Below are 57,671 nucleotides of genomic sequence, written 5' to 3' on the forward strand. Positions count from 1 at the left end.
GATGGCCATGACGACGCCGATGGGGCCGTATTTCTGTTCGTTGGCGACGATCGCCGCGGAGAAGTAGTAGGCGGAGAACACCCCGAGCCCCGTCCAGCACACGCTGGTGACCAGAGCGGGAAGGAAAAGGGCGCGCCACGGCACCGCTCTGGCGAGCAGTACGTACATGCTTCCCCACCAGAAGAGGACCGCCCAGAGGAAGCCGACCAGACTGAGCAGGAACCACGAGTCGAACGCCCTGCCGAACTCACTCTGCGTGATGGCGTAGGCGAACAGCCAGGCGAGCCAGGCGAACTGGGCCGCTGTGTTCCGCCACCCGCCTGCCGTGACGTCGAACAGCATCCGGTACCAGCTCTGGAGCGTGCCGGCCACGGCCATGGCTCCGAACAGGAGGAGCGCGGCGCTCGTCACGGTCAAGGTGTACGAACTCGTGGTGGGGGTGAACAGGGAGGCCACGGCCTGTGCGGCCTGCTGGTTCAGCCCCAGCCAGCCGACGACGACCGCGGCCGCATGACGGCCCGCTGCCGCCGTGATGATGATCAGGAAAGGAAAGAAGCACAAGAAGGCGAGCGCGGCCAGCTGGAAGGAGTGTCCGAAGAAGTCGACCGAGGAGAGTCGGTCCCATAGCCGGCCCGCTCCACTCGCCTCGAAACGGCGGACCGTGCTCCGCCACCGCTGGTCCGCGTGCCGCAGGACCGTCTGCCGCCGCTGATCAGGTGCTTTCCCGCCGCTCATGCAATGAGGTGAGTTCTGGTCCGCCGGTCGTGTCGTCGGCGGGAACGGTGTGAACGGAGGGGAGTGGCCGCGCCCGGGGCACCGGCGCCCCGCAGCGGTCCGATCGCGGGTTCCCCCACGGTCGCCGCTCGCAGAGCACTGCCCGTGCGCATCGTGCGCATGTCTCAGGACGGGCCGCGCCTCTGGGCTTCGGCTCGGGCTATGGTCTCGGCTTCGCCTTCGGCCAGCGCGATCGCAACGCCGAACGCCTGCGCGATATGGCCTGCGGCCGACATGACGCGTGCCGTCCCCACCACGGGGGCGATCGCGACGAGAAGGTCCTGCAACTGCTCGACCGTGAAGTCCGCCTTGATCGCAGGGTTGACGTGGGCCAGGTAGGAGATCGCCGGTGCGTCCATGGCGACGAGGGCGGCAATGCGCGTGAGGATGACCGAGCGGTCGTCCATGTGGCAGCGCTCGATGGAGTCGATGGTCATGGCCGCGAGCGTGTCCAGCACGGGAGCGTCAGAAGCAGTAGCCATGGTCGATCACCCTTCGGTGCAGTAGGGGGCCGGGCCGTCGCCCGCTGAGCCCGTGCGCCCGACGATCTGCCTCAAGCGTAGGTAGCCTCGGCGGGCGGCGCGCGTCGAGCCGGTCGGCCTGAACCGTTCTCGGCACTCACCGATCAGCACCCCCCTGCTTCGACCGGGGCTGGGCCGTCGGGATCCGGCGGGTGAAGAACAGCGCGAGGACAGCGCTGAGCGCAAGGGCGACGAGTGCGGCTCGCAGGCCGACGAGCCTGGCTTCGGCATTCGCGTCGAGCGTCGCCTGAATCCTTTCCGTGCTTGTGCCGGCCTCTTGGAGAGCGGCCCGGAGCTGAGCGTCGGACAGGAATGCCGCTCCGCTTTGGAGTTCGACGGTCGCCATGGCCTTGACGTCGGCCGGGACCGCCGGATCCAGCTCGACGCTGGTCAGGAACGAAGACGTGAGCGCGGCGATCATCATCGATCCGGCAAGCGCGGTTCCGATGGAGGCGCCGAGATTCGTGACGGCGTTCTGGAGGCCACCGACTTCTGCGCTCATCTCCTCCGGCACCGCGGACACGGTGACCGACCCGAGCTGGGACGCCAGTGATCCCATGCCGAGCCCGATCAACAGGAGTGGAATGGTGACGATCTCTGCACCGGCCCCTGCATCGAGCGCGGCCATCAGGACGACCGCGCCGGCGAGCAGGGCGACGACCCCGAGCCGCACCACGCGCCGGGGCGAGACATCGGGCAGGAGGCGGGGAATCAGCACCGCGGCAGCCAGCAGCGAAATGGAGAGCGGCAGGAGGCGGGCGCCGGTCGCGAGCGCGAACAAGCCCAGGGCGACCGACAGATACAGCGGTACGACGAAGAACACGCCCATCTGCACGAGGTATTGGAAGAAGAACATCGTCAGCCCACCCGTGAGCTGTCTGTTCTCCCACATGGCCGGGGCGATGAGCGGGTCCCTGCGCCTCTCCACGAGTCGGTTCTCCCAGATGAGGAAGAGCCAGACCAGGAGCAGTCCGGCCAGCATCAACCAGACGACCAGGGACACCCCGAGCCACGAAGGCGCGTCGGGCTTCGGATTGAACCAGCCCCATTCGTCGGAGCGGAGCACGCCATAGACGAAGGTCCCGATCCCGAGCGCGGAGAACACGGCACCGGCGAGATCGATACGCGGACGTTCACCGCTCGCGGCGTCGGCGATGCGGCGGGCGAGCACCAGGATGGCGAGGACCACCAAGACCTCCCCGGCGAATACCCACCGCCAGGAGAAGTAGGTCGTTGCGACACCGCCGATGAGCGGCCCGAGCGCGATCGCCACAGCCCCTGCCGCCGCGACGAGTCCGTAGGCCGCGGCGCGCTGTTCCGTGCCGAAATTGCCGGCAACGAGCGCCACGATGGCAGGGAGGATGAGCGCCGCGCCGGCCCCTTCGAGGAACGACCAGCCAAGCAGCAGCACGGGGAGATTGGGTGCGAGTGCCGTGGTGAGGGAGCCACAGCCGTAGATGCCGCAACCGATCATGAATGCGCGCTTGCGGCCGATCAGGGCCCCGACCTTGCCTCCGGGAATCATGAGCATCGCCATGACAAGGGTGTACGCCGTGATGGCCCCTTGGATGCCCGTCACCGTCGAGCCCACGTCATCGGCCACCGTGGCGATGGATACGTTCATGACAGAGCTGTCGAGCGCCATCAGGAACTGTCCGGCGGCGAGCGCCAGCAGGACAAGTCGCGCCGTTGTCGAACTCGGAGCACCGCCAGCCCTGGGAGCCATGAGCGAAATCGTCCCAGGCGCCCCGGAAGGTGGATCCGCGACCCGCCAGGAAGATCGGCCGCTTGGTGGGACCGGGCCGGTGAAGTGGCGGCGCGGATGACGCAACGCTGGAACCGCCCCAGCCGTATTGACGTGCAGGTACGGGGGAGTGCCTGGGATGCCGTGCCGGATCGGGACATGACGGCACAGGTCGACGGATGGATGCGAGTACGGACCACATGGATGCGATCCACGATGACGTAGCGGAGTTCGCGTCACTGCTGACGCGTATGAAGGGGCGCACAGACCGCAGTTATGCGGCGCTGGCCCGCCGTCTGGACATGAATGCCTCCACCCTGCACCGCTACTGCGCCGGAGACGCGGTCCCCCTGGACTTCAACGGGATCGAGCGGTTCGCCGCACTCTGCGGAGCCTCCGCCGAGGAACGCGTGGAGTTGCACCGCCGGTGGATCCTGGCCGTCGCGGCACGCCAACGACCACGCAGATCCGCTGCTCGACGGGCACCGGCGCCCCGCGCCACCACGAACACCGCGGCATCGGCCACCTCCGCGAGCCACAACAGCCCAGCGGACGAGGCCCCCGAGCCGGTCTCGCCGGCCGACCGGCGCCCGGGGCCGATCTTGTCGGCCGACGTGCGCCCCGAGCCGGTCTCGCCGGCCGACCGGTGGCCCCACGCCGGGCGCCGGCCCCACGCCGGGCGCCCCCGACGACGGCCCGTGCGATCGATAGCACTGGCGGCCTCGCTCGCCGTCGCGCTCGCCGGCCTCGCCACATCCGCTTCCGGACCCTCCTCCGGTGGCGGTGAGTCGTCGGCCTCCGCCCGCACCACACCGCAACCCCCGACGCCGGCCACACACAGCGGCAGCCCGCAATCCGCTTCCGGGCCCTCCTCCGGTGGCGGTGACTCGTCGGCCTCCGCCCGCACCTCACCAGAACCCTCAGCGCCGGCCACGCACAGCGGCAGCCCGCAGGAGAACCGGGCGAGCGCCGGCAAGGTCCCACCGCCGGCCCCGCTCACCTGGACGGCCAACTCCCACCTCTGGCGCCCCGAATGCGATCACGACTACGTCATCGCCAAGCCACCGCAGCAGGTCCCGCCGCCGCCGGCCCCGCAGGACGCCGCTGCGTGGGCCGGGTCCCTGGGAGCGGTGCACGGGCGCACCACCCATCTGCGGATCACGGTGCAGGGACGCGGCTCCGCCGCCGTCATCCTGGAAGCGCTGCACGTGCGCGTGGTCAACCGCACCACCCCCGCCGCCCGCCGAGGCATCGCCTACTCCATGTACGAAGGCTGCGGCGCCATCCTCATCCCCCGCCACTTCTCCGTGAACCTCGACGCACACCGGCCCTTGGCCCGCTCGGTCCCCGGCAACGACCCGGACAGAGCGGACCCCGCGGTCGACTTCCCCTACCAGGTGTCCCTGCGGGAGCCGGAGGTCCTGCTGCTCTCCGCGCGCACCGACTCCTGCACCTGCGACTGGTACGTCGACCTCGACTGGTCCTCACAGGGCCGGACCGGCACGGTGCGCATCGACGACCACGGCCGCCCGTTCCGCACCACCACCATCGAGGGGCTACCGCACTACTGGTACCGCAACCCCTCCGGCTGGATCCCCATGACCACCTCCGACGGCGAGACAGAGACCGGCGACTGACGAGGCAACAGGCCGCACCGCCCGTCCGACAGCAGGACCGGGGACGGCGGGGCCCCGCCGTCCCCGCCGCCGGCGGGATCCGGACCGGGAAGGGGCTTTTCCCCGCACGATCCGCAGCCCTGGCCGTCACCCGGCGGGCGCGATCACGCGCGCCCGCCGGCCGTTCCGGCGGATTCAGCACGTGGAGCTGCTGGAAATCCTTATTCCGTTGACCCTGTAAGCGTTGGCGAACACGGTTTGGGTGTTCGGCTCGAGACAGATCGAGCCCCCGCTCTGGAGCCGCAGGTACACCACGTCGTCGTTCCGGGTGTTCAGGACCCCGTAGTGCGGCCGGGGGGTGACCGCCTGATAGCCACTGGTGACGTCCTTGTACTTCGAGATAGGCCTGCCTGCGAGCAAGGCGTCGTTGTCCACGTAGAAGCAGACGTAGGGGTAGGGGCAGCCCTGGGTGGGGGGCTCCGCGTGGGCCGCGGATGCGCTGGTCATGGCCATGGTTACGACGGCCGCGCTCACCCCCGCGAAGCTTGCGACCTTCCGGATGACGGACTTCATCGGATCTCCAAGAGTGCTGTGAATTGTTCGATTCGCTCTGCGAGCGGTGATGGACGGGGCGAGGCAGGAGCATGGCCGGGGCGAGCGAACACGTGCCGCCGCCGCGAACTCCCCACGTCCCAGGCGAATCGGGGTTCGCCCGGATCCCGGCCGACGCCAGCCGGCCACGGCGGCGGGCGTGCAGACCGACCAGGTACGCATGTGCCTCGCCGCACCCCCACCGGCCTCACCCCGCGACCTGGGGCGCCCGAAAGGACATGGGCGCCCCAGGGGCGGGTGCATGGCGGGTGGAGGTGTCATGGTGCTGCCCGGCCATCGGCCCGTTTCAGCCGTTGTTCAGCCGGTGTTCAGCAGGCCGTGCGTGCGTTCCGGCCGGCCGCCGGGAAGCGGTCCCGACCGAGGTCCGTCACTTCGACATGATGAAGTCCAGGGCGAAGCCGGGAGCAGTCGTCCAGTAGGTGACCCGCTGGAAGTCATTGGCGTACAACGTCTCGACGGGCATGGGGACATCGATCGGCTTGCCCGCGCTGCTGCCGGGCTTGCGCCCCTGGAGGCTGAGGGTGATGCTCTTCGCCTCGTACTCGTCCATGGGGCCGTTGACGAGCAGACCCGCATACGCCTCCTCACCCGGAGCGAGGGTGACGGGGACCCCCGGGTTCGGGTCGCTCTCCTCGATCACGCGGGCCGTGTTCTTACCGGCACCGAGCCGCACGAGGGGGTAGCGGTAGAGGTTGCACTTCTTGTCGCCGGCGTTCTGGACGGTGAGGAGGAGGTGCCTGGCGTCCTCGCTGTCCGCGGGCTCCTTCGTGGCGGAGACCCCGAGGACCTCCTGGGAGCAGGGGGCGACGGTGCCCTTGGCGCCACTGCCGCCCGAGCGGTGCGTCACCGCGTCCACGGCCTTCCCGCCGATCGTCAACGGCCCGGTGGCGGAGGCCTGCGCCGACAGACCACCCCCGAGCGCCAGGACGAGACCCGCGGCCACGGCCACACGACGGCCCGTAAGGGACTTCATGTTCATGCGCATGTTCCTTTCCTGATCGGTATGAGGTCGCACGGGCCCGCGGCCTGGCACTGCGGATCAAGCCGCTTGCCGGGCTGCCGCGGCCACACACCCCCCGTCCCTCCGCCCCCACGGACCGGGTTGCTCGGACGGAGACGGTCGGACACACCCGTGAGTGCCCACGCCGCCCCGCATCCCGGGCGCCCAAAGAGCGGGTTGTCCCAGGGGCGGGTGCACGGGGAGTGGGGTGTCGTGGGGCTGCCGGGCGGTCGGCCGCTTCAGCCGGTGCGACATCCGTAGCATCGGATGCCTCGTGGGCCGGGGACAACGGCTGTCGCCCAACCTGCAACAGTGGAACGATCCCACCCCGCCCACCTGCGAAAACAGGGAAACCTGGGATGCCTGTCTGGGATGGGGGCGTGCGAAGGCCGGCCTGAAACCCGAGTGGCCGCCGCGGGAGCTCCGGCAACGCATGCCGGAGCGCGCCCGTCAGGATCACGGTCGGCGCCCGCCCCCGACGCAGCCGGACACGACTGGCTCGTTGCCACCGGCCCGGAGGTTAGGTGGCGATGTCGGCCTGCCCGGCGGGACAGGGCAATGGATCTGGAACGACATCGGCGAAACGAGGCGTGCCCTCGAAACACCCGACGACACCGCGCAACGTGAAACAGAGGCCCTCGCAGCAGCGCTGTGCTCTCTCCAGGCCCTTGTCGACGGTCTGACCGACCGGCCCATAAAAGGCGGACACCCTATACCGCAAGGAGGCCGAGCGAAGGACCTGATCCACTTCGCTCGGCCCCCTGATTGGCCCTCCGAGCACGCCAAAGGGCCAACCGCGATCAAGCGATTGGCCCTTTGACCTGTGTCGGGGTGGCGGGATTTTGAACCCACGACCTCTTCGTGCCGAATAAGGTTCGGTTGGTGAGCCTGCCAGCTTCGATGGCGTTTCGGCAGGTCGGAACGGTGGCATCGGTTGGTGCCGTGTGGCTTAGAGGGGACTCGGGGAGCGGGTCGGCTCCCAGATGGCTCCCAGGGCACCGCGGCCGACGGGCTCTGCATGCGTACGCGCCACCCGTTCGACCCGAGTTCTGGCAGAGGCGCAGGACCGCATCACCGCGGACCCTCTGGTCATTTTCCACGGCCCAACCGGGGGATCACCCGCCCGAAGCCCCTGACATGACACTCCCTTTACCCGCCTGCCCTATGGTCGGAAGCCACGATTGCGAACGGGGGTTCATCGATGGGTGGCGGCAAGGTCCCCGGCAAGGTGCTGGACATCAAGACCGCCGACATCAAGGCGGCGGCTCCGGCCTTCCACCAGGGAGCCATCGATCTGAGCAAGGCGTTGACCACGCTGATCCAGACCCTGGACGGCCTGGGGGAACCCTGGGGCCACGACGAGCAGGGCGACAAGTTCGGCGGTGCCTACAAGCCGCAGCAGAAGAAGATCGAAAGCGCGGCGGGCATCCTTGTGCTCGGCCTGACGAGCATTCACGAGGCCATGGCGGACCTCTCCGACGGGCACGTGGACAACGACCAGCTCATCGCCGGGATGTTCACGCAAGTGAAGACCGACAAGCAGAGCGACGGTGCCGGTGAGCGTTGAGGACAAGGCCCGCCACATCCTGCTGAAGCTTGGCCTGTGGTGGCCGGAGGCGGATTCCGGCAAGCTGCGGGACGCGGCGAAGGCCTGGCGTGCCTTCGCCGACTCGGTGGACGACGTCCGCGCTCCCGTGCACCGCAGCGCATCCTCGATCATCCACAACAACACCGGTGAGTCGATCGAGGCGTTCGAGAAGTTCTGGAGCCGCTACGCCAAGGACCAGGACGGCGGCTGGCTGAGCGACCTCGCGAAGTCCGCGCGGGGCATGGCCAAGGCGCTGGAGAAGTTCGCCGACGCCATCGACGACGCGATCAACAAGCTCTGGACGCAGATCGGCATCGACGCCGCCGTGATCGCTGGCGGAGTGACGCTTGCCTTCTTCACCGCGGGCCTCGCCTCCGGGGCCGCCGTCGCGGCGGCGGACGCGGTCATCGAGTTCGGCGCCACGATGGGCATCGCGGTCACCACGACGGTGGCCGAGATCGCCGCGGGCACCCTCGTCGCTGCCGCGTTCGGCGGGGTCGAGTCGGTCGCGGTCGACCTCGCGGTGGCCCAGCCGCTGAAGATGGCGACCGGGCTGCAGCACGGCTTCAGCCTGGACGAGGTCAACCAGGCCGCCAAGGACGGCATGATCTTCGGCGGCGCGCTGGGTGCGGGCGGCGGCCTGCTCAAGGCGAGCATGGAAGGCGGGCTCGCCGACACGACCCCGCTGCTGTTGCGCCCGCCCTCGCTCCGCCCCGACCTGGTCGAGCTGGGCCCGGCAGCCCGCAACGCCGAGCGCACCCCGTGCGTGGGCGAGCCGATCGACGTGGCGACCGGCGCCATGCTGATGACGCAGACGGACCTGACCCTGCCGGGCAGCCTGCCCCTGGAATTCACGCGTACCCACCTCTCCTCCTACCGGGGAGGCGTCTGCTTCGGCCCGACCTGGATATCCACACTCGACGAGTGCCTCCAGATCGACGGCGAGGGCGTCGTCTTCGCCGCGGCGGACGGCATGCGCCTGGTCTACCCGGTCCCGCAGCCCGGCGTCCCCACGATGCCGGCGAAGGGCCCCCGCTGGCCGTTGGAGTGGGACGGCAAGCCGGACGGCGCAATGACGGTCACCGACCCCACCACGGGCGTGACCCGCACCTTCGCCGCCCCCGTTCCCTCACCCTCCTTCGGCGTCTTCCACCTGGCGCTGGACTCCTGGACCGACCGCAACGGCAACCGCGTCGACGTCGAACGCGACGACGACGGCATCCCCTTCGGCATCCGCCACTCCGGCGGCTATTACGTCGCCGTCGACACCCAGGGCCCGCGCATCACGGCCCTGCGCCTGCTGGACGAGCCGCCATCGCGTTACCGCCCGGGCACCACGCCCGACGAGGGCACGGTCGTGATGCGCTACGGCTACGACACCGCCGGCAACCTGACCGAGGTCATAAACTCCAGCGGTGAGCCTCTCCGCTTCACCTACGACACCGAGGGGCGGGTCACCCGCTGGACCGACCGGAACGGAACCTGGTTCGGTTACCTCTACGACGAGCGCGGCCGAGTCGTCCGCACCGAGGGCGTCGACGGCATCCTCTCCGGCACCCTGACCTACGACGACACCGCCCGCACGACCACGTACACGGACTCGCAGGGTCATGTCTCGGTCCACCGGTACAACGCCGAGGGCCAGGTCGAGGAGGAGACGGATCCGCTGGGGCACGTCACCCGCACCCGCTGGGACGAGTACGGTGCCCGGCCTGTCGCCGTCACCGACTCCCTGGGACGCACGACCCGGTACGCCTACGATGCCTCAGGCAACCTGACGGAACTCACCCTGCCGGATGGATCGGTCGCGCGGGCCGCGTGCAACGCGTTCGGGCAGCCCACCGAGGCCGTCGAGCCAGGCGGGGCAGTCTGGCGACACGCCTATGACGGGCGGGGCAACCTCCTCACCACCGTCGACCCCACGGGGGCCGAGACCCGGTACACGCACGACGAGGCGGGCCGCCCGATCACGATCACCGACGCCCTCGGCCACACCCGCACCATCGCGTACGACGCGGCTGGCCTGCCCGTCGCGACGACCGACGAACTGGGCCACACCACTACGATCCGCCGGGACCCCTTCGGCCGGATCGTCGAGGTGACCGACCCACTGGGCCACACCACCCGCCTGGGCTGGACCATCGAGGGCAAACAGGCGTGGCGCCAACATCCGGACGGCACGCGCGAGTCATGGGCCTGGGATGCGGAGGGCAATCTCCTCAGCCACACCGACGCCGCGGGTAACACGACCCACCACACCCCGGGCCCCTTCGATGTCCCCACCACGCGGACGGACCCGGATGGCGCCCGTTACGAGTTTGCCTACGACACCGAACTCCGCCTGACAGGTGTCACCAACCCACAGGGGCGCACCTGGTCGTACACCTACGACGAGGCGGGCCGACTGACCGCGGAGATGGACTTCAACGGCCGCACGCTGACATACATCCATGACGCTGCAGGACAGCTGGCCTCCCGGACCAATGGCGCCGGGGAGACCCTGCACTTCACGCGGGACGCGGTGGGGCGGGTGGTTGAGCAGCGGTCCGAGTCGGGCGCCGTCACGACATTCGCATATGGTCCCGACGGTGGTCTCGCGCACGCGGCCAATGCCGACGCCGAGGTCGTATTGGAACGGGACAGCCTGGGCCGCGTGCTGTCGGAGACGGTGAACGGCCGCCGGACCACCCATGCCTACGACGCTCTCGGCCGCCGTGTACGCCGGGTGACGCCGTCCGGACTGGTCTCGGAATGGACATACGACCCGGCGGGCCGCCCGCTCACTCTGCGCTCGCCTGTGGGTGAACTGCGCTTCGCTCACGATCCCGCAGGCCGAGAGACCCAGCGCCGCCTCGGTACGGAGGTAAGGCTGACCCAGGTCTGGAGCCCGCGGAACCTCCTGACCGGACAGAGCCTGACCATCGGCCCGGCGGCGGACGGCGTGGACTCACTCCTCCAGCACCGCACCTACACACACCGCGCCGACGGCTACCTCACCGAGATCCGCGAGCTGACCTCGGGTACTCGCCGCTTCGATCTCGACGGCATGGGGCGCGTCACCGGTGTGCGTGCTCATGGCTGGACCGAGACCTACGCTTACGACACTGCGGGCAACATGGTGGACGCCAGTGCGCCCGCTCATGACGCGCCCGGCGAGCGCGAGTTCGACGGCACCCTCGTTCGCTCGGCGAGCGGAACCGTGTACGAGCACGACGCGCAGGGTCGCCTGGTCCGCAGAACCCGCAGGCTGCTGAATGGCCAGGGCCGTACGTGGACCTACGTCTGGAACGCCGAGGACCGTCTGACGGAGGTGGTCACACCGGACGGCGACCGGTGGTGCTACGCCTACGACCCGCTGGGCCGGCGCATCTCCAAGCACCGGGTGACCGAGGATGGCTCGGAGCACGACCGCACGGAGTTCGGCTGGGACGACACCCTTCTGGCCGAGCAGACCGCAGCGGATGGCCGAGTGCTGACCTGGGACTACAAGCCGGGCACCCCTCGCCTGGTGGCCCAGACCGACCACGAGCCGTCGGCCACGCGGTCGAACGTGTCGTTCCTGGCGCGGCTGGCCGAGGAGACGAACCTCGAGCGCACCGCTCGCTTCCACGCCGTGGTCACAGACCCCGTGGGTACCCCCATGGAACTGGTGTCCGGGTCCGGAGACTTGCTCTGGCAGCGTCGCACCACACTGTGGGGCACGTGCTTCCCTGTACCGGACGACGCCGTGCCCGTCGACTGTCCGTTGCGCTTCCCGGGGCAGTACGCCGACGGCGAGACTGGGTTGCACTACAACCTGCACCGATACTACGACCCCGGGACAGCTCGCTACATCAGCGCGGACCCGTTGGGGCTGGTGCCGGCGGACAATCACCACGGCTATGTGCGCACTCCGCTCACCTGGATCGACCCCCTCGGCCTCTCCCCCTGCAACTACGGCCTCGACGACTTGTCCCAGGCGGCCACCACCATCAAGAAGGGCCAGCTGTCGCCAGCTGGCAGGGCACTGCAGAAACACGGTGATCCGAGCCCGGGAAATCTGGCCAAACGCGGGCAAGCGCATGTCGATATGTACAATTTCGGCAAGCTCACTAACAGTGAGCGGACCGAGATCGCCAATGAGATGATCCAGGACATACTCACCGACCCGAACGTGGTCGAGAAGGTCAACACATCGGCGTCGGCTCAATACGGCGGCATCACCCGGGACTTCAGGGTTCCTGGTGGTTGGGGCGCCCGATGGAGTTGGCGTGGGGGCCAGCTCACTTTCGAAGGATTCCTGTGATGGCGAGGCAGTACGAGACCGAACCGGTGTACCGGGAAGAGGACTTCGTCGCAGACGGAGCGCTGCGGGATGTCTGCGTCCTGGACGCCACGATCGATGACTGGCGGCGCATGTTCGAAGGACTGTCCGCAGTCCCGGGGCGCCATGTTCTTACCTGGACGCTCTCCGGTACGACGGAGAGCGGCGCCTTGGACGCCTCTGCCGTATGGTCCCGGCTCGAGAAGGATCCGGAGGAATCGGCGAGCCTGGCCATCGACGTTGATGGTGTTTGGTTCACCTGCTACTTCTTCGACCTCGACGAGATCGGGTTCACATTCGATCCTTCCGACGTGGTCGACGAGGCGACCTTCGCACCCGTTCGCGCCTTCGTGACCTGGCTGGGGGCGGCGACGGGCCGGGAAGTCATCGTGACAATGGAAGGCACAGACCACGCTGCCATGCCTGCCCTGATCCGGTGGCGGCCATGAAGGCTAACTGGGCCCCGGGCTGCATCTGCGGTCCCATCCGGCTAGCCGAATCCAACCTTGAAAGAGCTTGGCCGCGAACCGGTAGGAAAGAGCTACCAGCTGTGGGCACTGTTCAGTTCACCGTACCGTACTGCCTGGCCGGGGCGAGCCCAGCGGATTCAATCTGGGCGACATGCCGTCACCGGGGACTGCGGCGCAGTCGACTCGGTCGGCCAAGTCCCCGACCAAGGGATGACGATCTACCCTTCCGTCATTCAGCTGCTGGACAGTCTGCGTGGCTCACTGCTGCGTGACACCCTTGTGCTCAGCTTCATTGTCCTCGCTCAGTCCGTCCCCTCGTGTCAGACGGAAAGGATTAAGGGCCGCAAGCCGGGAGGGCGAGCCGCAGTGCCAGCCGCGGGGCCCGAGCCCACGCCCGGACAGGTGGCAGACCGGGAGAGGAGAGGCGCACGCAGCCGCCGTCCCAGCCAGCAGCCACCTGAGCCGTGGTGCACCTCACTGGGTGCAAGGCGGCTTCCAGCATGATGTGTCAGGCGCCGCCTCCGCCGAAGAGGCATGGGAGCCGTTTTGGGAGCCGGACTCCGAAGTCGGCTCCCAAACGGCTCCCAAAATGAACCCCCAAACCACTCAGGGGCCTGATCCACTCGATGGATCAGGCCCCTGACCTGGTACTTCACTGTCGGGGTGGCGGGATTTGAACCCACGACCTCTTCGTCCCGAACGAAGCGCGCTGCCAAGCTGCGCTACACCCCGATGTCGCTGCTTCTCGCGGCGACGACGTTTACTTTAGCCCACCGCTGGCTGTAGACGAAATCCGGTTTAGACGCGGTGCCGGATCGGGGTCGGGCGGGCATGGTCCAGGGCCACCAGGAGGACGGCCAGGGCGTACATCGCCAGGCCCAGGAGGAGCGCGTTCGCCAGGGTGCTGCGGTAGCCGTGGACCGTCACATCCAGGAAGGGATAGAGGTAGCGGGACGGGTCCGAGGGGGGCAGGAAGGCGGCCCGGATGAGGGTGAAGGCCAGGTAGGCCAGGGGGTAGAGGAGCCAGGCCGCGGTCTGGCGGAGGTGCAGGCGGCCCGCTGGGGTGAGCAGGAGCCAGTCCAGCACCGCCGCCGTCGGGACGAGCACGTGCAGGACCTGGAGGGCCGTCCACTGGGCGTGCCAGCGCTCCGGGACCGCCGCCGCGCCGGTCATGGAGAACGGGGGCGTCGTGTGGGCCAGGAGCAGGTGGTAGACCAGCGCCCCGACCACGGAGTAGAGAAGTGCGGCGCCTGTCAGGGCGGACGGGAGCGGGCGGCGGGCGCGCCAGGCCCGCGCCGCCGAGAGCAGCATGACCAGGGTCAGCAGGATGTTGGCCTGGACGCTGAAGTAGCTCAGGATGCGGAGCGGCGGGCCCAGCAGGAGTTCCAGCGCGACGCCGCCGGCCGCCGCCACGGCGGTCAGCAGGCGGAACACCGCGATCGCGGGGCGGCGGACCGGGGCCACCACCGCCGAGGCCGGGACCGGCGCGGGCAGCAGTATGGGCGGGCCCGGGACCGCGGGCAGGTCCGGGATGTCCCGGGGTATCGGGGCGGTCATGCCCCTCACGCTAGGAGCGGGGGGAGGGCGGGGCCATGTGGGTTGGGCCGGGTGGGTGAGAGGGGGGAGGGGAAGGCCGTACCCTCCGGTGTCGGCCCGCCCCTCGCGTTGCCTTTCCCCCTGCCGCCCTGTCCCTCGCGTTGCCTTTCCCCGTCTGCCGCCCTGTCCTGCCTGCTCCTGGGGCTGCTCCCGTGCCCGGCGCGCCGTTGCTGTCCCTGTGGCGCTGCCGGCGCCCGGCGCCGCCCCGCCCCTCGGGTCCTACTCCCTGCCCACCAGCGTCAGCAGTGTCGCCTCCGGAGGGCAGGCGAAGCGGACGGGGGTGTAGCGGTTGGTGCCGCAGCCCGCCGAGACGTGCAGGTAGGACGTACGGCCCTCCGCCGTGTGCGTGGACAGACCCTTCACGCGGTCCGTGTCCAGGTCGCAGTTGGTGACCAGGGCGCCGTAGAAGGGGATGCACAGCTGGCCGCCGTGGGTGTGGCCGGCCAGGATCAGCGGGTAGTCGTCCGCGGTGAAAGAGTCGAGGACCCGCAGGTAGGGCGCGTGGACCACGCCCATGGAGAAGTCGTACGTCCCCGACGGCCCCCCGGCCACGTGGGCGTAGCGGTCCCGCTTGATGTGCGGGTCGTCCAGACCGGTCAGCTCGATGGAGACGCCCTCGATCTTGAGGACTCCGCGTGTGTTGGTCAGGTTCAGCCAGCCCGCCGCGTCGAAGCCGTCCCGGAGGTCCTCCCACGGGTTGTGGATCACTCCGACCGCCGGGGCGTTGCCGTTCAGGCCGTGGCGTCCGCTCACCTTCTCCAGCAGGTAGCGGGCGGGGTTGCGCGGCTTGGGGCCGTAGTAGTCGTTGGAGCCGAAGACGTACGCGCCAGGGAACTCCATCAGCGGACCCAGGGCGTCCAGGACCTCGGGGATGCCCTCGGTGTCCGACAGGTTGTCCCCGGTGTTGATCACGAAGTCGGGGCGCAGCCCGGCCAGCGACTGAAGCCAGCGCTGCTTCTTGCGCTGGCCGCTCACCATGTGGATGTCGGAGACCTGCAGCACACGCAGCGGGCGCATGCCCGGGGGCAGGACGGGGACGGTGACCCGTCGGAGGCGGAAGGATCTGGCCTCGATTCCCGCCGAGTACACCAGGCCGGCGGCGCCGGCCGCCACGATCCCCAGGGGAATTCCGTATCGCGCGCGCATGTGCCCATCGTGTCAGACCGGTTGACCAGGGCGGGAAACGGCCGCCGGTTAAATCGGCGGGCGTGGCAGGCCTCGCACCTGCGACAATCGGGGCCATGACCACCACGCTCAAGTCGAAGCTGCAGGACGACCTCAACGCCGCGATCAAGGAGCGCGACGAGCTCCGCTCCTCGACGCTCCGGCTGACGCTCACCGCGATCACCAAGGAGGAGGTCGCGGGCAAGGAGAAGCGGCAGCTGTCCGACGACGAGGTCCTCAAGGTGATCACCCGCGAGGCGAAGAAGCGCCGTGAGGCGGCCGACGCGTTCGCGCAGGGCGGCCGTGCCGAGCAGGCCGAGCGGGAGAAGGCGGAGGGCGAGGTGCTCGCCGAGTACCTGCCCAAGCAGCTGTCCGACGAGGAGCTGAACGCGATCGTCACCCAGGCCGTTCAGGAGGCGAAGGCGGCCGGCGCCGAGGGGCCGCGGGCCATGGGTGCCGTCATGAAGATCGTGAACCCGAAGGTGGCGGGCCAGGCCGAGGGCGGCCGCGTCGCCGCCGTGGTGAAGAAGCTGCTCCAGGGCTGAAAACCAAGCCTTGGAACGGCGGAAACGGCTGCTCAGGACTGAGGCGGCGGAAACGGCTGCTCCCTCAGGACCGAGACGGCGGAAACGGCTGCTCCCTCAGGGCTGAAACACCGGAAGCGGCCGCTCCAGGGCTGAAAGGGCGGAAGCCGCGGCCGCGGGGTTGCACCCGCAGTCGCTCCACCGCCGCGAGGCCGCACCGCGCCGCCCCGCCACCGCGGGGCCGCACCCGCAGCTTCTCCGCGCCCGCGAGGCCGCGCCGCCCCGCGACCGCCAGTCTGCCCCCGCGCCGCTCCGCGACCCCCAGTCCGCACCCGCGCCAGTCCGCACCCGCGCCGCCCCGCCACCCCGGGGCCGCACCCGCAGCCTCTACTCGACCGCGAGGCCGCACCCCCAGCCGTTCCACCACAACGGGGCCGCACCCCCTTTCGAGGGTGCGGCCCCGTTGTCGTACCGCGAGGGCGTCAGTGCCGGCGGCCGCCGGTGCCGTTGTTCCCGCCGTTGCCCTGGCCCTGGATGAAGTTCTCGGGGATGGAGAACGTCGGCGTCGGGAACGTCCCGCCGATGCCGCCGCCGGTCGCGTCACCGTTGGCCCCGCCGTTGCCGGTTCCCCCGTCCGTCGGACCGCCGATCAGTCCCCCGATCACCTGTCCCGTCGTGTCCCCGTTGTTCCCGTTGTGCCCGTGGTGATCGCCCCGGTCGTCCCTTCCCCGGTCGTCCTCGTCGTCGGTGTCGTCGGGGATGTCGATCAGGTGGAAGTCCGGAGCGGGCTTGCCCTCCAGCGCACCGCTCATCATGTCGCGCCAGATCGGGCCCGGGACCTTGCCGCCGTAGACCTTGTCGTACGGGACACCCCCGATGGTGATGCCGGTCATCTTCCGCTTGTGCTGCGGGTCGCCGACCCAGACCGCACCCGCCATGTTCGGGGTGTAGCCGACGAACCAGGCCGCGTAGCGCTCGTCCGTCGTACCCGTCTTGCCCGCGCTCGCGCGGCTGTCGAGACCGGCCTCCTGGCCCGTGCCGTCCTCGACCACGCCCTTGAGGAGCGTGCTGACCGTGTCCGCGGTGTTCTCCGACATCGCCCGCGAGCAGGTCGACTTCGGCACCTCCAGGGACTTCTGCTCGCTGCCGACCTTCTTGGTGACCGACTCGATGGCGACCGGCGTGCAGTACATGCCGCGCGAGGCGAAGGCGGCGTACGCGCTCGCCATCGTCAGCGGGGACATCTCCTGCGTGCCGAGCGCGATGGAGGGGGCCTGCCGCATCTGGCGGCCGTCCGCGCGCTGCACGCCCATCTTCTTGGCCATGTCGACGACCGGGCAGATGCCGATGTCGCTGATCAGCTGCACGTAGTAGGTGTTGACCGACTTGGCGGTCGCCTCCTTCATGCCGTACGGGCCGCGCTCCTCCTCGTTCTCGTTGGTGAGCTTGGTGGGCTTGCGCGGGTCGTCGCGCCACACCTTGCCGTCGCACGCGGAGACCGGGCTCGGGTACGTCATCTCGTACGGCGACGAGTACTCCTGCGTGGGCTGCTTACCGCCCTCGATGGCCGCCGCGGCGACGATGGGCTTGAACGTGGAACCGGGCTGGTACCCGACGCCGCCGCCCATGTCGTGGTTGACGGACAGGTTGATCGTCGTCTCGTCGTTGCGGATGTTGACGCCGTACGGGCGGGACTGGCCCATGGCGAGGATCTTGCCGGTGCCGGGCTCGACGATGGTCGCGGCGGTCGCCACGGCATCGCTCTTGTAGACGTGGTCCTTGATGGACTCCTGCGCGGACTCCTGCGCCTGCGGGTCGAGCGTCGTGCGGATCGTCAGGCCGCCCTGGTTCCAGAGCTTGGCCCGCTTCTCCTTGGTCTTGCCGAAGGCCGGGTCGGTCAGGAGGATCTGGCGGACGTAGTCGCAGAAGAAGCCGGCGCCCTTCACCGCGGTGATACAGCCGTTCTTGGGGCGGCTGGTGTGGAGGCCGAGCGGCTTCTCCTTGGCCTGGTCGGCCTCCTGCTGGGAGATGTCGCCCAGCTCCGCCATGCGCTGGAGGACGATGTTGCGCCGCTTGGTGGCCTCCGCCTCGTCGTTGACCGGGTCGTAGCGGCTCGGGGACTGCACGATGCCGGCCAGCAGCGCCGATTCCTGGAGGTTCAGGTCCTTGGCGTGCTTGGAGAAGTAGCGCTGGGAGGCGGCCTCGACGCCGTAGGCCTGCTCGCCGAAGAAGGTGATGTTCAGGTAGTTCTCGAGGATCTTCTTCTTGCCGAGCTTGTCCTCGATCTGGATCGCGTACTTCAGCTCGCGGATCTTGCGGCCCAGGGTCTGCTGGGTGGCCTCGGCGACCTTGGTCGGGTCGTCGCCGGCCTCCTCGATGAAGTAGTTCTTCACCAGCTGCTGGGTGAGCGTGGAGGCACCCTGCGCGACCCCGCCCTCCTGCGCGTTCTTGTTCAGGGCGCGCAGCACGCCCTTGAGGTCGACCGCGCCGTGCTTGTAGAAGCGCGAGTCCTCGATCGCGACGATCGCCTTCTGCACGTACGGCGAGATGTCCTTGAGTTCGACCACCGTACGGTCGCGGGAGTAGACGGTCGCGATCTGGTTGCCCTTGTCGTCCAGGATCGTGGTGCGCTGACTCAGCTGGGGACTCTTCAGGTTGGCCGGGATCTCGTCGAAGCCCTTGACCGAGCCCTTGGCCGCGAGGCCCAGCGCGCCGGCCGCGGGCAGCGCGATGCCCGCCATCACTGCTCCGGCGAGCACACTGACACCGAGGAACTTGGCGGCCTGCTGCATGGGCGACAGACCACCGCCCGAGCGCTTCTTTGGCATGGGGGCAGCCTAATCCGTACTGTTGAGCGTTCCTAAGGAGCGACTGCCTCTCGGGATGTTCCGAGTACCGGATCGTGACGTACCGCCCGGGGTCGCCGGGGCGCGCCGCCGTGCGTCACGGCACGGCAAAGCAGAACGCCTACGTGTCCATTCGCCGGACACGCGCGCAGGCATTGGCCTAAGCTGCTCTCAACTGTCACAGCAGTGCGGTCATGTATCCATACGTCCGGCGACCCCGAATCGTTCCGGAGGTAGACCGGAATTTCCCCGGGAGCGAGGCCGCTTCCCTTGGGGGGCCAGCCCGAATCCGCCGCGTGTGTCACTTGGCGCCCGGTGTGACGTACCACGAGTGTCCCGGTTTGCCGGGAATATCACTCATGTCGCCAGCTCACTCCCGCGGGTGATCTGCCGCTTACCCATAGTCCGTTCGGGCCATTCAAGATTGGGCCCGAAGGGGGTGTTGCGCTGTCCCCACCTTCCGTAACGTCCTCAACTGGCGGCGGTGAATATGCCGCTGCCGCCGTGGGGGAGCCTCGATTCGGGAGAGGACGGCGCCGGTATGGGCTGGGTAACCGACTGGAGTGCGCAGGCTGCCTGCCGCACTACCGATCCGGATGAACTGTTCGTTCAGGGAGCAGCGCAGAACAGGGCCAAGGCGGTGTGCACCGGATGCCCGGTACGCACCGAATGCCTGGCGGACGCGCTGGACAACCGCGTCGAGTTCGGCGTGTGGGGAGGCATGACGGAGCGGGAGCGCCGCGCACTGCTGCGTCGGCGGCCCACCGTGACCTCCTGGCGCAGACTGCTGGAAACCGCCCGCTCGGAGTACGAGCGGGGCACCGGGATCGTGCCCCTCGACAACGACGAGGTGTACGAGAACTACGCGGCCGTGAGCTGAGGGCATCCCCTCCGGCCGCATCCATGGGCCGACGGCCGCCCGGACACGACGGCAGTAGGTGTGCCGACGTGAGCCGCGCGGAGGCCCGGCAGGGTACGGCCTGTATCGCGGCGGTACGGCCTGTGTCGCCGGGATGCGACCACCGTGTCGCGCCTGAGGATGTCGTGCCTGCGGGTGCCGTGCAGGTGACCGCCCGCGCCGTATGAGGGCCGAGAGGCGCCGCGCGCCCGGGTGGGCCGTGTGAGCGCAGAGCTGTCCGTGCTGTGTGCCTGCCTATATGTGCTCCGGGTGTTCTGGGTGCTCCGGCCGTTCGGCCGCCAGCCGGTCCCCGATGTCCCGCAGGCCCACGAGGTCGTGGACATCGCCGGGCAGCGCGGGTACTTCGACCACCGCCACCTCGGGGTGGCGGGCGGTGAAGCGGTCGCGCGTGCGCTGCTCGCGCGAGAGCAGCTGCATGCGGTCGGCGTGCAGCCGCAGCAGGCCCGCGGTGAGCCGGTCGACGGAGTGCTCCGTGTCGGCGGGGGAGCCTTCCTCGGGAGCATTGGCGGGGGCATCGGCTGCGGTCTCGGTTGCGGAAGATTGTGAACTGCCGTACGTGTCGGGAGAGTTACGAAGACTTGCTTTCCCGTCCGCCTGATCCACAATGCGGCGGTCCTCAAGATTTTCCGCGGCGGCGAGCGCCCGCTCGGCGGACAGCCGGCCGGCACCGCTGCCGTGGACCCGGTTGAGCACCAGACCCACCAGCGGCATGTCCTCCGCGGCCAGCCGCTCCACGAAGTAGGCGGCCTCGCGCAGCGCGTCCCGCTCCGGAGCCGCCACCACCAGGAAGGCCGTGCCGGGCGCCTGGAGCAGCTTGTAGGTGGCGTCCGCGCGCGTGCGGAAACCGCCGAAGGTGGTGTCCATCGCGGCCACGAACGTCTGCACGTCCTTCAGCAGCTGACCGCCCAGCAGCTTGCCGAGCGTGCCGGTCATCATCGACATGCCGACGTTGAGGAACGCCATCCCCGCGCGTCCGCCGAGCTTCGCCGGTGCGGTCAGCAGGCGGATGAGCCGGCCGTCCAGGAAGGAGCCGAGCCTTTTGGGCGCGTCGAGGAAGTCCAGCGCCGAGCGGGACGGCGGGGTGTCGACCACGATCAGGTCCCACTCGTCCTTCGCCCGCAGCTGGCCCAGCTTCTCCATCGCCATGTACTCCTGCGTGCCCGCGAAGCCCGCCGAGAGCGACTGGTAGAAGGGGTTCGCCAGGATCGCGGCGGCGCGCTCGGGGTCCGCGTGCGCCTCCACGACCTCGTCGAAGGTGCGCTTCATGTCGAGCATCATGGCGTGCAGCTCGCCGTCGCCGTCGGTGCCCTTCACCTTGCGCGGCACGTTGTCCAGGGAGTCGATGCCCATCGACTGGGCCAGCCGCCTGGCCGGGTCGATGGTCAGGACGACCACCTTGCGGCCCCGCTCGGCCGCCCGGAGCCCGAGCGCCGCCGCGGTCGTCGTCTTGCCGACCCCGCCCGAGCCGCAGCACACCACGATCCGCGTCTTCGGGTCGTCCAGCAGCGGATCGATGTCGAGCACGCGCGCGGGGGCCAGCCGCCGTGCCGCCTCCTGCGGCTCGGCCGTCCCGCGCCCCTCGCGGGCCTTCCGTGCCTCCGCCCGGTCAGGACTCATGACAACCCCTGCTTCCGCAGCTCGGTGGCGAGTTCGTACAGGCCCGCGAGGTCCATGCCCTCGGCGAGCAGCGGCAGTTCGTGCAGCGGCAGGCCCAGCTCGCCGAGGACCGCGCGCTGCTCCTGCTCCAGCGCGTACCGCTCGGCGTACTCCGCGGCCTGCTCCAGCAGCGGGTCCACCAGCTTCTCGGCGTTCCCGCCCCGCCGGGCCCCGCCCAGTCCGGCCGTGGAGAGCGCCTGTGCCACCGAGGAACGCTCCACGGTCCGTACGAGTTCCAGGTCGGCCGCGTCCAACACCTCGGGCCGGACCATGTTCACGATGACGCGGCCCACCGGGAGGCGTGCCGCGCGGAGTTCGGCGATGCCGTCGGCGGTCTCCTGGACCGGCATCTCCTCCAGCAGCGTCACCAGGTGCACCGCCGTCTCCGGCGACTTCAGCACTCGCATGACGGCCTGCGCCTGATTGTGTATCGGGCCGATCTTCGCGAGGCCCGCCACCTCGTCGTTGACGTTCAGGAAGCGGGTGATGCGGCCGGTCGGCGGGGCGTCCATGACGACGTAGTCGTAGACGAACCGCCCGGACCGGTCCTTGCGGCGCACCGCCTCGCACGCCTTGCCGGTCAGCAGGACGTCCCTGAGGCCGGGCGCGACGGTGGTGGCGAAGTCGATCGCGCCGAGCTTCTTCAGCGCCCGGCCCGCGCCACCGAGTTTGTAGAACATCTGGAGATAGTCCAGAAGGGCCAGTTCGGGATCGATGGCGAGGGCGTACACCTCGCCGCCTCCCGGAGCGACCGCGATCTTCCGTTCCTCGTACGGAAGCGCTTCCGTCTCGAAGAGTTGTGCGATGCCCTGCCGGCCCTCGACCTCTACGAGAAGCGTCCGCTTCCCCTCGGTCGCGAGGGCCAGCGCGAGTGCGGCGGCGACCGTCGTCTTTCCGGTCCCGCCCTTGCCGCTGACGACCTGGAGCCTGCTCACATCTTCGAGACTAACCAGTCCGGCCGACGGTCACGCGGGAGGCTGTGGATAACGGGGGCGTGGTGGGCCGCCTGACCCTCCCGTCACAGCGGCTACAGTCGGCCCATGACCAAGTGGGAATACGCAACCGTGCCGCTGCTCGTCCATGCCACGAAGCAGATTCTGGACACCTGGGGCGAGGACGGCTGGGAGCTCGTCCAGGTCGTGCCCGGGCCGAACAACCCCGAGCAGCTCGTGGCCTACCTGAAGCGGGAGAAGCAGGCGTGAGCGCGGTCGAGGAGAAGCTGGCGCAACTGGGCCTGACCCTGCCGGAGGTCGTGCCGCCGCTGGCCGCGTACCAGCCGGCCGTGCAGTCCGGGGTGTACGTCTACACCGCCGGCCAGCTGCCGATGGTGGAGGGCAAGCTGCCGGTCACCGGGAAGGTGGGCGCCGAGGTCACGCCGGAGGAGGCCAAGGACCTGGCCCGCACCTGCGCGCTGAACGCGCTCGCCGCCGTGAAGTCCGTCGCCGGTGACCTGGACCGCATCGCGCGCGTGGTGAAGGTCGTCGGCTTCGTCGCCTCGGCGTCCGACTTCACCGGTCAGCCCGGCGTCGTCAACGGCGCCAGCGAACTGCTCGGCGAGGTCCTCGGCGACAAGGGCGTGCACGCCCGCAGCGCGGTCGGCGTCGCGGTGCTGCCGCTGGACGCGCCGGTCGAGGTCGAGATCCAGGTGGAACTCGCCCAGTAGGCCACCGCGACCCCGGGCGCCCCTCGAACATTCGCCCTATACGGGATAGCCTCCGGCCATGGCGAACGGTCAGTGGTATCCCCCGGAGTGGCCGGACCGCATCCGCGCGCTCGCGGACGGCACGCTCACCCCGGTGACCCCCCGGCGCGCGGCCACGGTGCTGCTCCTGAAGGACACCCCGGGCGGCCCGGTCGTCCACATGCTGCGCAGACGCGCCTCCATGGCCTTCGCCGGAGGCGCGTACGCATATCCCGGGGGCGGTGTCGACCCGCGTGACGACGACCGTCAGATCCGCTGGGCGGGCCCCACGCGCGCGTGGTGGGCCGAGCGGCTCGGTGTCGACGCGGCGGGCGCCCAGGCGATCGTCTGCGCGGCCGTGCGGGAGACCTACGAGGAGGCCGGCGTGCTGCTCGCCGGGCCCGGCCCGGACACGGTCGTCGGCGACACCACCGGGGACGACTGGGAGGCCGACCGCGCCGCCCTGGTCGCGCGCGAGCTGTCCTTCGCCGAGTTCCTGGACCGGCGCGGCCTGGTACTGCGCTCGGACCTGCTGGGCGCCTGGACTCGGTGGATCACCCCCGAGTTCGAGGCCCGCCGCTACGACACGTGGTTCTTCGTGGCCGCCCTGCCCGAGGGACAGCGCACCCGGAACGCCTCCACGGAGGCCGACCGCACCGTGTGGATCCGCCCCGCGGAGGCCGCCGCCGGGTACGACAAGGGCGAACTGCTGATGATGCCGCCCACCATCGCCACCCTGCGCCAGCTGCTCCCGTACGGCACCGCCGCCGAGACGCTGGCCGCCGCGCCCGCGCGCGACCTGACACCGGTACTGGCGCGCGCCCGCCTCCAGGACGGCGAGATCGTCCTGTCCTGGCCCGGGCACGACGAATTCACCAAGCATGTCCCGACGACCGGGACGGCCGCGACGGCGGCGGTGACGACCGCCGAGGCGGGTACGCGGACGAAGAGCCCGGCGCACCCCCAGACAACCACCCCGTCGACCACCGGTGGAGGCCCCGTATGACCGACGCAAGCGTCCTGCCGGGCCAGCCACGGGGCTCAGTCCTCTCGGGTCCGGCCACCGAACGCGCGGTCAACGTCCTCGCGCCCAACGCCTCCGCGATGACCCTGGACGGCACCAACACCTGGATCGTGGCCGAGCCGGACTCCGACCTGGCCGTGGTCATCGACCCGGGCCCGCTGGACGACGACCACCTGCGCAACGTCGTGGACACGGCCGAGAAGGCCGGCAAGCGCGTAGCCCTTACCCTGCTGACCCACGGTCACCCCGACCACGCGGAAGGCGCCGGCCGCTTCGCCGAACTGACCGCCACGCGTGTGCGTGCCCTCGATCCGGCCCTGCGGCTCGGCGACGAGGGTCTGGCCGCGGGCGACGTGATCGCCCTCGGCGGCCTGGAGCTGAGGGTCGTACCGACCCCCGGGCACACCGCGGACTCGCTGTCCTTCCATCTCCCGGCCGACCGCGCCGTACTGACCGGCGACACCGTCCTCGGGCGCGGTACGACGGTCGTGGCCCACCCCGACGGCCGGCTCGGGGATTACCTGGACTCCCTGCGACGGCTGAGGTCCCTGACGGTGGACGACGGCGTGCACACCGTCCTGCCGGGCCACGGGCCGGTCCTGGAGGACGCCCAGGGCGCCGTCGAGTACTACCTCGCCCACCGCGCCCACCGGCTCGCCCAGGTGGAGACCGCGGTCGAGGACGGCCACCGCTCCCCGGCCGAGGTCGTCGCCCACGTCTACGCCGACGTGGACCGCTCGCTGTGGCCGGCGGCGGAACTCTCGGTCCGCGCCCAGCTGGACTACCTCAGCGAGCACGGGCTGATCTAGGGCCCGTCCGGATCACGCCGGGCTCGCCGGAGGGGGGCCCTGGTCCGGGCGGGGCGCCTTGGTGCCGTGCACGCGCGCGTACTCCTCGGCGAGCCAGGGCCCGAGGTCGTCCACGTAGGACCGCAGGACGTCCGGGTCGCCGACGGGTTCGTAGCCGCGGTGCGCCGCCGTACGCAGCTGTGCGGCCCGCTCGGGGTAGTACACGGCGAACGCCTCGGCCATCTCCCGCAGATCGCTGGTCCAGCCCTGCCAGCGCGGCATGACCAGGGTGAAGCCGGTGCGGACGAGGTGCCGGGACATGAAGCGCACGAGCGGCCGGCGGGCCTCCTCGGTGTCCGGGGCGCCCTCGATCCGCTCCCGCCAGCGCGGCAGCCACCGGGCGAGGTCGCCGTTGGTCTCGCGGGCGAGCAGGGAGCCGGGGCGGTAGCGCGGCAGGCGCCCGGCGAGGTCCTCACCGAGCAGCGGGGTGCACAGGCAGGCGACGAACCAGCCCAGGTCGTACCGCTCCGCTTCGCTCAGCAGCCGCTCCCGGCCGTAGAGCAGCGTGCCGACGCCGTCGATCTGGGTGAACTCCTCGTCGACCGCCTCGCCGAGGGCCCGTACGGCGTCCCGGTCGCCCTCGGCCGGCTCCTCGCGCAGGGCGATCAGGAGGTCCAGGTCGCTGCGCCCAACGCGCGCGGTGCCGCGCGGAATCGACCCGTAGAGGTACGCGCTGTGCAGCCGTTCCCCGAAGGCGTCCAGGATCCGGTCGCGGGCGGCGGCCACGACTGGGCGGAAGACGTCGGGAACGCGCGCGAGGGAGCCTTCGCGCGCGATGAAGCCCTGGGCGTCGAGTCCGGGACGGTGAGCGGTGTCGGCCATGCGCTCACTGTGTCGCGTACGCCTCGCCGGGGCAGCTGATTTTCGGGCGCGGGGCAGGCCACTGTCCGCCCGACGCCTGCGGGCCTGGCCGTTGGCGGCGGCAGGTGGGGGGCCGGGGGCCGGAGCCCCCGGGGACGGTCAGCGTGACCTCTTGGCCAGCCTTTCGACGTCGAGCAGGATCACGGCGCGTGCCTCGAGACGCAGCCAGCCGCGCTGGGCGAAGTCCGCGAGGGCCTTGTTCACGGTCTCGCGGGAGGCGCCGACCAGCTGGGCCAGCTCCTCCTGGGTGAGGTCGTGGACGACGTGGATGCCCTCCTCGGACTGCACGCCGAAGCGGCGCGAGAGGTCCAGCAGGGCGCGGGCCACGCGGCCGGGGACGTCGGAGAAGACCAGGTCGGACATGGCGTCGTTGGTCTTGCGCAGACGGCGGGCGACGGCCCGCAGCAGGGCGCCGGCCACCTCCGGGCGGACGTTCAGCCAGGGCTGGAGGTCACCGTGGCCGAGACCGAGCAGCTTGACCTCGGTCAGCGCGGTCGCGGTGGCCGTGCGGGGGCCCGGGTCGAACAGCGACAGTTCGCCGATCAGTTCGCCGGGGCCGACGACGGCGAGCATGTTCTCCCGGCCGTCGGGGGAGGTGCGGTGCAGCTTGACCTTGCCCTCGGTGACGACGTACAGCCGGTCCCCGGGGTCGCCCTCGTGGAAGAGGGAGTCGCCGCGTGCGAGGGTCACCTCACTCATGGAGGCGCGAAGCTCCGCGGCCTGCTCGTCGTCGAGAGCCGCGAAGAGCGGGTTGCGCCGCAGAACGTCGTCCACGAGTTCTCTCCTTGTCGACCTGCTCAGGGGATCTTGCTCCCCCTGTGTATCAGGGGACCGTGTTCCCCATTTTGCCGGACGGTCCAAACAGTGTGATCTGTCACAAGGATGCCGCACAGGTGTCCCGGGGTAAGCGTCAGGGGTCCAATCGGGGGCCGGTCTGCCGGGTCCGGGGCGGATGGCGGTGCCGGGCTTTAGGCTGGCCGGGTGTCCAAATCGCCGGTGAGAGCACAGGCCAAGGGGGCTGGGCGGGTGGTTGTACGTCGGGATTCCGCTGTGGGCGAACACGCTTCCGGAGGAAGTAGTAAAAGGGGCAAATCGGCTAAAAAGACTGCCTCTGCTCCGGAGAAGACCTCGCAGCGGGCCGCGCCGGTGAAGAAGGCCGCCGAGGAGGCTGCGCCCGCGGGGAAGGCCGCCGGGGAGGCCGCGGTGGTGAAGAAGGCCGTGCCGGCCAGGAGCGTCGGGAAGAAGGCGGCGCCGGCGAAGAGGGCGGCCGCCGCCAAGGGGGCCGCGAAGAAGGCCGCGGTGGTGAAGAAGGCCGCGCCTGTGAAGAAGGCCGCGTCCGTCAAGAAGATCGCTGTCAGGCCGCCGGCCGGCGAGTCCCCCACCGCCCTGGTCCGCCGGGCCCGCCGCATCAACCGCGAACTGGCCGAGGTGTACCCGTACGCCCACCCGGAGCTGGACTTCGAGAACCCCTTCCAGCTGCTCGTCGCCACGGTGCTGTCGGCCCAGACCACCGACCTGCGGGTCAACCAGACCACCCCGGCGCTCTTCGCCAGGTACCCCACCCCGGAGGACCTCGCCGCCGCCAACCCGGAGGAGGTCGAGGAGATCCTGCGCCCCTGCGGTTTCTTCCGCGCCAAGACCAAGTCGGTCATAGGGCTCTCCAGGGCCCTCACCGAGGACTTCGGCGGCGAGGTGCCCGGCAAACTGGAGGATCTGGTCAAGCTGCCCGGCGTGGGCCGCAAGACGGCCTTCGTCGTCCTCGGCAACGCCTTCGGGCGGCCCGGGATCACCGTGGACACCCACTTCCAGCGGCTGGTCAGGCGCTGGCAGTGGACCGAGGAGACCGACCCGGACAAGATCGAGGCCGCCGTCGGCGCGCTCTTCCCGAAGAGCGACTGGACCGACCTGTCCCACCACGTGATCTGGCACGGCCGCCGGATCTGCCATGCCCGCAAGCCCGCCTGCGGCGCCTGCCCCATCGCCCCGCTCTGCCCGGCCTACGGCGAGGGCGAGACCGACCCGGAGAAGGCGCAGAAACTCCTGAAGTACGAGAAGGGCGGCTTCCCGGGGCAGCGGCTGAAGCCCCCTCAGGCCTATCTCGACGCGGGCGGCAAACCGGCGCCGCCGCTGGGGGCCGCGTGACGGAACGATCTCGGGGCCCTCGGGCGTTGGAGAGGGCAGAGCGACGGGGGTGGCGATGACGAGGGCAAGCGACACACAAGGCGGTCCGGTGACGCTCAGCAAGGAAGGGCTGCCGGACTGGCTGGATCCCGTCGTGCGCGCCGCCGAGACGGTCCAGCCGCTCCAGCTGAGCCGCTTCCTGCCGCCGGAGAACGGCTCGGGGCGGCAGTCGGCCGTGCTGATCCTCTTCGGCGAGGGACGGCACGGCCCCGAGCTGCTGCTCATGGAGCGGGCGGGCTCACTGCGCTCGCACCCCGGACAGCCGTCCTTCCCGGGCGGCGCGCTGGATCCGGAGGACGGCGACCCGCAGGGCGAGGGCCCGCTGCGGGCCGCGCTGCGCGAGGCCGAGGAGGAGACCGGGCTGGACCCGGCCGGCGTGCAGCTCTTCGGCGTCCTGCCCCGGCTGTACATCCCGGTCAGCGGCTTCGTCGTCACCTCCGTGCTGGGCTGGTGGCGCGAGCCCAGCCCGGTCGGCGTCGTCGACCCGAAGGAGACCGCCCGGGTCTTCACCGTCCCCGTGTCGGATCTCACGGATCCCGCCAACCGCGCCACCGCCGTCCACCCCAGAGGCCACAGTGGTCCGGCATTCCTGGTCGAATCGGCCCTGGTCTGGGGTTTTACGGCGGGAGTGATCGACCGTCTGCTGCACTACGCGGGCTGGGAGCGCCCGTGGGACCGGGGGAAGCAGGTCCCGCTCGACTGGCACGCATGACAGGGTGATCCCCGTGCTGTATCCCCCGGGGCGACCCCCGGGCCCCGGCCGAGCTGCTGGGAGCGGAGTGAGTAGGCGAGGCCTGAAGCAGTGAACGTGCTGGACATCCTGTTGCTCGTCGCGGCCGTGTGGTTCGCGGTGGTGGGCTACCGCCAGGGCTTCGTCGTCGGCATCCTGTCGGTGATCGGGTTTCTGGGCGGCGGCCTCGTCGCCGTGTACGCGCTGCCCGTCATCTGGGACGCCGTGACCGAGAAGGCGGAGGTCGGCACCACCGCCGCCGTCGTCGCCGTGGTCGTCGTCATCGTCTGCGCCTCCGTGGGCCAGGCCCTGACCACCCATCTCGGCAACAAGCTGCGCCGGTACATCACCTGGTCCCCGGCCCGCGCCCTGGACGCCACCGGCGGCGCGCTGGTCAACGTCGTCGCGATGCTCCTGGTGGCCTGGCTGATCGGCTCCGCGCTGGCCGGCACGACCCTGCCCACGCTCGGCAAGGAGGTCCGCGGCTCCAAGGTGCTCCTCGGCGTCTCCCGGGCGCTGCCCGACCAGGCCGACACCTGGTTCGCGGACTTCTCCTCCGTGCTCGCGCAGAACGGCTTCCCGCAGGTCTTCAGCCCGTTCTCCGACGAGCCGATCAAGGACGTGCGGCCGCCCGACCCGGCCCTCGCGAACAGCCCGGTCGCCCTGCACGCCCAGCGCTCGATCGTCAAGGTCACCGGCACCGCCCAGAGCTGTGGCAAGGTCCTGGAGGGCACCGGCTTCGTCTTCGCCGACCGCCGCGTGATGACCAACGCGCACGTGGTCGGCGGGGTCGACGCGCCGCGGGTGCAGATAGGCGGCGAGGGCCGCAAGTACGACGCCAAGGTCGTGCTGTACGACTGGAAGCGCGACATCGCCGTACTCGACGTGCCGGACCTGCGGTCGGCCGCGCTGCGGTTCACCGACCAGGACGCGACCGGTGGCGACGGCGCGATCGTCGCGGGCTTCCCGGAGAACGGCTCGTACGACGTGCGCGCCGCGCGGGTCCGCGGGCGCATCACGGCCAACGGCCCGGACATCTACCACCGCGGCACGGTCCGCCGCGACGTCTACTCCCTGTACACCACGGTCCGGCAGGGCAACTCCGGCGGCCCGCTGCTCACCCCGGACGGCAAGGTGTACGGAGTGGTGTTCGCCAAGTCCCTCGACGACGCCGACACGGGCTACGCCCTGACGGCGGACGAGATCCGGGCCGACATCGACCGGGGCCGTACGGCGAACGAGCAGGTGGATACCGACAGCTGCGCCCTGTAGGCGTGGTGGCGGTCAGCCCCGCGGGTGACGCAGGCGTACCGAGACCCAGCGGGCCCGGCGGCGAAGGATGCGCGGAATCCCCACCCGGAGGTCGCCTTCCGCGAGTTGCGGGGTGCCTCGCTGAGGCGTGCTCAGGCCCGTGGCCGAGCGGCGATTGCGGGGTGCGTCACTGTAGTCGTGCGTCCAGCCCATACCCCGACGTGTGCCCCCGCCCGAAGGTCGATAACCGCCTCCGCGCCGCCCAATTGGCCTATGCGGCAGGCATGTGGCCGTTCGAGGGACATCTGTTCACGATACGGATACTCATCGCATCCGATCGCTCACAGAACGGTCACCGGTCGGGTTCGGGGTCCTTGAGCCAGTTGACCAGTTCGGTGGAGAACGCCGCCGGGTCCTCCTCGTGCGGGAAGTGGCCGAGGCCGTCGAACAGCCGCCAGCGGTACGGGGCTTCGACGTACTCGCCCGAGCCGGCCGCGCTGCGCGTGCGGGTCACCGGATCCAGCGAACCGTGCAGATGCAGCGTGGGCACCCGCACCGGCCGCTTCATCCGGCGGTAGAACTGCACGCCGTCCGGGCGGGCCAGCGAGCGCACCAGCCAGCGGTACGGCTCGACCGAGCAATGCGCCGTGGAGGGGATGCACATGGCCCGCTGGTACGTCTCCACGGCCGCGTCCTCCGGCAGCCGCGGCCCGGACCAGTCCCGGATCAGCCGGCCCACCAGCGCACCGCCGTCGGCGGTGAGTTGACGCTCCGGGATCCACGGCCGCTGGAACCCCCAGATGTAGGAGCTGGCGGCCGTCTGGCGGGCGTCCCGCAGCATCGCCGCGCGCCAGCGCCGCGGGTGCGGCATGGACACCACGGCGAGGCGCCGCACGAGCTTGGGCCGCATGGCCGCCGCCGTCCACGCCAGATAGCCGCCGAGGTCGTGGCCGACCAGCGCGGCGTCCGGCTCGCCGAGCGAGCGGATCACCCCGGTGACGTCCAGCGCCAGGTTGGCGGGGTCGTACCCGCGGGGCGTGCGGTCGCTGCCGCCGACGCCCCGCAGGTCCATCGCCACCGCCCGGTAGCCCGCGTCCGCGAGCGCGGCCAGCTGGTGCCGCCACGTCCACCAGAACTGCGGGAAGCCGTGCAGAAGCAGCACCAGCGGGCCGTCGCCCAGCTCGGCGATGTGGAAGCGGGCGCCGTTGGCGGCGACATCGCGGTGGGTGACCTGTCTCCCGTCCGGGAGGTCGATCCGCACGGGCGAGAGGGCGGCTGGGTCCGTCATGACGACGAGCGTGCCACAGCCTCGATGGCCGCGGGAGCCCGATCCTCGGGCAGCTCCGGGCGCGGGTGCGGCTTGGCGTTCTGCAGGACGCCCGCCGTCTCCTTCATCGAGGCGGCCACCTTCTGCGGGCCCTGGCCCTTCTTGGCCTTCTTCGCGAACACCACGCCGATGAGCGCGAGGAGGCCGGCGACGAGCACGTTGGCCGCGAAGGACAGCAGGAAGCAGACGGCCAGGTTCCAGCCGCTCCAGGTCCTGATGCCGTAGGCCAGGGCGAAGTTGAGCATCGGCAGGGAGAACACCAGCACCGCGCCGGCGATCGAGAAGGCGCCGCCGCTCGCCGCGCCCTTCTTCACGTCCCGCTTCAGCTGGGCTTTGGCCAGGGCGATCTCGTCGTGCACCAGCGCCGACAATTCGGTCGTCGCCGAGGCGAACAGCTGGCCGATGCTGCGTTCGGCGCCGACCGGGCTGCCGTCGGGTGCGCTCATCGCGTTCTCCCTCAGAGGTCTCTTGTGCCGCACTGCGCTGGGTGGAACGGCCGTCATGTCGGTACGGCCATCCGGGTAGCCGTCGTGCGCGTGCGGCCGTCTTGTTTTGTACCGTCTCGTCAGATCATGCCGGACGGTCGCTCTCCTCGCCTGCCCCGCCCGCCACTTCGGCAAGCCCGTGGCGTGCCCCGGCCGCCCGCTCGGCGGCCAGACGCCGGTGTTCGGCGGCCTTGCGCTCGTGGATCGCGGCCATACGGAGGTGGTACGCCGGGTCGTCCTGCTCGTAGACGTCCGGGATGCCGTCCAGGTCCTCGTCGCGCTCCTCGTCCTCGCACAGCCTGCGGTAGCGGGCGTTGCGCAGCTTCAGCAGCAGCGTCGCGCACACCGCCGCGATCAGCGATCCGGTGAGGACGGCCGCCTTCACCTCGTCCGTGAGCACGGCGTCGCCCTCGAAGGCCAGCTCACCGATGAGCAGCGAGACCGTGAAGCCGATCCCGGCGAGCGAGGCCACGGCGAAGACGTCGGCCCAGGCCAGCTCCGCGCTGAGCTGCGCGCGGGTGAAGCGTGCGGTCAGCCAGGCGCCGCCGAAGATCCCGGCCGTCTTGCCCACCACCAGGCCGAGCACGACGCCGAGCGTCTCGGGCCTGGCGAACACGTCCCCGAGCGCCCGGCCGGATATCGGCACACCGGCGCTGAACAGCGCGAACAGGGGTACGGCGAGCCCGGCCGACAGCGGCCGCACCAGATGCTCGATGTGCTCGGCCGGCGAGTGCTCCTCACCTTCCCGGGGGGTGCAGGGCAGCATCAGGCCCATCGCCACGCCGGCGATGGTGGCGTGCACGCCGCTGTTGTACATCAGTGCCCAGACGACGACGCCGAGCGGCACGTACACGTACCAGCCGCGTACGCCCTTGCGCAGCAGCAGCCAGAAGACGGCGAGGCCGGCGGCCGCCCCGCCGAGTGCGGCCAAGTTCAGCCGGTCGGTGAAGAAGACCGCGATGATCAGGATCGCGAAGAGGTCGTCGACGACCGCGAGCGTGAGCAGGAAGGCGCGCAGGGCGCTGGGCAGTGAGGTGCCGATGACCGCGAGGACGGCGAGGGCGAAGGCGATGTCGGTGGCGGTGGGGACCGCCCAGCCCTGTGTGGAGCCGTGTCCGGCGAGACTGGTGAGCGTGTAGACGAGCGCGGGTACGGCCATCCCGCACAGCGCCGCCACGACGGGCAGCACGGCCGCCCTGGGATCGCGCAGATCCCCTGCGACCAGCTCGCGCTTGAGTTCGATACCGGCGACGAAGAAGAACACGGCGAGCAGTCCGTCGGCGGCCCAGTGGGCGACGGAGAGGTGCAGGCCGAGGGCGGCGGGGCCGAGGTGGAAATCGCCGACGCTCGCGTAGCTGTGGCGCAGGGCGGGGATGTTCGCCCATGCCAGTGCCGCCACCGCGGCCAGGAGCAGCAGGACGCCGCCCACGGTCTCGGTGCGCAGCGCGTTCGCGACAAAGGTCCGCTCGGGCAGGGACAGCCGGTCGAGGACCTTGCGGGGGGTGGTGCGGGGCGCGGTCACGGGAGACCTCCGGGGGCAGGCGGGACTCACATGCCGACCAGACTTCCCGGCGCACCTGGCGTGCCGCTCCCTGCGGCACTTTGCTTAGTTTACCTAACGTGGCGCGTTCCGGGTCCGGCGATCTTCACGTTAGTCACCTCGGGGGCGCCCGGCACGTTCGCCGGCCGGGTGCCCCCCGGTGTGCCGTTCACGCGTTCCCGTGTGCTCAGTCCTCGCTCGATGTCGCGGGCATTTTGTTCTGGATCAGTGACATGACTGTGCTGTCGGTCAGGGTCGTCACATCGCCCAGCTCACGGTTCTCGGCGACGTCCCGCAGCAGGCGGCGCATGATCTTGCCGGAACGGGTCTTGGGCAGCTCCGCCACCGGCAGGATCCGCTTGGGCTTGGCGATCGGGCCGAGAGTGGCCCCGACGTGGTTGCGCAGTTCGCCGACGAGCTGGTCGGTCTCCGTGACCGTGCCGCGCAGGATGACGAACGCGACGATGGCCTGACCGGTGGTCTCGTCCGCGGCACCCACGACGGCGGCCTCGGCGACCGACGGGTGCGAGACGAGCGCGGACTCCACCTCGGTGGTGGAGATGTTGTGCCCGGAGACGAGCATCACGTCGTCCACCCGGCCCAGCAGCCAGATGTCCCCGTCGTCGTCCTTCTTCGCTCCGTCCCCGGCGAAGTACTTGCCCTCGAAACGGGACCAGTAGGTGTCGATGAACCGCTGGTCGTCGCCCCAGATGGTGCGCAGCATCGACGGCCACGGCTCGGTCAGCACCAGGTAGCCACCGCCGCCGTCGGGCACCTCGTTCGCCTCGTCGTCGACGACGGTCGCGCTGATGCCGGGCAGCGGACGCTGTGCCGAACCGGGCTTGGTCTCGGTGACACCGGGCAGCGGCGTGATCATCATGGAGCCGGTCTCGGTCTGCCACCAGGTGTCCACGACGGGCGTCCGGTCGGCGCCGATGTGCTTGCGGTACCAGACCCAGGCCTCGGGGTTGATGGGCTCGCCGACCGACCCCAGGAGGCGCAGGCTGCTCAGGTCGAACTTGGCGGGGATGTCGTCTCCCCACTTCATGAACGTCCGGATCGCGGTCGGCGCGGTGTAGAGGATCGTGACCTTGTACTTCTGCACGATCTCCCAGAAGCGGCCCTGGTGCGGGGTGTCCGGCGTGCCCTCGTACATCACCTGCGTCGCGCCGTTGGCCAGCGGGCCGTACACGATGTACGAGTGCCCGGTCACCCAGCCGACGTCGGCCGTGCACCAGAACACGTCCGTCTCCGGCTTGAGGTCGAACACCGCCCAGTGGGTGTAGGCCGTCTGGGTGAGGTAGCCGCCGGAGGTGTGCAGGATGCCCTTCGGCTTCCCCGTCGTACCGGAGGTGTAGAGGATGAACAGCGGGTGCTCCGCCTCGAACGCCTCCGGGGTGTGCTCGGCGGACTGCCGGCCCACCAGGTCGTGCCACCACACGTCCCGGCCGTCCGTCCAGGCCACTTCCTGCGCGGTACGGCGCACCACGAGCACGTGCTCGACGTTGCCCGCCTTCTCGACCGCCTCGTCGACGGCCGGCTTGAGCGCGGACGGCTTGCCGCGCCGGTAGCCGCCGTCGGCGGTGATGACGACCTTGGCGTCCGCGTCCTGGATCCGCGTTGCGAGAGCGTCCGCGGAGAATCCGCCGAAGACGACCGAGTGCGCCGCGCCGATCCGGGCCGAGGCCAGCATCGCGACCGCGGTCTCCGGGATCATCGGCATGTAGATGGCGACCCGGTCACCCTTCCGCACGCCCAGCTCCAGCAGGGCGTTGGCGGCCCGGGAGACCTCGTCCTTCAGCTCCGCGTAGGTGATCGAGCGGCTGTCGCCGGGCTCACCCTCGAAGTGGATGGCGACGCGGTCCCCGTGGCCGGCCTCCACGTGCCGGTCCACGCAGTTGTACGCGACGTTCAGCTCGCCGTCCTTGAACCACTTCGCGAACGGCGGGTTGGACCAGTCCAGCGTCTCGGTCGGTTCCTTGGCCCAGGTCAGCCGACGGGCCTGCTCGGCCCAGAAGCCGAGCCTGTCAGCCTTGGCCTGTTCATACGCCTCCGCGGTGACGTTGGCGTGCGCGGCCAGGTCGGCGGGCGGCGCGAACCTGCGTTCTTCCTTGAGCAGGTTGGCCAGGCTCTCGTTGCTCACGACATCTCCCTTTCGAAGGGTGTCCGTTGTGTCCCAGGCCACAGCTCATCAGACGCGGGGGTCCGATGACAAGGGTCGGCCCGAAAATTGGTTTAGACCTGTCTCGAACGTTGACCGTGCCGGACCACATACGTCCTCACCTCGGCGGACGTCTTCCGTGACGTCCTCGAACACCGTTCCTTCCTCCGATCCCGCGAGCAGGTACGCCTGGGCCTCGCCCACGTGGAAGTACATGCCGTGCAGCTCCAGCTCTCCCCGGGCCAGCGCCCGGGCGACCGGGGCGTGCGCCCCGAGGTGCGCCAGTTGCTGGACGACATTGGTCAGGCACAGCAGCTCCACCGCGTCCGCGGGGGCCCGCCCGGCCAGTCGGGGCCCGCCGAGCCGGTCGCCGGACATTCGCGCCAGGCTCGGGAGACCGTGCCGCAGCCACCGCTGCAGCGGGGTGCTCTCGTCGCCGCCCCCGGTGGTGAGCAGCGCCTGCATCGCCCCGCACCCGGAGTGCCCGCACACCGTGATCGAGCGCACTCCGAGCACGTCCACCGCGTACTCGATGGCGGCGGCCACCGAGTCGTCGCCGTGTTCCTCGCCCGGCGGCGGCACCAGGTTGCCGACGTTGCGGACGACGAACAGGTCGCCGGGACCACTGGCGGTGATCATCGACGTGACGAGCCGGGAGTCGGAGCAGGTGAGGAAGAGCTGGGCGGGCCGCTGGCCCTCCCGGGCGAGCCGCGCCAGCTCGTCCCGCACCAGCGGCGCGGTGTTCCGCTGGAACGAGCTGATGCCGCGGGCCAGTTCCCCGCCGGCCTCCTGCCCGGCCGGGGCGGCGCAGGCACCGGCGAAGCAGGACTGGTGGTTGCGCCAGGGCGTCCAGGGGCGGCACCGGCACTCGGCTGACGGGGCCTGTCCGGCGGTCCGGATTCCGCCGCGCCGGCCCGTCAACTCGGCCGTTCCGCCCCGCGCGGTGTGGGCACTGCGCCAGTCCTGCAGTGACTCGTACGCCGCGTGGTCCATGAACGAACCGTCCAACTCCACGACGGCGTGGGCGCCTTGGGGTACGAGATGCAGGGCTCTGCTGAGCCGGGGCACCGCGAGGAAGGTCAGCTGGCCGCGGACCCGTAGGTGATGGACTCCTCTCTCCTCTGCGTGGGTGATGCGGGTGTGGGCGAGACGGTGCAGGGCGACGGCGACGGCCACGGCGATGCCGAGGCACACGCCCTGGAGGACGCCCAGGAACACCACGCCGAGTGCGGTCACGGCGTAGACCGGCACTTCGCGGTGGCGCGTCACCGTGCGGATGTGGTGCAGGGACACCATCTGGATGCCGACGGCCATCACCAGGGCGGCGAGGGAGGCGAGCGGGATCCCCTCCAGGACCGGGACCATCAGCAGCGCGGCGACTACTACGAGAACGCCGTGCAGCATCGTGGAGTTCCGGCTGACCGCACCCGATTTCACATTCGCGGTGCTGCGCACCGCCACACCCGCGACCGGCAGCCCGCCGAGGGCTCCCGAGACGATGTTGGCGGCGCCCTGGCCGAGCAGCTCCCGGTCCAGGTCGGAGCGGCCGATGCGGGACTGGGGGCCGGGACGGGAGGCGACCAGCTTGTCCACGGCCACCGCGCCGAGCAGCGACTGCACGCTGCACACCAGGGTGGTGGTGAGCACGGCGACCGCGACCCCGAGCACCGGGCCCTCGGGCAGTCCGGCCAGGGCATGGCTGTGCCAGGACGGCAGGCCGACCCGGGGCAGGGCCAGGCCGGTGAGGGCGGCGGTCGCGGCGGCCCCGGTGACGGCCACGAGGGCGGCCGGCACCCTGCGCAGCAGCCGGCCGGCGCGGCCGGGCAGCCGCGGCCAGGCCAGCAGCAGGGCCAGGGTGAGCGCGCTCATCGACACCGATGCCGGGTGCAGGTCGGCCAACTGGGCGGGCAGGTCCCGTAGGTTGGCGAGGACGGAGCTGTCCGGGCTGCCGCCCAGGACGATGTGCAGCTGGGCGACGGCGATGGTGATGCCGATGCCGGCGAGCATGCCGTGCACCACGGCCGGGCTGACCGCGAGCGCGCCGCGCGCCACCCTCAGGCAGCCGAGGCCGAGCTGGGCGAGGCCGGCGAGGACGGTGATGCCGCAGGTCGTCCGCCAGCCGTAACGGTGGATCAGGTCGGCGGTGACCACGGTGAGTCCGGCGGCCGGGCCGCTGACCTGGAGCGGACAGCCGCCCAGCCGGCCGACGACGACTCCGCCGACCGCGGCGGCCACGAGGCCGGCCTGGAGCGGGGCGCCGGTGGCCAGGGCGATGCCGAGGGAGAGGGGCAGGGCGATGAGGAAGACCGCGACCGCCGCGGACAGGTCGGCGCCCTCCAGGTGAAGGCGGCGGCGCGGCGGGGCGGGGCTGTGCGGCGGGTGGGGCTGCGGGGTGTGAGGGGGTGCGCAGGCTGACATGTTCCCGTCTCCTCCGGGGCGGCGCGGTCGCGGACTGGGTGGGACCCGCGGCGATGGGCGGGGTCGGTCGCGGCCGTGGGTCACGGCGTGCAGCGGCGGGATGGATCAACGCTCGGTAAAAGAACCGTAATGCGAAGTAAAGGTCAAGCATGGGTTTTCGGGGCAAACGGGGCACAAGATCGCCTGCTGGAGTGAATTAATCATTTGATCGGCTTGTCGTACTAATTCCTTCTCGGCCCCGTGCGATCTTGGCGGCGCTGCCAGGCAAAGCCCGGCATATCACCACAAACGGCCCTCGCCATCGTGTGCCTGAGAGAAGGAAGAAGGTGGGCGGAACATGGCCGCCACCCAGAGGATCGCCGTCGGCGCCATGGTCGCCGCGGCCTGTGCGGCGTCGTTCGCCGGTTGTGCGACCGACTCCAGAGGTACGAAGGAAGGGGCGTCAGGCGCGAAGGGGGCGCCGGCGCCGGGCAGCGTGTTCCGGCCGATCGGCGACGGATCCACCGTCTACACCGGTTCTCAGCCGCATCTGCCCACCCCGGAACGGCTGAGTCCCGGTCAGAAGCCGCCGCAGTTCGTGGTGTTCTCCTGGGACGGCGCGGGCGAGGACAGCCAGAAGCTGTTCTCGCACTTCCGCAAGGTCGCCAAGGAGAACAACGCGACCATGACGTACTTCCTGAGCGGCGTGTACATGCTGCCCGAGGAGAAGCGTGACCTGTACAAGCCCCCGCAGCACTCGCCGGGCCGCTCCGACATCGGCTTCAACGACGAGCAGGGCATCGCCGACACCCTCGAGCAGGTACGGCTGGCCTGGCTGGAGGGCAACGAGATCGGCACCCACTTCAACGGCCACTTCTGCGGTCCCGACGGCGGGGTCGGCACCTGGTCGGTGGACGAGTGGAAGAGCGAGATCGCCCAGGCGAAGAAGTTCGTGAAGTCCTGGAGGAGCAACACCGGGATGAAGGACGCGGCGCCGCTGCCCTTCGACTACGAGAAGGAGCTGATCGGCGCCCGCACGCCCTGTCTGGAGGGCCAGAAGAACTTCATGAAGGCCGCCCGCCAGCTGGGCTTCCGCTACGACTCCAGCGGGGTCAACGACCAGGTCTGGCCCAAGAAGAAGGAGGGCCTGTGGAACCTGTCGATGCAGCTGGTGCCCTTCCCGGGCCACACCTATGAGCAGCTGACCATGGACTACAACTTCATGGTCAACCAGTCCGGCACCGAGACCCAGGGCGACCCGGACAAGTTCGACTACTGGGGCAACCAGATGCGCGACGGTCTCCTCAAGGGCTTCTACCGCGCCTACGACGGCAACCGCGCCCCCCTCGTCATCGGCAACCACTTCGAGTCGTGGAACGGCGGCACCTACATGCGTGCCGTCGAGGACGTGGTGAAGGAGGTGTGCACCAAGCCGGAGGTGCGCTGCGTCTCCTTCCACCAACTGGTCGACTGGCTGGACGCCCAGGACCCGCAGACCCTGGCGAGGCTGCGCACCCTGGAGGTGGGCGAGGCGCCCCGGCAGGGCTGGGCGGCCTTCCTGTCCGGCCGGCCGGCTCCGGCGCCCAAGGGCGTGCCCGGGGCGCCGGCGGACAAGCAGTAGGCCTCAGACGGGCGTCGCCACGCTCTCGCCGAGCACGTAGTGGGGGTCGACCTGCGCCGCCAGGTCGACCCCGGTGCGTTCGTTCCCCCAGGACTCGGCGTTCTTCAGGTGGAAGTGCACCATCTGACGGGTGTAGCGCTCCCAGTCGCGCCGCTCGTAGGTGGCGTCGGCGGTGGCCCGGAGGGTGTCCAAGGCGCGGGCATTGGTCTCCTCCAGGAGATCGAACCGGGGCGGCCGGCCCTTCTCCATGGCGCGCACCCAGTCCGAGCGTCCGACCGTCACGAGCAGGTCGTCCCCGACCTCGGCGCGCAGGAAGTCGATGTCGTCCGGCTCCTGGATCTTGTTGCCGACGACCTTCAGCTCGACCCCGAAGTCGCGGGCGTACTCCTTGTACTGGCGGTAGACGGAGACCCCCTTCCGGGTGGGCTCGGCGACGAGGAACGTCATGTCGAATCGGGTGAACATGCCGGAGGCGAAGGAGTCCGAACCGGCCGTCATGTCGACCACGACGTACTCGTCGGGGCCGTCCACGAGGTGGTTCAGGAACAGCTCCACCGCTCCCGTCTTGGAGTGGTAGCAGGCGACCCCCAGGTCGGCGTCCGTGAAGGGGCCCGTGACCATCAAACGGACGGCGCCGCCGTCGAGTTCCACCGGACGTGCGCAGGCGTCGTAGACCGGGTTGGGCTCGCGCACGCGGACCAGCCGCGAGCCCTCGCCGGGCGGTGTCGTCTTGATCATCGTCGCCGCCGAGGCGATGCGCGGGTTGTTGCCGCGCAGGTAGTCCTTGATCAGCGGCAGCCGTTCACCCATGGCGGGCAGTGCCGCCGCCTCCTCGTCCCCGAGGCCGAGTGCGGGGCCGAGGTGCTGGTTGATGTCCGCGTCGATGGCGACCACCGGGGCGCCGGCGGCCGCGAGGTGGCGGATGAAGAGGGAGGAGAGCGTGGTCTTGCCGCTGCCGCCCTTCCCAACGAAAGCAATTTTCATGTTCACCAACGGTAGTCGAGCAATAGCTGTACGTGTCAGGAGGAGTGAAGAAGACCACTCCTTCGTGGGGTGGGTCGATGAGGTGCGTACTGTCGTACTCATGAGTACGACAGGCGCGACCGCCGATCCGCTTGCGGCCCTGGGCTCACTGCCCGGTGTGGCCGAGTCCGTGGAGTCCGTGCGCAAGGCAGTGGACCGGGTCTACGGGCACCGGATCATGCGGCGCCGTAGCAACGAGATCACCTCCGAGGCGGCCCTGCGGGGTGCCCGCGGCTCGGCGGCGCTGTCCGGTGCGGACTGGGCCTTGGAGGAGGTGCGGCGGCGCACCGACTTCGGCGCCGACGCAGAGGCCCGGGTCGTGGGCGCGGCCCTGCGGCTCTCCGCCGAAGGGGGGCAACTGCTGTCCATCTGGCGCCAGTCGCCCCTGCGGGTGCTGGCCCGCCTGCACCTGGTGGCCGCGGCGAGCGGTGACGAGAGGGTCGGCAGGCCGCGCCAGGCCGGCGAACCGGTGGACGAGCCGCTGATCGAGCTGCCGCTGCCGGCCGCCGAGGAGGTCTCGGGCCGACTGGAGGGGCTGGCGGACCTGATCATCGCCGGGACCTCGGCCCCCGCGCTGGTGACGGCCGCGGTGGTGCACGGCGAGCTGCTCGCGCTGCGTCCCTTCGTGTCCCACAACGGTCTGGTCGCGCGAGCCGCCGAGCGGATCGTCCTGATCGGCAGCGGCCTGGACCCGAAGGCGATCTGCCCCGCCGAGGTCGGTTACGCCGAGCTGGGCCGCGCCTCCTACCTGGCCGCCCTCGACGGATACGTCTCCGGCACCCCCGAGGGCATGGCGGCGTGGATCGGCCACTGCGGCCGGGCGGTGGAGCTGGGTGTGCGCGAATCGACGGCGGTGTGCGAGGCGCTGCAACGCGGCGCGGCCTGAGGAACTCTCCCGGACAAGGGTTGCGGCGGTACGAATACTCGTACCGCCGCTGGCATGCTCACCCGGTTACCAAGCGTCCTCGATATGTGCCCATCAGGTCGGGATGCTTTGCCCGTCACCTGGTGCGGCTGGCCCGTAATCGACGGGTCGACGTCGCGTGGGTGCCCGGTGTTCATGCTGGGTCCGTGGGCCAAGTGCGTAGTGGTAGGGGATCCTCTCGGATGTCCTTTGGTCTCGCGGGCCTACGTTCTTTGTACCGCGAGCCGGGATGAAGCGGAACCCCTGCCTGCACTTCTTTACTTTCAGGTGCTAACGGGGTGAAACGGGCGCAGGTCAGGCCGTGCCGCGGCGCCGGCTGGCGTACCAGACGAGCCCGGCGGTCGCCGCGGCCGCGCCCATGGCCGCCGCCGCGACCAGTGCGGGGCGGGGCGGGACGGAGAACGTGGGCAACCGCTTCTTGAGCGGGACCGGGTGGCGGAACTCCAGAACCGGCCACCCGCGCGCGAGTGCCTCGCGGCGCAGCGCGCGGTCAGGGTTCACGGCGTGCGGCTGCCCGACGGTCTGGAGCATCGGCAGATCGGTCGCCGAGTCGCTGTAGGCGTAGCACCGGTCGAGGTCGTAGCCCTCGGACGCGGCCAGCTCCCTGATGGCCTCGGCCTTCGTCGGACCGTAGGCGTAGTACTCCACCTCTCCGGTGAAGCAGCCGTCCTCGCCCACGACCATGCGGGTGGCGACGACCCGGTCCGCGCCCAGCAGCTCGCCGACCGGCTCGACCACCTCCGCGCCCGAGGTGGAGACGATCACGACGTCCCGGCCGGCCGCGTGGTGCTCCTCGATGAGGGAGGCGGCCTCGTCGTAGATGATCGGGTCGATCAGGTCGTGCAGGGTCTCGGCGACGATCTCCCGGACCTGCTGGACGTTCCAGCCTCGGCACAGGGAGGCCATGTACTCGCGCATACGCTCCATCTGGTCGTGGTCCAGTCCTCCGACCAAGAAGACGAACTGGGCGTATGCGGTACGCAGTGCGGCCCTGCGGTTGATCAGACCGCCCTGGTAGAAGGACTTGCTGAAGGTGAGCGTGCTCGACTTCGCAATGACCGTCTTGTCCAGGTCAAAGAAGGCTGCTGCGCGGGGCAAGGAGTGGTTTTCCACGCCCCTGAGCATAGGCGCCCACCATTCGGCGTAAGGTGGGGCGCGTGGGTTTGCCTGAGAGGGCTCTCGGGTACACCATGGAAGTCACGGATCGTTCGCGACCGTGCTAACCCGGCCCGACTCCTCCCCCCCCGAGTCGGCCGTGGGGACGACCCCCGCTCTCCCCCCCGGCGGGGGTCGTCGCATGTCCGGGTGCGTTTCTTCCTCTCCTTCGTTCTTCGAGCGGCCGTACGTCCGGCGCCGCGTCGCCCATGGGCCGCGCATTGGCATGCCCATGATTCATTACTCAGGGTAATTGCGACGCTGCTCTGTGGAAGTTGCCCGGAGATCGGGACAGAGGTCACCGGTATGGGTGACGAAGTTATTCACAGAGACGGCGTTGTCCACAGTTTTCGCCCAAGATCCACTTTATTTCGCGGATCGCTGCACCGTGATTCCCACGCGCTCCGGCCGCGGCGAGTTCATGGCCGGTTCCGATTGCCCGGGCGCGTATGGCCGGTTCCTATCGGCCGTTCATATGGAGGCCGCTTGCCGGTTCTTCACACCTTTGGGAATCGCGTGGCCGACGGGGCCGCGCGGCCCATGCAGCGAAGGGGGGAACACCCGTGACCGGAATTGTCACCCACGACCCGCCGCCCGGCCCCGGAGACCGGCCCGGACGGCCGCTCATCGTCACCGAGGACGCCGCTCTGCTGGACGATCTGCTGCGCCTGTGCGCGGCGGCGGGCGCCACACCCGAGGTCCACCACGGCGTACCGGAATCCGGCGGCGGCTGGGCGTCGGCCCCGCTCGTGCTCGTCGGCGACGACGCCGCCCGCCGGGTGGGCGGAGCCGCGCGCCGGCCCGGAGTGGTCCTGGTCGGCCGGGACCAGGACGACCCGGGGGTATGGAAACGAGCCGTCCAGATCGGTGCCGACCACGTCCTGATGCTCCCCGACGGCGAGCCGTGGCTGGTCGACCGTATCGCCGACGTCGCCGAGGGCATCGGCCGTCCGGCCCTCACCGTCGGGGTGATCGGCGGCCGGGGCGGGGCGGGAGCGTCCACGCTCGCGTGTGCGCTCGCCGTCACCTCCGCGCGCGAGGGTCTGCGCACCCTGCTGGTGGACGCCGATCCGCTCGGCGGCGGACTCGACGTACTGCTCGGCGGAGAAGGCGCCGAAGGACTGCGCTGGCCCGCTTTCGCGGCCTCCCGCGGCCGGGTCGGCGGCGGCGCCCTGGAGGAGTCGCTGCCCCGGCTGCACTCCCTTCGCGTGCTCAGCTGGGACCGCGGCGACTGCGTCGCCATCCCGTCTCCCGCCGTGCGCGCGGTGCTGGCCGCCGCCCGGCGACGCGGCGGCACGGTCGTGGTCGACCTGCCCCGCCGTCTCGACGACGGGGTCGCCGAAGCCCTCGCCCAGCTCGACCTGGCCCTGCTCGTCGTCCCGGCCGAACTGCGGGCGGTTGCAGCCGCCGGACGCGTCGCCTCCACCGTCGGCATGGTCGTACGCGATCTGCGGGTGGCGGTGCGCGGGCCCTACGCACCCGGCCTGGACGACCACGCGGTGGCCGGACTGCTCGGCCTGCCGCTGGCCGGGGAAGTGCCCGTCGAACCGGCGCTGCTGCGTCCCCAGGGCGGCGCGAAGCCCCCCGGTGCGACCGGCCGCGGCCCACTCGCCCGCTTCTGCGCGCACTTCTGGGAGCGCGCGCTGGTCGAGGCGGGAGGCACCCGATGACCCTGCCCGGATTCGACCGGGCCGACGGCGCGGCCCTGCTCGACGGCGTCCGCCGCCGGCTCGCCGAGAGCGGCGCCGAACCCACTCCCGCGCGCGTGGCCCAGGCGCTGCGCGATCAGGGCCGGGTGCTCGGCGACGCCGAGGTCCTGGGCGCGGCCGAACACCTGCGGTCCGAACTCGTCGGCACCGGCCCCCTGGAACCCCTGCTCGCCGACCCGGACGTCACCGACGTCCTGGTCTCCGCCCCCGACCGGGTGTGGGTGGACCGCGGCGGCGGACTGGAGCTGACCCCGGTGACCTTCACCGACGCGGCGGCCGTACGACGTCTCGCACAGCGACTGGCCGCCGTGGCCGGACGCCGGCTGGACGACGCCCGGCCCTGGGCGGACGCGCGGCTGCCCGACGGAACCCGGCTGCACGCGGTGCTGCCCCCGGTCGCCGTCGGCTGCACCTGCCTGGCCCTGCGGGTGGTACGGCCCCGGGCCTTCACCGTCGAGGAACTCGTCACGGCCGGCACGGTGCCGCCCGGCGGCGACCGGATCCTGAGGGCCCTGCTGGCGGCCCGGCTGTCCTTCCTGGTCAGCGGCGGCACCGGGTGCGGCAAGACCACCTTGCTCAGCGCACTGCTCGGCCTCGTCGGACCGGGTGAGCGGATCGTGCTCGCCGAGGACTCGGCCGAACTGCGGCCGGACCACCCGCACGTCGTCCGGCTGGAGACCCGTCCCGCCAACCAGGAGGGCGCCGGCCTGGTCACCCTGGAGGACCTCGTACGGCAGGCCCTGCGGATGCGGCCGGACCGGCTGGTCGTCGGCGAGGTGCGCGGACCCGAGGTCGTGCATCTGCTCGCGGCCCTCAACACCGGCCACGAGGGCGGCTGCTGCACGGTCCACGCCAACGCCGCCGCGGACGTGCCGGCCCGGCTGGAGGCGCTGGCCACGGCGGCAGGGCTGGACCGGGCCGCGCTGCACAGCCAGCTGGCGGCGGCCCTCTCGGTGGTGGTGCACCTGGTGCGGGACCGGTCCGGGCGGCGCCGGATCGACGAGGTGCATGTGCTGGAGCGGGACGCCACCGGCCTGGTGCGGACGGTGCCTGCACTGCGCTGGGGCGAGCGGGCGTTCGCGCGGGAGCGGGGGTGGGAGCGGTTGCGGCACCTCCTGGCCGCGTCGGGTGAGTTCGGGGACGACTGACAAGTCCGGGCGGGGCCCACGAGCGGGTGAGGTCCCCGAACGACGAGAGAGGTGACGGAAGTGATCGGTGAGACGTCCATGGGGGCCGCGCTGCTCTGTCTCGGTGCGCTGGCCTGGCTGCTGGGCGGTCGGCACTACGGAATGCGCAGGGCCCGGCTGCTGCTGGCCGGCGGCGGAGTGGTGGCGACCGGGCCGCCCGCCCCCGCACAGGCGCTCGCGGAGCTGCGGAGCTGGGGCGGCCGGCTGGGCGCCGAGTGGTGGGCGCCGGCCGCCGGGCTGGTGATCGCCCTTCTGGGCTCCTCGGTGATTCCGGTCGTCGCGGGAGCCGCCGGGGTCCCGGTGCTGCGCCGGATGCGGGTGGCCCGGCAGGCCCGGCGGGCCCGGGAGCAGCGGGCCGACGCGGTGATCGCCCTGTGCGGGGCGCTCGCCGGGGAAGTGCGGGCGGGACGGCAGCCCGGGGCGGCGCTGCTGCGGGCCGAACGGGACACCGGTGGGCTCGGTGACGCGCAGGCCGCCGTGGTGGCGGCGGCACGGTTCGGCGGAGACGTGCCAGGCGCTCTCGCCGCGGCGGCGCGGCAACCGGGAGCCGAGGGTCTGCTCGGGCTCGCCGCGTGCTGGCGGGTGGCCATGGACCAGGGAGCCGGACTCGCCGCCGGCCTGGACCGGCTGGAGGCGGCCCTGCGTGCCGAGCGGGATCAGCGGGCCGACTTGCGCGCCCAGTTGGCGGGGGCCCGGGCCACCACGGTGCTGCTCGCCGCACTGCCCGCCCTCGGCCTGTTCCTCGGCACGGCGATGGGCGCCGGCCCACTGCGTGTCCTGCTGCACAGCGGGGCCGGCCTCGGCTGCCTGGCGGCCGGGGCGGTGTTCGAGGCGGCCGGGATGTGGTGGGCGGCGCGGATCGTGCGGAAGGCCGAGACGGTGTGAGGGGAGTGGGGAGCGGGTGCCGTTTCAGGAGACCCCGGGATGCGGCGAACGGGGCCCGGGCGAGGGGAGCCGAGTGGCCCGGAATGTGGCGGGGCGAGCGGCCCGGGAGGGCGGGGGAGCGAGGAACAGCTGGGAGGGCGGGGGAGCGAGGAACAACTGGGAGGGCGGGGGAGCGAGGAGCGGCTCGGATGCCTGAGGAGCGGCGAGGCGTCCGGGATGCCTGGAAACGGTGCGGTCCGGGGAGCCCGGAAATGGCGGACGGTCCGGGATGTGGGGGATCGCGAGGAGTTCGGGACGAATGGGAAGGGCGGGCGGTGTGAGCGGGGAAGTTGTCCACAGGCTGGGGATGGTCGGGTTCGTGGCGCTGATCCTCGGCTGGGTTGTACGGCGGCTGGAGCTGGCGCGGCGGCGTCAGGCGCGTCGCCGGGTGACCGAGCTGCTGGGACTCGAAGTGCCCGGCCGGACGCGGTTCGCGGTTCCGGACGCCGTACGGCGGTGGCTGCCGCCGGCGGGTGCGGCGTGTGGCGCGTGGGTGCTGGTCGGCGGCACGGTGGGCGCCGTGCTGGGCCTCGGCGTCGGCGTCGTGCTCTGGCGGTGGCGGGGCACGCAGACGACAGCCGGCCGGGAGGAGGCGATCGACGCCGCCGCGGCCGCACGCCAACTCCCGCTCGCCGCCGACCTGCTGGCCGCCTGCATCGCCGCCGGCGCCGGTCCGGTGATCGCCGCCCACGCGGTCGGCGAGGCCCTGGGCGGGCCCGTCGGGCAGGCGCTGGCGCGGGGCGCGGCGGAGGTCCGGCTCGGCGGCGCACCCGCGCACGCCTGGCGGAACCTGGCCCTGCTGCCCGGCGCCGGTGCCCTGGCGCGGGTGCTGGAGCGGGCCGACGAGTCCGGGCTTCCCGCGGCCGGCCCGGTCACCCGCCTCGCGTCGGACGCGCGCGCGGAGTGGTCCCGCACGGCGACGGCCCGGGCGCGCCGGGCGGCCGTACTGATCTCCGCGCCGGTCGGCCTGTGCTTCCTGCCCGCGTTCATCGCGGTCGGGGTGCTGCCCGTCGTGATCGGGCTGGCGGGCGGGGCGATGGGAGGGAGATGAGGCGTACGGGGACGGACGCGCGGGCGCGCGATGAGCACAGGGAGGTGAGGTGTACGGGAACGGGCGGGCGCGCGGGCGCGCGGTGAGCACGCGGAACGACTACTGACGAGAGCCTGCGGAGCGACCGCAGACCAGATCCTGCGGAGCGACCGCAGACGAGAACCTGCGGAGCGACCGCAGACGAGAACCTGCGGAGCGACCGCAGACCAGATCCTGCGGAGCGACCGCAGACCGGAACCTTCGGAACGACTACAGACCAGAACCTTACGGGGGTTGAGATGTTCGGAAAGATCAGGAAAGCGGCGGACCAGTTGCGTAAGGCGTGCCGTCAGGACGCCGGAATGGTGACGTCCGAGTACGCCATGGGAATCATCGCGGCCGTCGGGTTCGCGGTGATGCTCTACGAGGTCGTCACCAGCGGCCAGGTCAGGGCGGAGCTGGCGGCCATCGTGAAGAAGGCCCTCAGTGCGCGTATGTGAGCGAGGCGGGGACCGGGGTTTCGTGACCGCGGAGGCGGCCGTGGTGCTGTCCGTGCTGGTGGCGTTCACGATGGCGTTGGTCTGGGGCCTGCTCGTGGTGGCGGCGCAGATCGAGTGCGTGGACGCGGCCCGTGCGGGCGCCCGGGCCGCCGCCCGTCAGGACCCGGCCGACGCGGTGGTGACGGTGACCCGGGAAGCGGCGCCGCGGGGAGCGCGGGTGAGCGTCGCACGCGAGGGTGACCGGGTCCGGGTGACGGTGGTGGCCGATCCGCCGGTGCTGAGCGGATTGCCGTTCGAGGTACGGGAGGAGGCCGTGGCGCTCGCCGAGGACACCGTGGGGGCGACGGTACGGGCGGGGGAGGCGGGGCCGTGAAGCGTGCGGACGAGCCGGACGGCGAACGCCGGCTTCCCGGCCCGCGTCGGCGGAGCGGCCGTGAGGATCGTGCCGGGGTGCCGGGCGGGGGACGCCATGGGCCGTTGGGCCGGTGGTGGAGCGGTGAGCGGCTGGGCCGGTGGCGGAGCGGTCGGCGGGCGGGCCGGTGGTGGAGCGGTGGGTGGCCGGGCCGGTGGTGGAGCGGTGGGTGGCCGGGCCGGTGGCCAAGCGGTCGGCGGGCTGGCGTGGAGGCACCACTGGGCGCGGCATGGCGGCGTCGGGGCCGACGGGAGGACTTCGACCGGGGGTCCGCCACCGTGTGGAGCCTGGGGGCGATCGCCGTGCTGTGCGTGGTGTTCGGCGCCGTCCTCGCTCTCGGACACGCCGTCGTCGTCCGGCACCGGGCGGCCGGCGGCGCGGACCTGGCGGCGCTCGCCGCGGCGGACCACTGGAGCGAGGGTGGCTCGGCGGCCTGCGCCCGGGCCGAGCGGCTGGCGGCGGCCCAGGGGGTACGGCTGGTGCGGTGCGCGATCGTGGGCGACACCTCGGAGGTGGCGGCGGTTGCAGGGAGAGGGCCGTTCACGGCGGAGGTCAGGGCGCGAGCGGGCCCGCCGGGTCCCGTGCCGCCCCGACCTGACCGGCCTTCGCCCCCTGCGCCGGCCTCTCCTCTGTTGGCTTCTCCTCTGTCGGTTTCTCCTCCGTCGGCCTATCCGCTGCGGGATTCCCCTCCGTCGGACTCTCCGCCACGGGCTTTCCCTCCGTTGCCCCTTCCTCTGCCGGCATCACCTCTGCCGGCTCTTCCTCCGCGGGCTCCTCTTCCGTCTGCTTCTCCTCGGGAGCCCCCCGCAGCAGCACCGTGAGCAGTCGTACCGCACCCCTCTTGTGCAGTGGGTCGTTGCCGTTGCCGCACTTGGGGGACTGGATGCAGGACGGGCAGCCGGCCTCGCACTCGCAGGACGCGATGGCCTCGCGAGTCGCGGAGAGCCAGGCGCGGGCCGTGTGGAAGGCGCGCTCGGCGAAGCCCGCGCCGCCGGGGTGGCCGTCGTAGACGAAGACCGTGGGCAGGAGCGTGTCGGGGTGCAGGGGAACGGACACGCCGCCGATGTCCCAGCGGTCACAGGTCGCGAAGAGGGGCAGCATGCCGATGGAGGCGTGCTCGGCGGCGTGCAGGGAGCCGCCGAGGATCTCCGGGATGATCCGTGCCTCGTCCAGCTGGTCGTCGGTGACCGTCCACCACACCGCGCGGGTGCGCAGCGTACGGGGAGGGAGATCGAGTTTCGTCTCGCCCAGCACTTCGCCGGTGATGAGGCGTCTGCGGAGGTAGGAGACCACCTGGTTGGTGACCTCGACCGAGCCGTAGCAGAGGCGGCCGGCACCCCACGGGATCTCGGTGTCCGTCTCCAGGATGGAGATCGACGTGGTGTCGCGGGCGACCGTCGAGTACGGCGGGTCGGCCTGCTCGACCAGGGCGACCGAGTCCTCCAGGTCCAGGGCGCGCACCAGGTAGGTGCGGCCCTGGTGCAGGTGGACGGCGCCCTCGTGGACCGCGGAGTGCGCGGCGCCCGCGTCGACCGTGCCGAGCAGGCGGCCCGTCCCGGACTCGACGACCTGCACCGGACGTCCGCCGGCACCCCGGATGTCGGTGAGGTCGGCGGCCCGCTCCCGGCGGGTCCAGTGCCAGGCCTTCGTGCGGCGGCGCAGCAGCTTCGCGGCCTCCAGCTGCGGCAGCACGTCCGCGCAGGCGGGACCGAAGAGGTCCAGGTCCTCCTCGGTCAGCGGCAGCTCCGCGGCGGCGGCGCACAGGTGCGGGGCGAGGACGTAGGGGTTGTCGGGGTCGAGGACGGTCGATTCCACCGGTTGGTCGAACAGGGCCTCGGGATGATGGACGAGGAAGGTGTCCAGCGGATCGTCGCGGGCCACGAGGACCGCGAGGGCGCCCTGGCCGGAGCGGCCCGCACGGCCCGCCTGCTGCCACAGGGAGGCGCGGGTGCCCGGGTAGCCGGCGATCACCACCGCGTCCAGGCCGGAGACGTCCACGCCCAGCTCCAGGGCCGTCGTGGCGGCGAGGCCGAGGAGTTCGCCGGAGTGCAGGGCGCGCTCCAGGGCGCGGCGCTCCTCGGGGAGGTAGCCCCCGCGGTAGGCCGCGACACGCCGGACCAGGGAGCGGTCGACCTCGGCGAGCCGCTCCTGGGTGATGACCGAGATCAGCTCGGCGCCGCGCCGGGAGCGCACGAAGGCGACCGAGCGCACACCCTGCACGGTGAGGTCGGTCAGCAGGTCGGCGGTCTCGGCGGTGGCGGTACGCCGTACGGGTGCACCTTTCTCACCCTGCAACTCGGTGAGCGGGGGCTCCCAGAGGGCGAACACCAGCTCCCCGCGCGGGGAAGCGTCGTCGGCGACCTCCACGACCGGCAGGCCGGTCAGCCGGCGGGCGGCGACCGCGGGCTCGGCGGCGGTCGCCGAGGCGAGCAGGAAGACGGGGGAGGAGCCGTAGCGGGCACACAGACGGCGCAGCCGGCGCAGCACCTGGGCGACGTGCGAGCCGAAGACACCCCGATAGGTGTGGCACTCGTCGACGACGACGTACCGGAGCGACTTCAGGAAGGAGGACCAGCGCGGGTGGGAGGGGAGTATCCCGCGGTGCAGCATGTCCGGGTTGGTGAGGACGTAGTTGCCGTACTGGCGGATCCACTCGCGTTCCTCGAACGGGGTGTCGCCGTCGTACACGGCCGGGCGCACGGCGCTGCCGAGAGGTTGTGAAAGTTCCTTCACCGACCGGCACTGATCCGCCGCGAGCGCCTTGGTGGGGGCCAGGTAGAGGGCGGTGGCGCCGCGGCCGTTCGGCGCTTGGGCGCCGTCCAGAAGAGTGGACAGGACGGGCACCAGGTACGCCAGGGACTTGCCGGAGGCGGTGCCGGTGGCGACGACCACCGAGTCGCCGTCCAGGGCGTGCTCGGCGGCCAGCGCCTGGTGCGCCCAGGGATCCTCGATCCCGCACGCCTGGACGGCCGCGATCACCTCGGACCGAATACGGTCAGGCCAGACGGCATGGCGGCCCTCGCGCGGGGGCAAGTGCTCCGTATGAGTGATGCGCGCAGCCCGGCTCGGCCCGGAGGCGAGCCGGTGCAGAACCGCGCCCGGAGACGGGCGGGACGCCGGGTCCGCCGGGGTTCGATCGGATCGGTGATTCTTGGCCATTGGCACCGAGTGTGTCACTGGCGTGACGGACAATGGAGTCAAGGCGTCGTGCACGCCTGCCGGTAAGTGATTGAATGCCATCGCGGCTGGCGAAGCGTCCCAAGGGCCGCAAGCCGAGGTGCCCGAGGGGCGAACCGCTCGATAGCAAGGTGCTGGAGGATCCGTGGACCTGTCCCTGTCGACCCGTACCGTCGGCGATCGTACGGTCGTCGAGGTCGGTGGCGAAATCGACGTATATACCGCGCCCAAGCTGCGCGAGCAGCTGGTCGAGCTGGTGAACGACGGGAATTTCCACCTCGTCGTCGACATGGAGGGCGTGGACTTCCTCGACTCCACCGGGCTCGGCGTGCTGGTCGGCGGCCTGAAGCGGGTGCGTGCCCACGAGGGCTCGCTGCGCCTGGTCTGCAACCAGGAGCGCATTCTCAAGATCTTCCGCATCACCGGCCTCACCAAGGTGTTCCCGATCCACACCTCGGTCGAGGAAGCGGTGGCGGCCACCGACTGACCCCGGACCGGTCGCCGGCGTCGGGCTCCTGCCGGGGCCCGTACGCCGGCCGGTCCCGTCCGGGCCGGTGACCGTGCCGGAACGACCGGTGGCCGTTCCCTGCCGGATCGGTGATCGCTCCGCATCGGATCGATGACCGTTCCGCACCGGGCCCGGTGACCGGTCCGGTCCCGGGTCGGTGATGCGGCTCGGGGCACAGAAGCACAACAGGGGGTGCGGGAGCTTGGCGGCCCCGCCCCCCGACCGCACGCCCATAGTCGCGAGGGGGATGCATGGCCACCGTCGAACTCCGCTTCAGCGCGCTGCCCGAGCACGTCCGGACCGCCAGGCTGGTGGCCGCGGCGGTGGCGCGCAGGGCCGGAGTGGACGAGGCCGTCCTGGACGAGGTCCGGCTCGCCGTGGGCGAGGCATGCTCCCGTGCCGTCGGGCTGCACCGGAACAGTGGCGTCACGGCACCGGTGAAGGTGGCGCTGATCGAAGAGGAGAAACAGTTCTCCATCGAGGTCGGCGACGAGGCGCCGCACGCCACGCCGGGCGGCGACACGCCCGGCGGTGCGCAGGACGGTGAATCGGAGATCGAGGAGGACGAGATGGGCCTCGCGGTCATCAGCGGCCTCGTCGACGACGTGGAGGTCACCACCGGGCAGAACGGTGGCCTGATCCGCATGACCTGGCCGACCGCGCCGCCCGTCACGGCGCTCCTCTGACCCGCCCGCCGCCGCGCCTCCGAACCGGCGCACATCACTCTCCAGGGCCCTGCTGAGCAGGGCCCTTGTCGCGTTTTCCGGAGCGTCCCGGAATTCGTGAAGAAATTCACGATCAATAGCCCGATAATTTGATCAAGCGCCAATTCAGCCGTCAATGCGTTTAGGGCATTACCTCTTTCGGGTCCCTTGACGTCGGCCCGATCTTTTGCTGAAGAGCATGAGAAGGCTGATTCCGTTTACCGTCCCCTGTTTAGATCACTCAGGGGTACCTACAATCCGTCCACATCTTGAGCTCAGCCCAAGCGTCAAGGAGGACGAATGGCGGGGCTTTCTACCCCTCATCAGTTGGGTCACCCCACATCCCTCGCGGCCGCGGTTCTGACCGACGACAATCGGATCATCGTGGCCGTCATCGCGGCCGTCGCCGTGGCCGCCCTGGTGGTCGCAGGGATCCTGGTGCGTCAGGTGCTCGCGGCGGGCGAGGGCACCGACAGCATGAAACGGATCGCCGAGGCGGTCCAGGAAGGCGCCAAGGCTTATCTCGCCCGACAGTTGCGCACGCTCGGCGTATTCGCCGTCGCCGTCTTCTTCCTGCTCCTGCTGCTGCCCGCGGACGACTGGAATCAGCGGGCCGGCCGCTCGGTGTTCTTCCTGATCGGAGCGGCGTTCTCGGCAGCCACCGGCTATATCGGCATGTGGCTTGCAGTACGCAGCAACGTACGGGTCGCCGCGGCGGCCCGGGAAGCCACTCCGGCGGAGGGCGAACCCGAAAAGGATCTCACCACCGTCTCGCACACCGCGATGAAGATCGCATTTCGCACGGGCGGCGTCGTCGGCATGTTCACGGTGGGGCTCGGCCTGCTGGGCGCCTCCTGTGTCGTGCTGGTGTACGCGGCCGACGCGCCGAAGGTGCTGGAGGGCTTCGGCCTCGGCGCCGCCCTCATCGCGATGTTCATGCGCGTGGGCGGCGGCATCTTCACCAAGGCCGCCGACGTCGGCGCCGACCTGGTCGGCAAGGTCGAGCAGGGCATTCCGGAGGACGACCCGCGCAATGCCGCGACCATCGCCGACAACGTGGGCGACAACGTCGGAGACTGCGCCGGTATGGCGGCCGACCTCTTCGAGTCGTACGCCGTCACCCTGGTGGCCGCGCTGATCCTCGGCAAGGCCGCCTTCGGCGACTCCGGACTGGCCTTCCCGCTGCTGGTGCCCGCCATCGGCGTCCTCACGGCGATGATCGGCATCTTCGCGGTCGCCCCGCGCCGCGCCGACCGCAGCGGCATGAGCGCGATCAACCGCGGCTTCTTCATCTCCGCGGTGATCTCGCTGGTGCTGGTCGCGGTCGCGGTCTACGTCTACCTGCCGTCGAAGTACGCCGACCTCGACGGCGTCACCGACGCGGCGATCAAGGCAAAGGACGGCGACCCGCGCATCCTCGCGCTGGTCGCGGTGGCCATCGGCATCCTGCTCGCCGCCGTCATCCAGCAGCTCACCGGCTACTTCACCGAGACCAACCGCCGCCCGGTGCGGGACATCGGCAAGACCTCCCTCACGGGCCCGGCCACCGTCGTCCTGTCCGGCATCTCGGTCGGTCTGGAGTCGGCCGTGTACACGGCCCTGCTCATCGGGCTCGGCGTGTACGGCGCGTTCCTGCTCGGCGGTACGTCGATCATGCTGGCGCTGTTCGCGGTGGCCCTGGCCGGCACCGGCCTGCTCACCACGGTCGGTGTGATCGTCGCCATGGACACCTTCGGACCCGTCTCCGACAACGCGCAGGGCATCGCCGAGATGTCCGGCGACGTCGAGGGCGCGGGTGCGCAGGTGCTCACCAACCTGGACGCGGTGGGCAACACCACCAAGGCCATCACCAAGGGCATCGCCATCGCCACCGCCGTCCTGGCGGCGTCGGCGCTGTTCGGGTCGTACCGCGACGCGATCACCACCAACGTGCACGACGTCGGAGCGAGGCTGAGCGGGCCCGGATCGCCGCTCAGCCTGTCGCTGGACATCTCGCAGCCCAACAACCTCGTCGGCCTGATCGCGGGCGCCGCGGTCGTGTTCCTCTTCTCCGGACTCGCCATCAACGCCGTCTCGCGCTCGGCCGGTTCGGTCGTCTTCGAGGTGCGGCGGCAGTTCCGTGAGAAGCCCGGGATCATGAACTTCACCGAGAAGCCCGAGTACGGCAAGGTCGTCGACATCTGCACCAAGGACGCCCTGCGGGAGCTGGCCACACCCGGTCTGCTCGCCGTCATGGCGCCGATCTTCATCGGGTTCACCCTCGGTGTCGGCGCGCTCGGCTCCTACCTCGCCGGCGCCATCGGCGCGGGCACGCTGATGGCGGTGTTCCTCGCCAACTCCGGCGGCGCCTGGGACAACGCCAAGAAACTGGTGGAGGACGGCCACCACGGCGGCAAGGGCAGTGAGGCCCACGCGGCCACGGTGATCGGCGACACGGTGGGTGACCCCTTCAAGGACACCGCCGGGCCCGCGATCAACCCGCTGCTGAAGGTCATGAACCTGGTCTCGCTGCTCATCGCACCGGCGGTGATCAAGTTCTCGTACGGCGACGACAAGAACCTCGGAGTGCGGATCGGGATCGCGATCCTCGCGCTGCTGGTGATCGTCGTCTCCGTGTACGTCTCCAAGCGGCGTGGCATCGCCGTCGGGGACGACGACGAGGGGGCCCGGCGGGTCACCAACTCGGCCGACGCCGCGGTGGTTTCGTAGGGCAGGCCGAGAGGGCCTGGCCGGCGGGCGGGCGGTCGTCGCGTGCTGACGCGGCGACCGCCCGCCTCCGTGTGTGCCCGCCCACGTCGTGAGCCTTCTCTCCCATGGTGCAAAAAGTCACAAAAGCTGACTGATACCTCCACCGGCAGGGGGAGGTGGCCCGTCCGCCGTGTAGATTCCGGGGGCCGAGAGCCATGGAAGGGACCGATCCGGTGAACAAGAAGCTCGCGGCCGCACTGTCCGGCGGTGCGGTACTGGTGATGGCGGTGTCCGGGTGCAGCGACGACAGCGACAAGGGGCCCGACCCCAAGCTGGTGTCCTGGGCCAAGACGGTGTGCGACGCGGTGCCCGCGCAGAGCACGAAGATCAAGTCGGCCAACGCGTCGATAGCGGCCATCGCCACGGACAGCAACCTCCCGCCCAAGAGCGCCCAGAAGACGTACGTGGAGGCCTTCCAGAACCTGGCCGACGGCTACAAGGCGCTCGCCGGCGCCCTCGACACCGCCGGGGCGCCCCCGGGGGTCGACGGTGGCGCCAAGCTCCAGCAGGACGCGTCCAAGAACCTCGCCGGCCTCTCCACGTCGTACGCCGAACTCAAGAAGAAGGTCGACGGGCTCGACACCAAGGACCAGGGCAAGTTCGCCAAGGGTCTCAAGGAGGTCGCCATCCAGACGAAGGAAGTCGGCAAGCAGGGCGACAACGGCACGCAGGCCCTGAAGCGGCTCGAGCAGGGCGAGGTCAAGGAGGCGATGGCCAAGCAGCCCAGCTGCAAGGTCGCCGCGTCCGCGACGGCGCAGACGACCGGCCAGGCGACCACCGGCTGACGCCGGCGGGCCGTCCGCGCGCAGTCGGGCCCGGGCAGCCGCCCCGGGCCACAATGGGGGCGTGACTGACTCCGGACTCGCTCCCCTGCCCGCTTCCGACCGGCCCGACATCGCCGCGCGCCTGAGGGACGCGCTGCTGGCCGCCTCCTTCACCGCCGACGGGCTGCTCGATCTGCTCGGTGCCGCCGCGTACGCGGCGCTGGCCCGCAGCGAGACCGTGCCGGCCCTGCGGGCGACCCGCGGCGACACACCGCTGGAGACGCTCGTACGGCTGTTCCTGCTCCAGCAACCGGTGCTCCACGCGCGCGTGGCGGCCGTTCTGCCGGCCGACGAGGCACTGGAGGCCGGCTGGCTCACGCGCGTGGGCGGCGACGAGGTGGCCGCGACGGTGGACGTACGGCCGTACGGCGGCCCCGGCGGCGAGGACTGGTTCATCGTCTCCGACCTCGGCTGCGCGGTCGGCGGCGCCGGCGGCATCGGGCAGCGCGACGAGGGGGTCGTCCTGGGGGTCGGCGGCGCCTCCACGACCCTCGCCGGCATCACCGTCCGCACCCCCGTCGCCTCCGCCCTGGACCTCGGTACCGGCTCCGGCATCCAGGCGCTGCACGCCGTCCAGCACGCCACGCGCGTGACGGCGACCGACCTCAACCCGCGCGCCCTGCACATCACGGCGCTCACGCTGGCACTTTCCGGCGCGCCCGCCGCCGACCTGCGTGAGGGTTCGCTGTTCGAACCGGTCGGGGACGACGAGACGTTCGACCTGATCGTGTCCAACCCGCCGTTCGTGATCTCCCCGCGTGCCCGGCTGACGTACCGGGACGGCGGCATGGGCGGGGACGATCTGTGCCGCTCGCTCGTTCAGCAGGCAGGGGAACGGCTGAACGAGGGCGGGTTCGCGCAGTTCCTCGCGAACTGGCAGCACGTGGCGGGGGAGGACTGGCAGGACAGGCTCAGGTCGTGGGTGCCGCGCGGCTGCGATGCCTGGATCGTGCAGCGCGAGGTGCAGGACGTCGCGCAGTACGCCGAGCTGTGGCTGAGGGACGCCGGTGACCACCGCGGTGACCCGGCGGAGTACCAGGCGCGGTACGACGCCTGGCTCGACGAGTTCGAGGCGCGCAAGGTCAAGGCTGTCGGCTTCGGCTGGATCACCCTGCGCAGGACCGGGTCGGCCGAGCCCGTCGTCACCGTGGAGGAGTGGCCGCACCCGGTCGAGCAGCCGCTCGGGGAGACGATCAGGGCGCACTTCGAGCGTCTCGACTATCTCCGGGAGCACGACGACGCGGCGTTGCTGGACAGCCACTTCAAGCTCGATTCCGAGGTGGTCCAGGAACAGGTCGGGCTGCCCGGCGCCGAGGACCCGGAGCATGTGGTGCTGCGTCAGCACCGTGGGATGCGCCGGGCGACGAAGGTGGACACGGTCGGCGCCGGGTTCGCGGGCGTGTGC

47 protein-coding genes, 1 tRNA gene and 1 pseudogene (2 of these 49 cut by a window edge) are annotated in these 57,671 nt (G+C 71.0%); 27 read left to right on the top strand and 22 right to left on the bottom strand.

What is annotated here, in order from left to right; genetic code table 11:
• From JK361_RS20700 to JK361_RS20710, 3 genes are all read right to left on the bottom strand, one after another.
• Positions 1-735, bottom strand: partial view of a YhjD/YihY/BrkB family envelope integrity protein gene (locus JK361_RS20700; RefSeq protein ID WP_201820499.1) — the 5' portion only. 132 nt of this gene lie to the left of the window's left edge; 735 of the gene's 867 nt are visible here — the first part of the coding sequence; its start codon is at positions 733-735; the stop codon falls past the left edge of the window.
• Positions 736-899: 164 nt separating this feature from the next.
• Positions 900-1,256, bottom strand: a complete 357-nt coding sequence (locus JK361_RS20705) for a carboxymuconolactone decarboxylase (protein WP_201820501.1) — start codon at positions 1,254-1,256, stop codon at positions 900-902.
• Between the two features lie 136 nt (positions 1,257-1,392).
• Positions 1,393-3,021, bottom strand: a complete 1,629-nt coding sequence (locus tag JK361_RS20710) for an MFS transporter (protein ID WP_201820503.1) — start codon at positions 3,019-3,021, stop codon at positions 1,393-1,395.
• Positions 3,022-3,290: 269 nt separating this feature from the next.
• Between JK361_RS20710 and JK361_RS20715 the strand changes: the two genes are divergently transcribed.
• Positions 3,291-4,676: a helix-turn-helix domain-containing protein gene (locus JK361_RS20715; protein ID WP_236053279.1), complete on the top strand. Its 1,386-nt coding sequence runs from the start codon at positions 3,291-3,293 to the stop codon at positions 4,674-4,676.
• Positions 4,677-4,850: 174 nt separating this feature from the next.
• Here JK361_RS20715 and JK361_RS20720 read toward each other — a convergent pair whose 3' ends face one another.
• Positions 4,851-5,228 (bottom strand): hypothetical protein, encoded by a 378-nt coding sequence (locus JK361_RS20720; RefSeq protein WP_201820510.1) that lies wholly within the window; start codon positions 5,226-5,228, stop codon positions 4,851-4,853.
• Between the two features lie 406 nt (positions 5,229-5,634).
• Positions 5,635-6,246 carry a DUF4232 domain-containing protein gene (locus JK361_RS20725; protein ID WP_201820513.1) on the bottom strand — a complete coding sequence of 204 codons (612 nt, stop codon included), beginning with the start codon at positions 6,244-6,246 and terminating at the stop codon, positions 5,635-5,637.
• Positions 6,247-7,468: 1,222 nt separating this feature from the next.
• On the opposite strand from JK361_RS20725, the gene JK361_RS20730 reads away from it, so the two are divergent.
• From JK361_RS20730 to JK361_RS20740, 3 genes are read left to right on the top strand one after another with little or no spacing between them, the layout of a single operon-like run.
• Positions 7,469-7,834, top strand: coding sequence for a hypothetical protein (locus tag JK361_RS20730; protein ID WP_201820516.1), 366 nt, complete (start codon positions 7,469-7,471; stop codon positions 7,832-7,834).
• On the top strand, positions 7,824-12,140 hold the full coding sequence (locus tag JK361_RS20735) for a DUF6531 domain-containing protein (protein WP_307787288.1): 4,317 nt from the start codon (positions 7,824-7,826) through the stop codon (positions 12,138-12,140). The genes JK361_RS20730 and JK361_RS20735 overlap by 11 nt, the downstream gene beginning before the upstream one ends.
• The gene (locus JK361_RS20740) at positions 12,140-12,607 is read left to right on the top strand and encodes a hypothetical protein (RefSeq protein WP_201820522.1); all 468 of its coding nucleotides are present in this window, start codon (positions 12,140-12,142) and stop codon (positions 12,605-12,607) included. Before JK361_RS20735 ends, JK361_RS20740 begins: the two co-directional genes overlap by 1 nt.
• Before the next feature lie 679 nt (positions 12,608-13,286).
• On the opposite strand, the gene JK361_RS20745 is transcribed toward JK361_RS20740, so the two are convergent.
• From JK361_RS20745 to JK361_RS20755, 3 genes are all read right to left on the bottom strand, one after another.
• A tRNA-Pro gene (locus JK361_RS20745) sits at positions 13,287-13,360 on the bottom strand.
• A gap of 66 nt (positions 13,361-13,426) precedes the next feature.
• Positions 13,427-14,185: a Pr6Pr family membrane protein gene (locus JK361_RS20750; RefSeq protein ID WP_201820525.1), complete on the bottom strand. Its 759-nt coding sequence runs from the start codon at positions 14,183-14,185 to the stop codon at positions 13,427-13,429.
• Positions 14,186-14,443: 258 nt separating this feature from the next.
• Positions 14,444-15,370 (bottom strand): metallophosphoesterase, encoded by a 927-nt coding sequence (locus JK361_RS20755; protein ID WP_201820528.1) that lies wholly within the window; start codon positions 15,368-15,370, stop codon positions 14,444-14,446.
• A 95-nt stretch (positions 15,371-15,465) separates the two neighbouring features.
• Between JK361_RS20755 and JK361_RS20760 the strand changes: the two genes are divergently transcribed.
• On the top strand, positions 15,466-15,933 hold the full coding sequence (locus JK361_RS20760) for a GatB/YqeY domain-containing protein (protein ID WP_201820531.1): 468 nt from the start codon (positions 15,466-15,468) through the stop codon (positions 15,931-15,933).
• A gap of 461 nt (positions 15,934-16,394) precedes the next feature.
• Here the strand turns inward: JK361_RS20760 and JK361_RS20765 are convergent, their stop codons facing one another.
• Positions 16,395-18,740, bottom strand: a complete 2,346-nt coding sequence (locus JK361_RS20765) for a transglycosylase domain-containing protein (RefSeq protein WP_201820542.1) — start codon at positions 18,738-18,740, stop codon at positions 16,395-16,397.
• Positions 18,741-19,299: 559 nt separating this feature from the next.
• On the opposite strand from JK361_RS20765, the gene wblA reads away from it, so the two are divergent.
• Positions 19,300-19,638 carry a transcriptional regulator WblA gene (gene wblA / locus JK361_RS20770; protein ID WP_063777071.1) on the top strand — a complete coding sequence of 113 codons (339 nt, stop codon included), beginning with the start codon at positions 19,300-19,302 and terminating at the stop codon, positions 19,636-19,638.
• Between the two features lie 273 nt (positions 19,639-19,911).
• Here the strand turns inward: wblA and bagB are convergent, their stop codons facing one another.
• Together bagB and bagA are read right to left on the bottom strand one after the other, a co-directional pair.
• Positions 19,912-21,294 carry an ATPase BagB gene (gene bagB, locus JK361_RS20775; RefSeq protein ID WP_201820545.1) on the bottom strand — a complete coding sequence of 461 codons (1,383 nt, stop codon included), beginning with the start codon at positions 21,292-21,294 and terminating at the stop codon, positions 19,912-19,914.
• Positions 21,291-22,268, bottom strand: coding sequence for an ATPase BagA (gene bagA / locus JK361_RS20780; RefSeq protein ID WP_201820548.1), 978 nt, complete (start codon positions 22,266-22,268; stop codon positions 21,291-21,293). Before bagA ends, bagB begins: the two co-directional genes overlap by 4 nt.
• A 105-nt stretch (positions 22,269-22,373) precedes the next feature.
• Between bagA and sp36 the strand changes: the two genes are divergently transcribed.
• Genes sp36 through JK361_RS20800 form a run of 4 tightly spaced genes read left to right on the top strand, consistent with a single transcriptional unit; the run spans position 22,374 to position 24,847 of the window.
• A complete protein-coding gene (gene sp36 / locus JK361_RS20785) occupies positions 22,374-22,535 on the top strand; it encodes a Sp36 family protein (RefSeq protein ID WP_003975360.1) in 162 nt (53 codons plus the stop codon).
• The gene (locus JK361_RS20790) at positions 22,532-22,996 is read left to right on the top strand and encodes a RidA family protein (RefSeq protein ID WP_201820550.1); all 465 of its coding nucleotides are present in this window, start codon (positions 22,532-22,534) and stop codon (positions 22,994-22,996) included. Before sp36 ends, JK361_RS20790 begins: the two co-directional genes overlap by 4 nt.
• A gap of 58 nt (positions 22,997-23,054) precedes the next feature.
• Positions 23,055-24,020 carry an NUDIX hydrolase gene (locus JK361_RS20795; RefSeq protein WP_236053280.1) on the top strand — a complete coding sequence of 322 codons (966 nt, stop codon included), beginning with the start codon at positions 23,055-23,057 and terminating at the stop codon, positions 24,018-24,020.
• Entirely contained in the window at positions 24,017-24,847 is an 831-nt protein-coding gene (locus JK361_RS20800; protein WP_201820552.1) for an MBL fold metallo-hydrolase, read from the top strand. The genes JK361_RS20795 and JK361_RS20800 overlap by 4 nt, the downstream gene beginning before the upstream one ends.
• Before the next feature lie 12 nt (positions 24,848-24,859).
• Here the strand turns inward: JK361_RS20800 and JK361_RS20805 are convergent, their stop codons facing one another.
• Together JK361_RS20805 and JK361_RS20810 are read right to left on the bottom strand one after the other, a co-directional pair.
• The gene (locus JK361_RS20805) at positions 24,860-25,708 is read right to left on the bottom strand and encodes a nucleotidyltransferase domain-containing protein (protein ID WP_201820554.1); all 849 of its coding nucleotides are present in this window, start codon (positions 25,706-25,708) and stop codon (positions 24,860-24,862) included.
• Positions 25,709-25,846: 138 nt separating this feature from the next.
• Positions 25,847-26,521 (bottom strand): Crp/Fnr family transcriptional regulator, encoded by a 675-nt coding sequence (locus JK361_RS20810; RefSeq protein WP_030734182.1) that lies wholly within the window; start codon positions 26,519-26,521, stop codon positions 25,847-25,849.
• A gap of 372 nt (positions 26,522-26,893) precedes the next feature.
• Here JK361_RS20810 and nth point away from each other — a divergent pair, with 372 nt between their 5' ends.
• The 3 genes from nth (at position 26,894) to JK361_RS20825 (ending at position 29,930) form a co-directional block, all read left to right on the top strand.
• Positions 26,894-27,889, top strand: a complete 996-nt coding sequence (gene nth / locus JK361_RS20815; protein WP_307787289.1) for an endonuclease III — start codon at positions 26,894-26,896, stop codon at positions 27,887-27,889.
• Between the two features lie 55 nt (positions 27,890-27,944).
• Complete coding sequence (locus JK361_RS20820) at positions 27,945-28,640, top strand: NUDIX hydrolase (RefSeq protein WP_201820558.1); 696 nt, start codon at positions 27,945-27,947, stop codon at positions 28,638-28,640.
• A gap of 90 nt (positions 28,641-28,730) precedes the next feature.
• Entirely contained in the window at positions 28,731-29,930 is a 1,200-nt protein-coding gene (locus tag JK361_RS20825) for a MarP family serine protease (RefSeq protein ID WP_201820560.1), read from the top strand.
• A 12-nt stretch (positions 29,931-29,942) separates the two neighbouring features.
• Here the strand turns inward: JK361_RS20825 and JK361_RS41340 are convergent, their stop codons facing one another.
• The 6 genes from JK361_RS41340 to JK361_RS20850 form a co-directional block, all read right to left on the bottom strand.
• Positions 29,943-30,122 (bottom strand): hypothetical protein, encoded by a 180-nt coding sequence (locus tag JK361_RS41340; RefSeq protein ID WP_236053281.1) that lies wholly within the window; start codon positions 30,120-30,122, stop codon positions 29,943-29,945.
• Positions 30,123-30,261: 139 nt separating this feature from the next.
• Entirely contained in the window at positions 30,262-31,197 is a 936-nt protein-coding gene (locus JK361_RS20830) for an alpha/beta fold hydrolase (protein WP_201820562.1), read from the bottom strand.
• Positions 31,194-31,682 carry a phage holin family protein gene (locus JK361_RS20835; protein WP_201820563.1) on the bottom strand — a complete coding sequence of 163 codons (489 nt, stop codon included), beginning with the start codon at positions 31,680-31,682 and terminating at the stop codon, positions 31,194-31,196. Before JK361_RS20835 ends, JK361_RS20830 begins: the two co-directional genes overlap by 4 nt.
• Before the next feature lie 124 nt (positions 31,683-31,806).
• Positions 31,807-33,243, bottom strand: coding sequence for a Na+/H+ antiporter NhaA (nhaA, locus tag JK361_RS20840; protein WP_201820565.1), 1,437 nt, complete (start codon positions 33,241-33,243; stop codon positions 31,807-31,809).
• A gap of 205 nt (positions 33,244-33,448) precedes the next feature.
• On the bottom strand, positions 33,449-35,404 hold the full coding sequence (acs, locus tag JK361_RS20845; protein ID WP_201820567.1) for an acetate--CoA ligase: 1,956 nt from the start codon (positions 35,402-35,404) through the stop codon (positions 33,449-33,451).
• A gap of 48 nt (positions 35,405-35,452) precedes the next feature.
• The gene (locus JK361_RS20850; protein ID WP_236053282.1) at positions 35,453-37,840 is read right to left on the bottom strand and encodes a SulP family inorganic anion transporter; all 2,388 of its coding nucleotides are present in this window, start codon (positions 37,838-37,840) and stop codon (positions 35,453-35,455) included.
• 337 nt (positions 37,841-38,177) lie between these two features.
• On the opposite strand from JK361_RS20850, the gene JK361_RS20855 reads away from it, so the two are divergent.
• Positions 38,178-39,440 carry a polysaccharide deacetylase family protein gene (locus JK361_RS20855; RefSeq protein WP_201820569.1) on the top strand — a complete coding sequence of 421 codons (1,263 nt, stop codon included), beginning with the start codon at positions 38,178-38,180 and terminating at the stop codon, positions 39,438-39,440.
• A gap of 3 nt (positions 39,441-39,443) precedes the next feature.
• Here JK361_RS20855 and JK361_RS20860 read toward each other — a convergent pair whose 3' ends face one another.
• Positions 39,444-40,424: an ATP-binding protein gene (locus JK361_RS20860; protein WP_201820571.1), complete on the bottom strand. Its 981-nt coding sequence runs from the start codon at positions 40,422-40,424 to the stop codon at positions 39,444-39,446.
• A gap of 100 nt (positions 40,425-40,524) precedes the next feature.
• Between JK361_RS20860 and JK361_RS20865 the strand changes: the two genes are divergently transcribed.
• Positions 40,525-41,349, top strand: coding sequence for a Fic family protein (locus JK361_RS20865; RefSeq protein ID WP_201820573.1), 825 nt, complete (start codon positions 40,525-40,527; stop codon positions 41,347-41,349).
• Between the two features lie 333 nt (positions 41,350-41,682).
• On the opposite strand, the gene JK361_RS20870 is transcribed toward JK361_RS20865, so the two are convergent.
• Positions 41,683-42,513 (bottom strand): HAD family hydrolase, encoded by an 831-nt coding sequence (locus tag JK361_RS20870; RefSeq protein WP_201820575.1) that lies wholly within the window; start codon positions 42,511-42,513, stop codon positions 41,683-41,685.
• 593 nt (positions 42,514-43,106) lie between these two features.
• Here JK361_RS20870 and ssd point away from each other — a divergent pair.
• From ssd to JK361_RS41345, 7 genes and pseudogenes are all read left to right on the top strand, one after another.
• Positions 43,107-44,213: a septum site-determining protein Ssd gene (gene ssd, locus JK361_RS20875; RefSeq protein ID WP_201820577.1), complete on the top strand. Its 1,107-nt coding sequence runs from the start codon at positions 43,107-43,109 to the stop codon at positions 44,211-44,213.
• A complete protein-coding gene (locus JK361_RS20880; RefSeq protein WP_201820578.1) occupies positions 44,210-45,400 on the top strand; it encodes a TadA family conjugal transfer-associated ATPase in 1,191 nt (396 codons plus the stop codon). The genes ssd and JK361_RS20880 overlap by 4 nt, the downstream gene beginning before the upstream one ends.
• A gap of 78 nt (positions 45,401-45,478) precedes the next feature.
• A complete protein-coding gene (locus JK361_RS20885) occupies positions 45,479-46,324 on the top strand; it encodes a type II secretion system F family protein (protein WP_201820759.1) in 846 nt (281 codons plus the stop codon).
• Between the two features lie 316 nt (positions 46,325-46,640).
• The gene (locus tag JK361_RS20890; protein WP_201820584.1) at positions 46,641-47,414 is read left to right on the top strand and encodes a type II secretion system F family protein; all 774 of its coding nucleotides are present in this window, start codon (positions 46,641-46,643) and stop codon (positions 47,412-47,414) included.
• Between the two features lie 278 nt (positions 47,415-47,692).
• Positions 47,693-47,893 (top strand): DUF4244 domain-containing protein, encoded by a 201-nt coding sequence (locus JK361_RS20895; RefSeq protein ID WP_201820586.1) that lies wholly within the window; start codon positions 47,693-47,695, stop codon positions 47,891-47,893.
• A 22-nt stretch (positions 47,894-47,915) separates the two neighbouring features.
• Positions 47,916-48,266 (top strand): TadE family type IV pilus minor pilin, encoded by a 351-nt coding sequence (locus tag JK361_RS20900; RefSeq protein ID WP_201820588.1) that lies wholly within the window; start codon positions 47,916-47,918, stop codon positions 48,264-48,266.
• Between the two features lie 245 nt (positions 48,267-48,511).
• A pseudogene (locus JK361_RS41345) lies at positions 48,512-48,925 on the top strand (Rv3654c family TadE-like protein); the annotation flags it as partial.
• On the opposite strand, the gene sftH reads toward JK361_RS41345, so the two are convergent.
• Complete coding sequence (gene sftH, locus JK361_RS20910) at positions 48,858-51,545, bottom strand: DEAD/DEAH box helicase (protein ID WP_236053284.1); 2,688 nt, start codon at positions 51,543-51,545, stop codon at positions 48,858-48,860. The pseudogene JK361_RS41345 and the gene sftH sit on opposite strands and share 68 nt — an antisense overlap.
• 82 nt (positions 51,546-51,627) lie before the next feature.
• Between sftH and bldG the strand changes: the two genes are divergently transcribed.
• The 5 genes from bldG to JK361_RS20935 form a co-directional block, all read left to right on the top strand.
• A complete protein-coding gene (gene bldG / locus JK361_RS20915; RefSeq protein ID WP_010986038.1) occupies positions 51,628-51,969 on the top strand; it encodes an anti-sigma factor antagonist BldG in 342 nt (113 codons plus the stop codon).
• A gap of 272 nt (positions 51,970-52,241) precedes the next feature.
• A complete protein-coding gene (locus JK361_RS20920; RefSeq protein WP_201820589.1) occupies positions 52,242-52,676 on the top strand; it encodes an ATP-binding protein in 435 nt (144 codons plus the stop codon).
• A 318-nt stretch (positions 52,677-52,994) separates the two neighbouring features.
• Complete coding sequence (locus JK361_RS20925) at positions 52,995-55,403, top strand: sodium-translocating pyrophosphatase (RefSeq protein ID WP_201820591.1); 2,409 nt, start codon at positions 52,995-52,997, stop codon at positions 55,401-55,403.
• Positions 55,404-55,615: 212 nt separating this feature from the next.
• Positions 55,616-56,227, top strand: a complete 612-nt coding sequence (locus JK361_RS20930) for a small secreted protein (protein WP_307787290.1) — start codon at positions 55,616-55,618, stop codon at positions 56,225-56,227.
• A gap of 61 nt (positions 56,228-56,288) precedes the next feature.
• Positions 56,289-57,671 carry the 5' portion of a DUF7059 domain-containing protein gene (locus JK361_RS20935; RefSeq protein WP_201820593.1) on the top strand. It continues 138 nt past the right edge of the window, so the window shows 1,383 of its 1,521 coding nt (coding positions 1-1,383); the start codon lies at positions 56,289-56,291; the stop codon falls past the right edge of the window.

The organism is Streptomyces musisoli (assembly GCF_016741855.1).
GTDB lineage: Bacteria > Actinomycetota > Actinomycetes > Streptomycetales > Streptomycetaceae > Streptomyces > Streptomyces musisoli.

Excerpts from the sequence above, each read along its gene's own strand:
- JK361_RS20880 (WP_201820578.1), top strand. The coding sequence starts at position 44,210 with ATGACCCTGCCCGGATTCGACCGGGCCGACGGCGCGGCCCTGCTCGAC.
- JK361_RS20925 (WP_201820591.1), top strand. The coding sequence starts at position 52,995 with ATGGCGGGGCTTTCTACCCCTCATCAGTTGGGTCACCCCACATCCCTC.
- JK361_RS20765 (WP_201820542.1), bottom strand. The coding sequence starts at position 18,740 with ATGCCAAAGAAGCGCTCGGGCGGTGGTCTGTCGCCCATGCAGCAGGCC.
- sp36 (WP_003975360.1), top strand. The coding sequence starts at position 22,374 with ATGACCAAGTGGGAATACGCAACCGTGCCGCTGCTCGTCCATGCCACG.
- JK361_RS20895 (WP_201820586.1), top strand. The coding sequence starts at position 47,693 with ATGTTCGGAAAGATCAGGAAAGCGGCGGACCAGTTGCGTAAGGCGTGC.
- JK361_RS20750 (WP_201820525.1), bottom strand. The coding sequence starts at position 14,185 with ATGACCGCCCCGATACCCCGGGACATCCCGGACCTGCCCGCGGTCCCG.
- JK361_RS20805 (WP_201820554.1), bottom strand. The coding sequence starts at position 25,708 with ATGGCCGACACCGCTCACCGTCCCGGACTCGACGCCCAGGGCTTCATC.
- JK361_RS20865 (WP_201820573.1), top strand. The coding sequence starts at position 40,525 with ATGAGTACGACAGGCGCGACCGCCGATCCGCTTGCGGCCCTGGGCTCA.
- JK361_RS20725 (WP_201820513.1), bottom strand. The coding sequence starts at position 6,246 with ATGAACATGAAGTCCCTTACGGGCCGTCGTGTGGCCGTGGCCGCGGGT.
- JK361_RS20920 (WP_201820589.1), top strand. The coding sequence starts at position 52,242 with ATGGCCACCGTCGAACTCCGCTTCAGCGCGCTGCCCGAGCACGTCCGG.
- JK361_RS20760 (WP_201820531.1), top strand. The coding sequence starts at position 15,466 with ATGACCACCACGCTCAAGTCGAAGCTGCAGGACGACCTCAACGCCGCG.
- JK361_RS20755 (WP_201820528.1), bottom strand. The coding sequence starts at position 15,370 with ATGCGCGCGCGATACGGAATTCCCCTGGGGATCGTGGCGGCCGGCGCC.
- JK361_RS20715 (WP_236053279.1), top strand. The coding sequence starts at position 3,291 with ATGAAGGGGCGCACAGACCGCAGTTATGCGGCGCTGGCCCGCCGTCTG.
- JK361_RS20830 (WP_201820562.1), bottom strand. The coding sequence starts at position 31,197 with ATGACGGACCCAGCCGCCCTCTCGCCCGTGCGGATCGACCTCCCGGAC.
- JK361_RS20835 (WP_201820563.1), bottom strand. The coding sequence starts at position 31,682 with ATGAGCGCACCCGACGGCAGCCCGGTCGGCGCCGAACGCAGCATCGGC.
- JK361_RS20705 (WP_201820501.1), bottom strand. The coding sequence starts at position 1,256 with ATGGCTACTGCTTCTGACGCTCCCGTGCTGGACACGCTCGCGGCCATG.
- sftH (WP_236053284.1), bottom strand. The coding sequence starts at position 51,545 with ATGGCATTCAATCACTTACCGGCAGGCGTGCACGACGCCTTGACTCCA.
- JK361_RS20740 (WP_201820522.1), top strand. The coding sequence starts at position 12,140 with ATGGCGAGGCAGTACGAGACCGAACCGGTGTACCGGGAAGAGGACTTC.
- JK361_RS20870 (WP_201820575.1), bottom strand. The coding sequence starts at position 42,513 with ATGCTCAGGGGCGTGGAAAACCACTCCTTGCCCCGCGCAGCAGCCTTC.
- JK361_RS41340 (WP_236053281.1), bottom strand. The coding sequence starts at position 30,122 with ATGGGCTGGACGCACGACTACAGTGACGCACCCCGCAATCGCCGCTCG.
- JK361_RS20710 (WP_201820503.1), bottom strand. The coding sequence starts at position 3,021 with ATGGCTCCCAGGGCTGGCGGTGCTCCGAGTTCGACAACGGCGCGACTT.
- JK361_RS20850 (WP_236053282.1), bottom strand. The coding sequence starts at position 37,840 with ATGTCAGCCTGCGCACCCCCTCACACCCCGCAGCCCCACCCGCCGCAC.
- bagB (WP_201820545.1), bottom strand. The coding sequence starts at position 21,294 with ATGAGTCCTGACCGGGCGGAGGCACGGAAGGCCCGCGAGGGGCGCGGG.
- JK361_RS20720 (WP_201820510.1), bottom strand. The coding sequence starts at position 5,228 with ATGAAGTCCGTCATCCGGAAGGTCGCAAGCTTCGCGGGGGTGAGCGCG.
- JK361_RS20885 (WP_201820759.1), top strand. The coding sequence starts at position 45,479 with ATGGGGGCCGCGCTGCTCTGTCTCGGTGCGCTGGCCTGGCTGCTGGGC.
- wblA (WP_063777071.1), top strand. The coding sequence starts at position 19,300 with ATGGGCTGGGTAACCGACTGGAGTGCGCAGGCTGCCTGCCGCACTACC.
- JK361_RS20795 (WP_236053280.1), top strand. The coding sequence starts at position 23,055 with ATGGCGAACGGTCAGTGGTATCCCCCGGAGTGGCCGGACCGCATCCGC.
- JK361_RS20860 (WP_201820571.1), bottom strand. The coding sequence starts at position 40,424 with ATGAAAATTGCTTTCGTTGGGAAGGGCGGCAGCGGCAAGACCACGCTC.
- JK361_RS20730 (WP_201820516.1), top strand. The coding sequence starts at position 7,469 with ATGGGTGGCGGCAAGGTCCCCGGCAAGGTGCTGGACATCAAGACCGCC.
- JK361_RS20800 (WP_201820552.1), top strand. The coding sequence starts at position 24,017 with ATGACCGACGCAAGCGTCCTGCCGGGCCAGCCACGGGGCTCAGTCCTC.
- JK361_RS20820 (WP_201820558.1), top strand. The coding sequence starts at position 27,945 with ATGACGAGGGCAAGCGACACACAAGGCGGTCCGGTGACGCTCAGCAAG.
- JK361_RS20855 (WP_201820569.1), top strand. The coding sequence starts at position 38,178 with ATGGCCGCCACCCAGAGGATCGCCGTCGGCGCCATGGTCGCCGCGGCC.